63 protein-coding genes and 1 tRNA gene (1 of these 64 running past the window's edge) are annotated in these 54149 nt (G+C 61.9%); 29 read left to right on the forward strand and 35 right to left on the reverse strand.

Going from position 1 to position 54149, the window contains the following annotated elements; all coding sequences use genetic code 11:
• Both AC1D0I_RS20705 and AC1D0I_RS20710 read left to right on the forward strand, forming a co-directional pair.
• A partial coding sequence (locus tag AC1D0I_RS20705) for a hypothetical protein (RefSeq protein WP_477397368.1) occupies positions 1-463 on the forward strand: 463 nt, incomplete at its 5' end.
• Entirely contained in the window at positions 460-1284 is an 825-nt protein-coding gene (locus tag AC1D0I_RS20710; RefSeq protein WP_477397370.1) for a hypothetical protein, read from the forward strand. The genes AC1D0I_RS20705 and AC1D0I_RS20710, both read left to right, overlap by 4 nt.
• 46 nt (positions 1285-1330) lie before the next feature.
• On the opposite strand, the gene AC1D0I_RS20715 is transcribed toward AC1D0I_RS20710, so the two are convergent.
• The 8 genes from AC1D0I_RS20715 to AC1D0I_RS20750 all read right to left on the reverse strand — a co-directional run bounded on the left by AC1D0I_RS20715 (position 1331) and on the right by AC1D0I_RS20750 (position 10115).
• Positions 1331-1471 carry a hypothetical protein gene (locus tag AC1D0I_RS20715; protein WP_477397372.1) on the reverse strand — a complete coding sequence of 47 codons (141 nt, stop codon included), beginning with the start codon at positions 1469-1471 and terminating at the stop codon, positions 1331-1333.
• Positions 1472-1519: 48 nt separating this feature from the next.
• Positions 1520-1798 carry a hypothetical protein gene (locus AC1D0I_RS20720; RefSeq protein ID WP_477397374.1) on the reverse strand — a complete coding sequence of 93 codons (279 nt, stop codon included), beginning with the start codon at positions 1796-1798 and terminating at the stop codon, positions 1520-1522.
• 416 nt (positions 1799-2214) lie between these two features.
• Positions 2215-5997 (reverse strand): vitamin B12-dependent ribonucleotide reductase, encoded by a 3783-nt coding sequence (locus tag AC1D0I_RS20725; protein WP_477397376.1) that lies wholly within the window; start codon positions 5995-5997, stop codon positions 2215-2217.
• Positions 5998-6591: 594 nt separating this feature from the next.
• Entirely contained in the window at positions 6592-6903 is a 312-nt protein-coding gene (locus AC1D0I_RS20730; RefSeq protein ID WP_477228531.1) for a PilZ domain-containing protein, read from the reverse strand.
• Positions 6904-7024: 121 nt separating this feature from the next.
• Complete coding sequence (locus AC1D0I_RS20735) at positions 7025-7513, reverse strand: NUDIX hydrolase (protein WP_477306424.1); 489 nt, start codon at positions 7511-7513, stop codon at positions 7025-7027.
• Between the two features lie 211 nt (positions 7514-7724).
• Complete coding sequence (gene gpt / locus AC1D0I_RS20740; RefSeq protein WP_006200882.1) at positions 7725-8225, reverse strand: xanthine phosphoribosyltransferase; 501 nt, start codon at positions 8223-8225, stop codon at positions 7725-7727.
• A 215-nt stretch (positions 8226-8440) separates the two neighbouring features.
• Positions 8441-9274: a universal stress protein gene (locus tag AC1D0I_RS20745; protein ID WP_457153476.1), complete on the reverse strand. Its 834-nt coding sequence runs from the start codon at positions 9272-9274 to the stop codon at positions 8441-8443.
• Positions 9275-9371: 97 nt separating this feature from the next.
• Positions 9372-10115 carry a competence/damage-inducible protein A gene (locus AC1D0I_RS20750; RefSeq protein ID WP_477397378.1) on the reverse strand — a complete coding sequence of 248 codons (744 nt, stop codon included), beginning with the start codon at positions 10113-10115 and terminating at the stop codon, positions 9372-9374.
• A 184-nt stretch (positions 10116-10299) separates the two neighbouring features.
• Between AC1D0I_RS20750 and AC1D0I_RS20755 the strand changes: the two genes are divergently transcribed.
• Together AC1D0I_RS20755 and AC1D0I_RS20760 are read left to right on the forward strand one after the other, a co-directional pair.
• Positions 10300-11313 (forward strand): alpha/beta fold hydrolase, encoded by a 1014-nt coding sequence (locus AC1D0I_RS20755; RefSeq protein WP_477306218.1) that lies wholly within the window; start codon positions 10300-10302, stop codon positions 11311-11313.
• Positions 11314-11366: 53 nt separating this feature from the next.
• Positions 11367-11651 carry a hypothetical protein gene (locus AC1D0I_RS20760; protein ID WP_477397380.1) on the forward strand — a complete coding sequence of 95 codons (285 nt, stop codon included), beginning with the start codon at positions 11367-11369 and terminating at the stop codon, positions 11649-11651.
• A 160-nt stretch (positions 11652-11811) separates the two neighbouring features.
• Here the strand turns inward: AC1D0I_RS20760 and AC1D0I_RS20765 are convergent, their stop codons facing one another.
• The 4 genes from AC1D0I_RS20765 to AC1D0I_RS20780 form a co-directional block, all read right to left on the reverse strand.
• Positions 11812-12051, reverse strand: a complete 240-nt coding sequence (locus tag AC1D0I_RS20765; RefSeq protein ID WP_095090749.1) for a DUF2188 domain-containing protein — start codon at positions 12049-12051, stop codon at positions 11812-11814.
• A gap of 29 nt (positions 12052-12080) precedes the next feature.
• Entirely contained in the window at positions 12081-12359 is a 279-nt protein-coding gene (locus AC1D0I_RS20770) for a DUF982 domain-containing protein (RefSeq protein ID WP_477228526.1), read from the reverse strand.
• Positions 12360-12511: 152 nt separating this feature from the next.
• The gene (locus tag AC1D0I_RS20775) at positions 12512-12829 is read right to left on the reverse strand and encodes an SH3 domain-containing protein (RefSeq protein WP_095090747.1); all 318 of its coding nucleotides are present in this window, start codon (positions 12827-12829) and stop codon (positions 12512-12514) included.
• Between the two features lie 131 nt (positions 12830-12960).
• Positions 12961-14064, reverse strand: coding sequence for an NADH:flavin oxidoreductase/NADH oxidase (locus tag AC1D0I_RS20780; protein WP_477306214.1), 1104 nt, complete (start codon positions 14062-14064; stop codon positions 12961-12963).
• Positions 14065-14219: 155 nt separating this feature from the next.
• Here AC1D0I_RS20780 and AC1D0I_RS20785 point away from each other — a divergent pair, with 155 nt between their 5' ends.
• The 3 genes from AC1D0I_RS20785 to AC1D0I_RS20795 all read left to right on the forward strand — a co-directional run bounded on the left by AC1D0I_RS20785 (position 14220) and on the right by AC1D0I_RS20795 (position 17185).
• Positions 14220-14798 (forward strand): NUDIX domain-containing protein, encoded by a 579-nt coding sequence (locus tag AC1D0I_RS20785; protein WP_477306212.1) that lies wholly within the window; start codon positions 14220-14222, stop codon positions 14796-14798.
• Positions 14799-16554: 1756 nt separating this feature from the next.
• A complete protein-coding gene (locus AC1D0I_RS20790) occupies positions 16555-16716 on the forward strand; it encodes a hypothetical protein (protein ID WP_477397382.1) in 162 nt (53 codons plus the stop codon).
• 190 nt (positions 16717-16906) lie between these two features.
• Entirely contained in the window at positions 16907-17185 is a 279-nt protein-coding gene (locus AC1D0I_RS20795) for a hypothetical protein (protein WP_477397383.1), read from the forward strand.
• A 139-nt stretch (positions 17186-17324) separates the two neighbouring features.
• On the opposite strand, the gene AC1D0I_RS20800 is transcribed toward AC1D0I_RS20795, so the two are convergent.
• The 3 genes from AC1D0I_RS20800 to AC1D0I_RS20810 form a co-directional block, all read right to left on the reverse strand.
• Positions 17325-17410: transfer RNA gene (locus tag AC1D0I_RS20800), tRNA-Leu, on the reverse strand.
• Positions 17411-17831: 421 nt separating this feature from the next.
• Positions 17832-18479 carry a hypothetical protein gene (locus tag AC1D0I_RS20805; RefSeq protein ID WP_477397385.1) on the reverse strand — a complete coding sequence of 216 codons (648 nt, stop codon included), beginning with the start codon at positions 18477-18479 and terminating at the stop codon, positions 17832-17834.
• A 754-nt stretch (positions 18480-19233) separates the two neighbouring features.
• Positions 19234-19899, reverse strand: coding sequence for an outer membrane protein (locus tag AC1D0I_RS20810; protein WP_477397387.1), 666 nt, complete (start codon positions 19897-19899; stop codon positions 19234-19236).
• 185 nt (positions 19900-20084) lie between these two features.
• Between AC1D0I_RS20810 and AC1D0I_RS20815 the strand changes: the two genes are divergently transcribed.
• Positions 20085-20462 carry a SecDF P1 head subdomain-containing protein gene (locus AC1D0I_RS20815; RefSeq protein ID WP_477397389.1) on the forward strand — a complete coding sequence of 126 codons (378 nt, stop codon included), beginning with the start codon at positions 20085-20087 and terminating at the stop codon, positions 20460-20462.
• A gap of 90 nt (positions 20463-20552) precedes the next feature.
• Entirely contained in the window at positions 20553-22370 is a 1818-nt protein-coding gene (gene ade, locus AC1D0I_RS20820) for an adenine deaminase (RefSeq protein ID WP_477397391.1), read from the forward strand.
• Positions 22371-22394: 24 nt separating this feature from the next.
• Here the strand turns inward: ade and AC1D0I_RS20825 are convergent, their stop codons facing one another.
• The 3 genes from AC1D0I_RS20825 to AC1D0I_RS20835 all read right to left on the reverse strand — a co-directional run bounded on the left by AC1D0I_RS20825 (position 22395) and on the right by AC1D0I_RS20835 (position 26274).
• The gene (locus AC1D0I_RS20825; RefSeq protein ID WP_477397393.1) at positions 22395-23558 is read right to left on the reverse strand and encodes an alpha/beta hydrolase; all 1164 of its coding nucleotides are present in this window, start codon (positions 23556-23558) and stop codon (positions 22395-22397) included.
• 140 nt (positions 23559-23698) lie between these two features.
• Complete coding sequence (locus tag AC1D0I_RS20830) at positions 23699-24772, reverse strand: alpha/beta hydrolase (protein WP_457153908.1); 1074 nt, start codon at positions 24770-24772, stop codon at positions 23699-23701.
• A 98-nt stretch (positions 24773-24870) separates the two neighbouring features.
• Positions 24871-26274: an aminopeptidase P family N-terminal domain-containing protein gene (locus AC1D0I_RS20835; RefSeq protein ID WP_477397395.1), complete on the reverse strand. Its 1404-nt coding sequence runs from the start codon at positions 26272-26274 to the stop codon at positions 24871-24873.
• Between the two features lie 204 nt (positions 26275-26478).
• Here AC1D0I_RS20835 and ilvA point away from each other — a divergent pair, with 204 nt between their 5' ends.
• Together ilvA and AC1D0I_RS20845 are read left to right on the forward strand one after the other, a co-directional pair.
• Positions 26479-27735: a threonine ammonia-lyase IlvA gene (ilvA, locus tag AC1D0I_RS20840; protein ID WP_095090734.1), complete on the forward strand. Its 1257-nt coding sequence runs from the start codon at positions 26479-26481 to the stop codon at positions 27733-27735.
• A 15-nt stretch (positions 27736-27750) separates the two neighbouring features.
• Entirely contained in the window at positions 27751-28311 is a 561-nt protein-coding gene (locus tag AC1D0I_RS20845) for a DUF1697 domain-containing protein (protein WP_477397397.1), read from the forward strand.
• A gap of 5 nt (positions 28312-28316) precedes the next feature.
• On the opposite strand, the gene AC1D0I_RS20850 is transcribed toward AC1D0I_RS20845, so the two are convergent.
• Positions 28317-28610 (reverse strand): DUF2218 domain-containing protein, encoded by a 294-nt coding sequence (locus tag AC1D0I_RS20850; RefSeq protein WP_477397399.1) that lies wholly within the window; start codon positions 28608-28610, stop codon positions 28317-28319.
• A 140-nt stretch (positions 28611-28750) separates the two neighbouring features.
• Positions 28751-29191, reverse strand: a complete 441-nt coding sequence (locus tag AC1D0I_RS20855; protein WP_477397401.1) for a VOC family protein — start codon at positions 29189-29191, stop codon at positions 28751-28753.
• A gap of 208 nt (positions 29192-29399) precedes the next feature.
• Here AC1D0I_RS20855 and AC1D0I_RS20860 point away from each other — a divergent pair, with 208 nt between their 5' ends.
• The 3 genes from AC1D0I_RS20860 to AC1D0I_RS20870 all read left to right on the forward strand — a co-directional run bounded on the left by AC1D0I_RS20860 (position 29400) and on the right by AC1D0I_RS20870 (position 31563).
• Complete coding sequence (locus AC1D0I_RS20860) at positions 29400-29996, forward strand: cold-shock protein (RefSeq protein WP_457152787.1); 597 nt, start codon at positions 29400-29402, stop codon at positions 29994-29996.
• Between the two features lie 215 nt (positions 29997-30211).
• Complete coding sequence (locus AC1D0I_RS20865) at positions 30212-30775, forward strand: DUF192 domain-containing protein (protein WP_477397403.1); 564 nt, start codon at positions 30212-30214, stop codon at positions 30773-30775.
• A 20-nt stretch (positions 30776-30795) separates the two neighbouring features.
• Positions 30796-31563 carry an alpha/beta fold hydrolase gene (locus AC1D0I_RS20870; protein ID WP_477397405.1) on the forward strand — a complete coding sequence of 256 codons (768 nt, stop codon included), beginning with the start codon at positions 30796-30798 and terminating at the stop codon, positions 31561-31563.
• On the opposite strand, the gene AC1D0I_RS20875 is transcribed toward AC1D0I_RS20870, so the two are convergent.
• On the reverse strand, positions 31542-32174 hold the full coding sequence (locus AC1D0I_RS20875) for an HD domain-containing protein (RefSeq protein WP_477397459.1): 633 nt from the start codon (positions 32172-32174) through the stop codon (positions 31542-31544). The genes AC1D0I_RS20870 and AC1D0I_RS20875 overlap by 22 nt on opposite strands.
• A 210-nt stretch (positions 32175-32384) precedes the next feature.
• On the opposite strand from AC1D0I_RS20875, the gene AC1D0I_RS20880 reads away from it, so the two are divergent.
• The 3 genes from AC1D0I_RS20880 (at position 32385) to AC1D0I_RS20890 (ending at position 34515) form a co-directional block, all read left to right on the forward strand.
• Positions 32385-33023 carry a VOC family protein gene (locus AC1D0I_RS20880; protein ID WP_477397407.1) on the forward strand — a complete coding sequence of 213 codons (639 nt, stop codon included), beginning with the start codon at positions 32385-32387 and terminating at the stop codon, positions 33021-33023.
• A gap of 287 nt (positions 33024-33310) precedes the next feature.
• A complete protein-coding gene (gene cysE / locus AC1D0I_RS20885) occupies positions 33311-34159 on the forward strand; it encodes a serine O-acetyltransferase (RefSeq protein ID WP_095091679.1) in 849 nt (282 codons plus the stop codon).
• A gap of 152 nt (positions 34160-34311) precedes the next feature.
• Positions 34312-34515, forward strand: coding sequence for a DUF3126 family protein (locus tag AC1D0I_RS20890; protein ID WP_477397409.1), 204 nt, complete (start codon positions 34312-34314; stop codon positions 34513-34515).
• Positions 34516-34578: 63 nt separating this feature from the next.
• Here the strand turns inward: AC1D0I_RS20890 and AC1D0I_RS20895 are convergent, their stop codons facing one another.
• Entirely contained in the window at positions 34579-35310 is a 732-nt protein-coding gene (locus AC1D0I_RS20895; RefSeq protein WP_477397411.1) for a hypothetical protein, read from the reverse strand.
• A 121-nt stretch (positions 35311-35431) separates the two neighbouring features.
• Between AC1D0I_RS20895 and AC1D0I_RS20900 the strand changes: the two genes are divergently transcribed.
• Both AC1D0I_RS20900 and AC1D0I_RS20905 read left to right on the forward strand, forming a co-directional pair.
• Complete coding sequence (locus AC1D0I_RS20900) at positions 35432-35773, forward strand: DUF6949 family protein (RefSeq protein WP_457152792.1); 342 nt, start codon at positions 35432-35434, stop codon at positions 35771-35773.
• Positions 35774-35792: 19 nt separating this feature from the next.
• Positions 35793-36320, forward strand: coding sequence for a gamma carbonic anhydrase family protein (locus AC1D0I_RS20905; RefSeq protein WP_477397412.1), 528 nt, complete (start codon positions 35793-35795; stop codon positions 36318-36320).
• 40 nt (positions 36321-36360) lie between these two features.
• Here AC1D0I_RS20905 and AC1D0I_RS20910 read toward each other — a convergent pair whose 3' ends face one another.
• The 5 genes from AC1D0I_RS20910 to AC1D0I_RS20930 form a co-directional block, all read right to left on the reverse strand.
• On the reverse strand, positions 36361-36921 hold the full coding sequence (locus tag AC1D0I_RS20910; protein ID WP_477397414.1) for an ankyrin repeat domain-containing protein: 561 nt from the start codon (positions 36919-36921) through the stop codon (positions 36361-36363).
• A gap of 123 nt (positions 36922-37044) precedes the next feature.
• Positions 37045-37794 (reverse strand): NYN domain-containing protein, encoded by a 750-nt coding sequence (locus AC1D0I_RS20915; protein WP_477397416.1) that lies wholly within the window; start codon positions 37792-37794, stop codon positions 37045-37047.
• Positions 37795-38135: 341 nt separating this feature from the next.
• Positions 38136-38744, reverse strand: a complete 609-nt coding sequence (locus tag AC1D0I_RS20920; RefSeq protein ID WP_477397418.1) for a transglutaminase-like cysteine peptidase — start codon at positions 38742-38744, stop codon at positions 38136-38138.
• A 283-nt stretch (positions 38745-39027) separates the two neighbouring features.
• Complete coding sequence (locus AC1D0I_RS20925; RefSeq protein ID WP_095091678.1) at positions 39028-39645, reverse strand: PilZ domain-containing protein; 618 nt, start codon at positions 39643-39645, stop codon at positions 39028-39030.
• A 117-nt stretch (positions 39646-39762) separates the two neighbouring features.
• Positions 39763-40395, reverse strand: a complete 633-nt coding sequence (locus AC1D0I_RS20930) for a PAS domain-containing protein (RefSeq protein ID WP_477228507.1) — start codon at positions 40393-40395, stop codon at positions 39763-39765.
• Positions 40396-40785: 390 nt separating this feature from the next.
• Here AC1D0I_RS20930 and AC1D0I_RS20935 point away from each other — a divergent pair, with 390 nt between their 5' ends.
• The 7 genes from AC1D0I_RS20935 (at position 40786) to AC1D0I_RS20965 (ending at position 46353) form a co-directional block, all read left to right on the forward strand.
• The gene (locus tag AC1D0I_RS20935; RefSeq protein ID WP_477397420.1) at positions 40786-41547 is read left to right on the forward strand and encodes a rhomboid family intramembrane serine protease; all 762 of its coding nucleotides are present in this window, start codon (positions 40786-40788) and stop codon (positions 41545-41547) included.
• 89 nt (positions 41548-41636) lie between these two features.
• Positions 41637-42068: a CBS domain-containing protein gene (locus AC1D0I_RS20940; RefSeq protein WP_184870665.1), complete on the forward strand. Its 432-nt coding sequence runs from the start codon at positions 41637-41639 to the stop codon at positions 42066-42068.
• A 210-nt stretch (positions 42069-42278) separates the two neighbouring features.
• The gene (gene gatB / locus AC1D0I_RS20945; protein WP_477228603.1) at positions 42279-43784 is read left to right on the forward strand and encodes an Asp-tRNA(Asn)/Glu-tRNA(Gln) amidotransferase subunit GatB; all 1506 of its coding nucleotides are present in this window, start codon (positions 42279-42281) and stop codon (positions 43782-43784) included.
• Complete coding sequence (locus tag AC1D0I_RS20950) at positions 43781-44476, forward strand: hypothetical protein (RefSeq protein WP_477397422.1); 696 nt, start codon at positions 43781-43783, stop codon at positions 44474-44476. Before gatB ends, AC1D0I_RS20950 begins: the two co-directional genes overlap by 4 nt.
• An 11-nt stretch (positions 44477-44487) precedes the next feature.
• Positions 44488-44970 carry an N-acetyltransferase family protein gene (locus tag AC1D0I_RS20955; protein WP_477397424.1) on the forward strand — a complete coding sequence of 161 codons (483 nt, stop codon included), beginning with the start codon at positions 44488-44490 and terminating at the stop codon, positions 44968-44970.
• Between the two features lie 161 nt (positions 44971-45131).
• Positions 45132-45830: an AIM24 family protein gene (locus AC1D0I_RS20960; protein ID WP_095090716.1), complete on the forward strand. Its 699-nt coding sequence runs from the start codon at positions 45132-45134 to the stop codon at positions 45828-45830.
• A gap of 178 nt (positions 45831-46008) precedes the next feature.
• Positions 46009-46353 carry a VanZ family protein gene (locus AC1D0I_RS20965; protein WP_477397426.1) on the forward strand — a complete coding sequence of 115 codons (345 nt, stop codon included), beginning with the start codon at positions 46009-46011 and terminating at the stop codon, positions 46351-46353.
• A gap of 23 nt (positions 46354-46376) precedes the next feature.
• Here AC1D0I_RS20965 and panC read toward each other — a convergent pair whose 3' ends face one another.
• Together panC and panB are read right to left on the reverse strand one after the other, a co-directional pair.
• Positions 46377-47228, reverse strand: coding sequence for a pantoate--beta-alanine ligase (gene panC, locus AC1D0I_RS20970; RefSeq protein ID WP_477397428.1), 852 nt, complete (start codon positions 47226-47228; stop codon positions 46377-46379).
• Complete coding sequence (gene panB, locus AC1D0I_RS20975; protein WP_477397461.1) at positions 47225-48055, reverse strand: 3-methyl-2-oxobutanoate hydroxymethyltransferase; 831 nt, start codon at positions 48053-48055, stop codon at positions 47225-47227. Before panB ends, panC begins: the two co-directional genes overlap by 4 nt.
• A 238-nt stretch (positions 48056-48293) precedes the next feature.
• Between panB and AC1D0I_RS20980 the strand changes: the two genes are divergently transcribed.
• The 3 genes from AC1D0I_RS20980 to AC1D0I_RS20990 all read left to right on the forward strand — a co-directional run bounded on the left by AC1D0I_RS20980 (position 48294) and on the right by AC1D0I_RS20990 (position 49911).
• Positions 48294-48692 carry an NADH:ubiquinone oxidoreductase subunit NDUFA12 gene (locus tag AC1D0I_RS20980; protein WP_095090713.1) on the forward strand — a complete coding sequence of 133 codons (399 nt, stop codon included), beginning with the start codon at positions 48294-48296 and terminating at the stop codon, positions 48690-48692.
• A 142-nt stretch (positions 48693-48834) separates the two neighbouring features.
• Complete coding sequence (locus AC1D0I_RS20985) at positions 48835-49449, forward strand: DUF2155 domain-containing protein (protein WP_477397430.1); 615 nt, start codon at positions 48835-48837, stop codon at positions 49447-49449.
• Between the two features lie 75 nt (positions 49450-49524).
• The gene (locus AC1D0I_RS20990; protein WP_477397432.1) at positions 49525-49911 is read left to right on the forward strand and encodes a hypothetical protein; all 387 of its coding nucleotides are present in this window, start codon (positions 49525-49527) and stop codon (positions 49909-49911) included.
• Between the two features lie 11 nt (positions 49912-49922).
• Here the strand turns inward: AC1D0I_RS20990 and aat are convergent, their stop codons facing one another.
• The 6 genes from aat to AC1D0I_RS21020 all read right to left on the reverse strand — a co-directional run.
• Entirely contained in the window at positions 49923-50540 is a 618-nt protein-coding gene (gene aat / locus AC1D0I_RS20995; protein ID WP_477397434.1) for a leucyl/phenylalanyl-tRNA--protein transferase, read from the reverse strand.
• Positions 50541-50552: 12 nt separating this feature from the next.
• Complete coding sequence (accC, locus tag AC1D0I_RS21000) at positions 50553-51896, reverse strand: acetyl-CoA carboxylase biotin carboxylase subunit (protein ID WP_477397436.1); 1344 nt, start codon at positions 51894-51896, stop codon at positions 50553-50555.
• A 10-nt stretch (positions 51897-51906) separates the two neighbouring features.
• Positions 51907-52365, reverse strand: coding sequence for an acetyl-CoA carboxylase biotin carboxyl carrier protein (gene accB, locus AC1D0I_RS21005; RefSeq protein ID WP_477397438.1), 459 nt, complete (start codon positions 52363-52365; stop codon positions 51907-51909).
• 26 nt (positions 52366-52391) lie between these two features.
• The gene (gene aroQ / locus AC1D0I_RS21010; protein ID WP_095090709.1) at positions 52392-52826 is read right to left on the reverse strand and encodes a type II 3-dehydroquinate dehydratase; all 435 of its coding nucleotides are present in this window, start codon (positions 52824-52826) and stop codon (positions 52392-52394) included.
• Positions 52827-52974: 148 nt separating this feature from the next.
• Entirely contained in the window at positions 52975-53778 is an 804-nt protein-coding gene (locus tag AC1D0I_RS21015; protein ID WP_477397440.1) for a DsbA family protein, read from the reverse strand.
• Between the two features lie 71 nt (positions 53779-53849).
• Positions 53850-54149 carry the final stretch of a M48 family metalloprotease gene (locus tag AC1D0I_RS21020; protein WP_477397441.1) on the reverse strand. The gene runs 1095 nt beyond the window's last position, so only the last 300 of its 1395 coding nucleotides appear in the window; its start codon lies off the right edge, out of view; its stop codon occupies positions 53850-53852.

A 54149-nucleotide genomic window follows, 5' to 3' on the forward strand; every position in this document is an offset into this window, starting at 1 on the left:
GATCCACACGGACTCATTCTCATCAAGGGAATGGTGCCGACGCGAGATAATTGAGGCGAAACGACATAACCGGCCTCTCGTTATAGCGAACTGTATCTCCGACATTGACGAGCGGGGCTTTCCATATCTTGGAAACGTACCGATCATACGGCTGGACGAACAAAATGATAACCGCGTCGATGTTGTCATACGCGCGTTGCTGGGCGAGATTCTGAGGGACTTTTTGTGGCAGTGCCGAGTGGAACTAATGCGTGTGAATGCGAAGCCGGGTGTGACCTTCCTCCCAAGGCCGCCTGAGTTGATCTCCTTGGCCGACTTGGTTCCTGCCAATGACGGGGAGCAAGCGGTCATCGTCTATCCGGACCCTCCTCTGGGCGCCGAGGAGGAGCGCCTATTTCACGACATAGCGCCGAACCTACAGCTCAGGAGCGTTACCGAATGGCTCGCGGGAGCGGTGCGATGACGTACCGTGAAGTCTTTGATGGTAAGGTGATCGCCGTATCGACCTCCGACAGCCCTGACATGGCTGCGCTAGGTCTTCAAGGGGAACATCTTCGCGACGCGATGACGGAAATCGCCAGGCATACATTGGCTCTCGGGGCTAGTTTGGTTTATGGTGGGGACCTTCGCGTCGGTGGATTTAGCAAGCTTTTGTTTGAGCTGGCTGCCCGCCACGGCCGCGACGCGGGTAAGCGCGGAAGGCACGCCGTCACTAACTATCTCGCGTGGCCGGTTCATATCCATCAACAAGCGGAGCAACTCGTCCAGGCTTCCGCGGAGCTTGAGGGCGCGGCCGAACTCAGGCTGCTCGATCTCGATGGAAATGCGATGGGTATGAACGAGCGGCGCAAGCTCAAGCCTCAGCAGCCGTCGGAGCCGCAGTGGGCGCGTGGGCTCGCGACGATGCGGCATCGAATGATTGCCGAAACACACGCGAGGATCATCCTGGGAGGCCGTGTAGACAAGTTCAGGGGAAACATGCCTGGCATCGCCGAGGAAGCACTCTATTCCCTCGAAGCTAAACAACCGCTCTATGTAATGGGTGGATTTGGCGGATGTGCTCGCGATGTCGCCGAGGAGATCGGTGTCCTTAAGAAAGGGGTTCCTAGGCCATGGCACGGGCGAAATCGTTTTAGGGCGTTTAAGAAAACTGACCTTAACAATGGTTTATCGGCCGACGAGAATATGGTTTTGGCGTCAACTCCGCACGTCGATCAAGCGATCATTCTGATATTGCGCGGCCTGACACGGCAATTGAAAGACCGCCAGGCTGCGAGGGATTGAGAACGCCCTTGGATGGGTGTCGAGTTCTATTCAGTCCAGTTTCTGCTTAGGCGTTCCAGGTCGGGTCGAAGGCTTCGATAGCCTTCTCGTATTGGGCAATTCGGTTTTTGAGGGTTCCCCAGCCCCATACTCTGATGATGATGTCCCGACCGACCTCCTTCTGGCCTTTGGTCAGTTCGATCGCCAAGCTATCGAGCTTGCCGTCGTTCGGCCCGGTGTGGGTGAGGTAGTTCCTTTAGAGGAAACTGCTATCGAGCGCTTTCCTGACATCGTCGATGACTGTCTGGCGGTCGACTTCCGTATCTTGATAAATGCACTTGCACTGGATGCCGACAAGGTGGCCGGAATCACGACGGCGATAACCTGTGATGTCCAGTCCATATTGTGCTTGGCCATTCCGGCCAAAACGCGTGAGTCCGTCATCATCGAGAAGTTCGGACCAGAAGGTTACCGAAGCTCGCTCGAAATCCTGCCAGTTTGCGGGAGGGCGAATCTGAGTCTGGGATACGGTCATTTGGGTCGGTTGATGGCCCCTCTAAAAAGACACGATCATGATTTGTTCCGGCTTGAGCCTCCTGGATGCGGCAACGCCCGGAATTCACAGCGATCTGGGGTCGATCAGAACGAGGCCTCCGCAGCGTGGCTGCGGAGGCCTCGTTTGTTCGCGGACTCAGTTTAAGTCGCCGGAGGACTCAAATGGGTGCTCAGGGACAAAGTTGACCTCAGCAGCGAGGCGCCCGGGAAATTGCTTTAGTTCCGGCTCTTGTCAGCAGGTGAACCAACTTCGAGTGTCGAACGAGCCATCTATCATGACGTTGAGCCAGATACGGTGACGCGTCAGGGTCTCAGAGACAGACCTTATGTCGCATTGGAGCCAGAATGCTTCTCCCAGAGACAAAATCAGGTCGCATCCTCAGTCTCGGATGTCGCTCAGCTGCACCCGCTCGTGGCACCACAAGTATCGCACTTCTCGCAAGTCCCGTTCCGCACCATCGTAAAGTTCTGGCACTCGGAGCAGGAATTGCCGGTGTAGCCCTGTAGCAGTGACTTGGCGCGGCGGTCGTTGGCGAGTTTCTTTGCCTCGGCCGCTTCATTGGCCGCGGCGTCGGTAAACAGTGCCGCCGTGGCGTCCGAAGCAGCGCCCGCCGCTTCCTCGAAAGCGATGTCCTCGGCCAATTCCTTCGCCCGTTCCTCATAGTCGCGCTTGTAGGCGACTGCTTCGTCGGTGGCCGGCTTCAGCGCCAGCACGTTGGAGCCGGAGAAGGCGGTCGGCACTGAGCGGGCAGGGGCGCCCGAGGGAGCCGCAAACCCCTTCGGGTCGTTGCCGCTCACCCGCGACACCAGCTTCACCGGCGAGGCGCCACGGGTCAGGCCCTTGGAGACAGCGTCGGTCTTGCCCTCGCTGATGCCGCGGCCAAGTGCGGTGTTGGAAAAGTCCGACTGGTCGACATGGGCGAGGTCGTTGCGGCCGAGATAGGAGATCGCGAGTTCCCGGAACACGTAGTCGAGGATCGACGTCGCGCTCTTGATCGCATCATTGCCTTGCACCATGCCGGCCGGCTCGAACTTGGTGAAGGTGAAGGCGTGCACATATTCGTCGAGCGGCACGCCATATTGCAGGCCGAGCGAGATGGCGATGGCGAAGTTGTTGAGAAGGCCACGCAGCGTCGCGCCTTCCTTGTTCATGTCGATGAAGATCTCGCCGAGACGGCCATCGTCATATTCGCCGGTGCGCAGGAAGATGGTGTTGCCACCGATCTTGGCTTTTTGCGTGTAGCCCTTGCGGCGCCCGGGCAGCTTTTCCTGCTCGCGCGACACGCGCTCGATGATGCGCTCGACGATCCGCTCGGTGATCTGTGCGGCGCGCGCCGCCGCCGGTGCGGCGATCAGCTGCTCGATCGCCTCGTCCTCGTCGTCCTCGCCATCGGCGAGCAGCGAGGAGTTGAGCGGCTGCGACAGCTTCGAGCCGTCGCGGTAGAGCGCGTTGGCCTTCAGCGCCAGCTTCCACGACAGCATGTAGGCGCCCTTGGCGTCTTCCACCGTCGCGTCGTTCGGCATGTTGATGGTCTTGGAGATGGCGCCGGAGATGAAGGGCTGCGCCGCCGCCATCATCTGGATGTGGCTATTGATCGACAGCGAGCGCTTGCCGATCTTGCCGCACGGGCTGGCGCAGTCGAACACCGCCAGGTGTTCGGCCTTGAGGAAGGGCGCGCCTTCCAAGGTCATCGCACCGCAGACATGGATGTTGGCGGCCTCGATGTCCTTCCTGGAGAAGCCCAGCGCCGGCAGCATCTCGAACGAGAAGTCGTTGAGCTGCTCGTCGGTGAAGCCAAACGTCTCCTTCACCCAGTCGGCGCCGAGCGTCCACTGGTTGAAGACGAACTTGATGTCGAAGGCCGACTTCAAGGCTGCGTTGAGCGCCGCGATCTTGTCGTCCGTGAACCCCTTCGCCTTGAGCGCGCCGGGATTGATCGCGGGCGCCTGGTTGAGATTGCCGTGGCCGACCGCATAGGCCTCCATCTCGCCGATCTGGGCTTCGGAGTAGCCGAGCGTGCGCAGCGCTTCCGGCACGGCGCGGTTGATGATCTTGAAGTAGCCGCCGCCGGCCAGCTTCTTGAACTTCACAAGCGCGAAGTCGGGCTCGATGCCGGTGGTGTCGCAATCCATGACCAGGCCGATCGTGCCGGTCGGCGCGATGACGGTCGCCTGCGCATTGCGATAGCCATGCTCCTCGCCGAGCTCGATGGCGCGGTCCCAGGCAGCCTTGGCGTGCACTGCAAGGTCCTGCTGCTTCAGGTCGGAGGCGACCAGCGGCACCGGGTTGACGGCGAGCTTCTCATAGCCCTGCTTCTCGCCATAGGCGGCACGGCGATGGTTGCGCATGACGCGCAGCATGTTCTGCGCATTGCGGTCGTAGTCGGCGAAGGCGCCGAGTTCGGCGGCCATTTCGGCCGAGGTGGCATAGGCAGTGCCGGTCATGATCGCGGTGAGGGCGGCGCAGATGGCGCGGCCCTCGTCGGAGTCGTAAGGGATGCCCGAGGTCATCAGCAGGCCGCCGATATTGGCATAGCCGAGGCCGAGCGTGCGGTATTCGTAGGACTGCTTGGCGATCTCCTTCGACGGGAACTGCGCCATCATGACCGAGATTTCGAGAACGATGGTCCACAGCCGCACGGTGTGCTCGTAGGCGGCGATATCGATCGTGCCGTCGGCGTTGCGGTAGGGCAGGAGGTTGATCGAGGCCAGGTTGCAGGCCGTGTCGTCGAGGAACATGTATTCCGAGCACGGGTTGGACGCCCGGATCGCACCGGCCGAAGCGCAGGTGTGCCAGTCGTTCATCGTCGTGTTGAAATGCAGGCCCGGATCGGCCGACGCCCAGGCGGCGTAGCCGATCTTTTCCCACAGGTCCCGCGCCTTCAGCGTCTTCAACACCTTGCCGTCCTTGCGGGCGGTGAGGTGCCAGTCGGCATCGTCCTCGACRGCGCGCAGGAAATTGTCCTTCAGCGACACCGAATTGTTGGAGTTCTGGCCCGAAACCGTGAGGTAGGCATCCGAATCCCAGTCGGTGTCGTAGGTCTTGAACGACATCGACGTGTAGCCCTGCTTGGCGAACTGGATGACACGGTAGATGTAGTTCTCCGGCACAGCGGACTTCTTGGCCGCCTTGATCTCGCGCTTCAGCGCGGTGTTGATCGACGGGTCGAAGCAATCGTCGTCCTGGCCTTCGCAGTTGACGCAGGCCTTCATGATCGCTTCGAGGTGCTTCTTGACGATCTTTGAGCCGGTGACCAGCGAGGCGACCTTCTGCTCTTCATTGACCTTCCAGTCGATGAATTCCTCGATATCGGGATGGTCGGCGTCGACAATGACCATTTTCGCGGCGCGGCGTGTCGTGCCGCCCGACTTGATGGCGCCCGCCGCGCGGTCGCCGATCTTGAGGAAGCTCATCAGGCCGGACGAGCGACCGCCGCCGGACAGCTTTTCGCCTTCGCCGCGCAGCAGCGAGAAGTTGGAACCGGTGCCGGAGCCGTATTTGAACAGGCGCGCTTCACGCACCCAAAGGTCCATGATGCCGCCCTCGTTGACGAGGTCGTCCTGCACGCCCTGGATGAAGCAGGCATGCGGCTGCGGATGCTCATAGGAGGATTTCGACTTGGTCAGCTTGCCGGTGAACGGGTCGACATAGAAGTGGCCCTGGCTCGGGCCGTCGATGCCATAGGCCCAGTGCAGGCCGGTGTTGAACCATTGCGGGGAATTCGGCGCCACGCGCTGGGTGGCCAGCATGTAGGCAAGCTCGTCGCGGAAGGCGCGGGCGTCTTCTTCCGACGCCTTGAAGTAGCCGCCCTTCCAGCCCCAGTAGGTCCAGGTGCCGGCCAGCCTGTCGAAGACCTGGCGCGCGTCGATCTCGGAACCGTAGCGCTCGGCTTCCGGCAGCTTGGCAAGCTCGGCCTCATCGGCGGCGGAGCGCCACAGGAAGGAGGGGACGTCGTTCTCCTCGATCTTCTTCAGCCGCGCGGGGACACCGGCCTTGCGGAAATACTTCTGTGCCAGGATGTCGGCGGCAACCTGGGAGAACTGCGCCGGCACATCGATATTGTCGAGACGGAACACCACCGAGCCATCCGGATTCTTGATCTCCGAAAGCGCCTTGCGGAATTCGATCTCCGCGTAAGCAGATTGCCCTTGCTTGGTGAAACGACGCTCGATGCGCATTGGTCCGATCCCTTTTGTCTATATATAGCGCTTTCGTCAGGGGATTTCTGCCCCCAATGCGAAACACGCATGTCCGCCGCCTGCCGGCGTTCGAAAACGGCCGGCTCTCCATTTCGCAGTCTCCGCCGGCCCTGCTGGTCAAACTCCTTGCGAAGTGCCTGTCCAACACGCCGACGAACCCCGCGGGTCCCTCAAAACTGATTTTTTTCCGATTCCCTCACTCGAGGGAAGTTCACACTATCTAGCGTCGAACCTGCCTGCAAACACTAAATATAGTGTTAACAGACAATTTATTCCAGTCCGACAATTCTCCCTATTGTCCCCAACCGCCCCACAACCCCAACGCTTCCGCCGGCCTCGTAAACGGGCGGAAATGCGGGCAAAAACGCACATAATCCGGGAAAAAGACCGGGCTCAGAACTTTCCGGTCGCACTCTCAACAGGAGCGCATGGCCTATAAAAGGCGACTCGTTTTGCGCCGTCAAGGATTCGTTTGCGTAGCTTTTGTGACCCCAACATCTTGTGTGTCACATATGTGGATAACGGGGATAGATTTGCCGCGCGGCGACCTCTTCGCCGCTGAATCACCAGGGATTAGCCGTAATGCATTTTCGGCTTTGGCTCGGTGCCGGTGAACTGCACCCCGACGCGGTCCTTGCGGCGCCAGCGAACCTCGCATCGATAGGCGATGCCGTCGAGCGGCACATAGAGAAGAAAGCGATCGGGAACCCGGGCCTCGAGCGGTATCTTCAATTCGGCGCCGCTGTCGTGCTGATTGCGCAGCGTGCAGCCGACCTCCGAGTTCTGAATCCCGGTGATGATCGTTCCACCCTTGAGCACGCGCGGACGATGCTCGCGCTTGGGCTCGCCGGGATCTTCCGGCAGTGGGTCTACAGGGTTCACCATCGATAACACGCCGAACGATTCTTATCCGTGAATGGTTAGCAAACCATTCATGGCGTCGCATCGAAAACCGTGCCGGTGTGCCTGACAGGTGTGGACCGGGCCCTTGGCGCTGGACGTCCGATCAGGGAAATCTATGCGGATCGGCGCAGAAATAGGCGATGATCTGGCAAAGGTCGGGTTCGTTGATCATGCGTACCGCGTCCTTGGAACTGACCCATTTGCGGGTGCGCGAATTTTTTTCCTTCCAACGATCCGCGATCTTGTCGACGTGCAACGGAAACACCAGGACTTCGCACGGCACTTCCTCGCCGGAAGCCAACACCTTGGCGTAGAAATAACGACCGGCCTCAAGGTGCGACACCGTTCCGCGCAGTCCGGCCTCCTCGCCGGCCTCGCGCGCGGCAGCCTCGCAGAGCGGCTCCCTGGCCTCCGGCCAACCCTTGGGCAACACCCAGCGGCCGGTATCGCGGCTGGTGATCAGCAGGACCTCGACGCCATTACCGGTATCCCGCCAGGGTAGGGCAGCAACCTGCAGACGACACGGCGCCGTGCCGAAGAGTCGCCGGACCCTTTCAGCCAGATGGTTGTGCGTCGTTGGCCTTGTCAACATCGGAGAAGCTAGCCCCAGCCTCCAGAATCGTTTTGCCGCCTCACGAATCTTACGGCCAATGGTCAGCAATAAAAGTAAAAACTTTGGATGCACTGGCCAATTTCCGCCAACAAAGGTCGAATTCACAGGAAATCGTACCCTGTGGGCCCATTCCGAAAGCAAATGGTACCCGGGAGTGGCTACAAATTTAGTAAAAACGCGCTGTCGCGAATCAGCCGGCGTGATCGTCGGCGATCGGCTTCTGATAGGTGAAGCCCATGTCCCACGGGAAATAGATCCAGGTGTCTTGGCTGACTTCGGTGACGAACGTATCGACCAGCGGCCTGCCTTTTGGCTTGGCGTAGACAGTGGCGAAATGCGCCTTCGGCATCATCGCGCGCACAATGCCCGCCGTCTTGCCGGTATCGGTCAGGTCGTCGATGATCAGCACGCCGGCGCCGTCATCGGCCAGCAGGGCGGGGGTGATCTCCTTGAGAACCTGCAGTTGCCCCTGGCTGGTGTAATCGTGATAGGAGGCGACGCAGACCGTCTCGATGACGCGGATGCCGAGTTCGCGCGAGATGATGGCAGCCGGAACCAGTCCGCCGCGCGTGATGCAGACGATCGCTTTCCATTGCCCCTTGTTGGCACCCGCAAGCCGCCACGCAAGCGCGCGGGCGTCTCGATGGAACTGGTCCCAGGAGACTGGAAAGGCTTTTTCGGGAAGGGACATGTCGCGCACTCCGCAGCACGCGGGGATCGCGCGCAAAGAAAACAGGGGAATGCGCGCGGAATTAACTGGAAAGCCTTGGCCTTGGCAAGGGCAGGGCCGGCGATCGCTGTGGACTTAAAGCGCGTCGCGTTGAACGGATTCAAGCGACGCGCTTTAAGTTTTTGTTTTCTGCGTGTCGTTCTCCCAAAACCAGGGTCCCTTTTGGGCGACACGCACTAGCGCGACAGGAAGGCCGCCACCGGCGCCGTGCGCAGAACGGTGCGCGTCACGCCGCCGAACAGAAGCTGGCGCAGCCAGGAGTGGCTGTAGGCGCCGAGCACCAGCAGATCGGCGCCGGTCTCCGCGATTCTGGTCTGGATGATGTCGTCGATGGAATTGCCGCCCGACCTTTGCACCGAGACGCTGACGGTGGCGCCATGGCGCGACAGCGCGGACGCGATTTCGGCGCCGGCGGCTTCCGGGCTCTCGTCGAGCGAGTCTGGTGGGTCGATGACCAATATGTCGGTTTTCTCGGCTTCGATGATGAACGGCAGCGCGTCGAAGGCGGCGCGGGCGGCTTCCTTGCTGCCGTTCCAGGCGAGCAGCACATGCTTGAAGGTGGTGACTAGCGGGCCGGCGTGCGGCACCACCAGCACCGGGCGCCCGGCATCATAGACCAGCGTATCGACATCCGCGCTCGGGTCGCCGCCCGTCTCGCGCTGCGCGGCGATGATCAGATCGGCGGCGCGCACGCTGGAAATGCCGGTCAGCGCGCTGTCGCCCGAAAAGCTCTCCAGGCTTCGCCACTCGAAGGAAAGTCCGGAGTTCTCGATATGCCGGAGAAAAATGGCCTGTAGCTTCTCGGCCCGCTCGCGGTTCATGTCGGCCGAAACCTGCAGGAACTCGGTGTCCGGAAAGCCGGTGGCCGAGGTGTAGGGCACAGGAAGCGTTTCGGCGTGGATACCGGTCAGATGGCTCTGGAACCGGTTGGCGAGCGGAACGGCGCAGTCCAGCACGCGCTCGGCGTCCTGTTCGTTTTGCAAAATGGCGACGATGGTCTTGAATCGCATGGTAATCCCCTCAGTTTACAAGCGATAGAATTGCGGCCGATCGAACTCGCATGAAGGAAACGTCGCAGCGTCGTGCTTGGTTCCTGTCTGGACCAGATCAGCCCGGATTGCTGGCGAACCCGGCCACCATTGCCTCGACATCGGCACGCGCTGCGTCAAGCGCTTCCTGGCTGCGGGCGCGCACGACCAGTTCGGTCCAGAATTTGCCATCGCCATATTTCGGATAGGAGCCGATGATCGTGTCCGGATGCGCTTTCTGGATGTCGCCCAGCGGTCCGCCGATGAGGCCTTCGCCGAAGGGACAGTGCACGCTTGCCGATAGCATCCGGGTGCCGGCCTTCAGCGTCGGCACGACATTGTCGAGCATCGCCTGGAAGATCGACGGGACGCCGGCCATGACATGGACGTTGCCGATGCGGAAGCCGGGCGCAACGGACACCGGGTTGTCGATGAGATCGGCGCCGCGCGGCATCCGCGCCATGCGTTTGCGGGCCTCGGTGTATTCGATGCCGCGCGCGGCATAGCTTGCCTCGAGCATGGCATAGGCCTTGGCATCGTATTCGCAAGGCACGCCGAAGGCCTTGGATATCGAATCGGCCGTGATGTCGTCATGCGTCGGGCCAATGCCGCCGGTGGTGAACACATAGGTGTAGCGTGCGCGCACGGCATTCACCGCCGCGACGATCTCGTATTCCTCGTCCGGAACGATGCGTACTTCCTTCAGGTCGATGCCGATCGCCGTCATGATATCGGCGAGATGGCCGATGTTCTTGTCCTTGGTGCGGCCGGACAGGATCTCGTCACCGATGACTAGCATGGCGGCGGTTACGATTTCGGGCATGGAAGGCTCCGGCAAGACGAGTCGCCTCAGATAGCGCGGCGCGGCAGCAGCCGCAATGCCGGCTGGGCGGCGAACAATCTGTGCCGGTATGCGAGATATCCATCGAACCAGGCCCGGTTTCGATGCAAGGTTGCAGCGGCACCGGATGCGGCTAAGCTCAAGCCGGTTCTGGTGCGGGTGAACAATGCTCCTGTCGTTTCTGTCATGGCTGCTGGCCGGACTTTTGTTGCTGGCGGTCCTGGGGATCGCCAGTCTGGTGCTGGCGACGCTGTGGATCGCGGCCAAGACCGAAAGGTTGGTGCCGCCGGTCGGTAAATTCATCGAGGTCGACGGCAACCGCATCCACTATGTCGATCAGGGCGAAGGGCTGCCGATCGTGTTCCTGCACGGGCTTGGCGCCCAGCTCCACCATTTCCGGCACACGCTGTTCGGGCGGCTGGGTGCGGGCTACCGGTTGATCGCGCTCGATCGCCCGGGCGCGGGCTATTCGGTGCGTGCGAGCGGGGCGACAGGGCGGCTGCCCGAACAGGCCGAGATCGTGCGACGCTTCATTGAAGCTCTCAGGCTGGAAAAGCCGCTGGTGGTCGGTCATTCCCTGGGAGGTGCCATCGCGCTGACCCTGGCGGTGGAACATCCCGAGGCGATTTCCGGCATCGCTCTCCTGGCGCCATTGACCCATATGGAAGCCGGCGGGCGCGAAAAGTTCGGCTCACTCTATATTCCGTCACGCCTGTGGCGCTGGATCATGAGCTATACGGTGGCGATACCGACAAGCCTCAGATATGCGCGGCCGACAATGGAATTCATCTTCGCGCCGCAGGTCCTGCCCGGCGATTACATGGTCGGAGGCGGCGGCTGGCTCGGGCTCAGGCCGGCCCATTTCTACGCCATGTCCTCCGATGTCGTGGCGATTGAGCGCGACCTTGGCCGCATCGAGAAGCGCTACGGCGAGATCGCCATGCCGGCCGGCATTCTCTTCGGCGATGCCGATCGCGTCACCACGTTTCACACCCAGGGTGCGCCGATGAGGTCAAGGATCGAGGGGCTCGATTTCGAATTGGTCGAGGGCATGGGACATATGCCGCAATTCGTCGCGCCGGAGCGGATCGTCGCCTTCATCGAGCGCGTCGCCAATCGAGCCTTCGCCGGTCGGGCATCACCGCCGGCTCACGACAATTTCACTGAACCATCAGGCTGATTGCCGGTTTTACCCGCGTCGCACCCAAGGCGGCAAAGACACGGAGTAGTTCAATGGTCACGAAACTTCTTGCAGCATCCGTCCTGACGATCGGTCTTGCCACATCGGCGATGGCGCAGTCGTCGGACAGCACCTATTCCAACAATCACGACTGGTGGCCGTTCGGCAACGGAAACCATACAAGCGTCGATACCACCACCACCGGAAGCATCAACGGCGACCGATCAGGCTTGAACACCCTCGGCAATACCGGCCCGATCGGCCCTTGCGCCTCCGACACCGCCGGTCCCGATGCGAATGCCCAGGGGAACGTGAACGATCAGTATTGCGGCAAATAGTCGGAGCACGATCCCCAAAAGCGAGTAATCGGTTTTCGGAAAAGATCGCGCTCAAAAAGACAAAGCCCGCAGGGCAGCCGCCGGCTGCGGGACGTCTTCTCTCCGGACGTCCGCGGTCGGCGCCCTGCCTGCCCGATTACTGAGACCAGGATACAAGAATTTACTCGGAGACTTCTGTCTGCGGGCGGTCCCGGCCGTCGGCCAGTTCGTCGTGCCATTTGCCTTCGGCGTCCTCGTACTGGATGCCGTCCGTAGCTCCGGCGACCTGTTGCTCGGCCGAAGCGATTTCGGCGGCGCGCAGCGCGTCCTGATGCGTGGGAAACGTCTCCGAGAAGGTCGCACCGACCTTATAGGCCCAGCCGCCGTCATGCTCGACGATCTTGTAAGTCAGCTTCGCCATCAAAACCTCCAGTTGAAAGGTCCGTCTGCTCAATGCAGCCGGCCGTCGGGCAGTCTGTCGTCGGGCACCAGCACTTCCGATTCCTTGGCGGCTTCAATCAGTGCCCGGCGCGCATCTGCTGTCGAACGATAACCTTCCAGCACTTTGAGGCAAGTGTCGAGGGCATCACGATGGCGCGGACCGCGATTGAGCGGCCAAACGGTCATCAGGCACTCAGCCGCTTCCTGGGCGCTGCGGATATGGCGATATTTGCCGACGTGGCCAAGTTCGACGACGACCGGCACTTCAAAAGGTTTGTTGTCCATCATGGCCGCAACGCAAAGCAGCCAATTTGGTTGCRACCATGTCCTTCAGCCTGCGCCCAAAAGTCGCGTCGCGTTTGCGACACGCTCTAGGTCAGTGTTTGACGCATGTCGTCATTCCAAACCGGATCCACTTTTGGGTGACATGCTCGGGCGTCTCAGTAGCCGCAATCGTTGCGCAACCAGCGTGCATTTGCCCATCCGGTCCTGCCGCCGATCTCGACCTGATACCAGTTGCCGCGGCGGTCGAAGATCTCGGTGTGATCGCCATTGAACAGCTGGCCGATCATCCGCGAGGACGAGTTCGGCCGTGTCCGCACGGCAAGAAAGCCGCTGCCGGTCGCCAAATTGTAGCGGCCGGACAGGCCGTGCACCGTGCCCTCGCAATATTGCGCGCTGGCCGGTGTCGACGCGCCGATCCAAAGTCCGGCCACAGCTGTCAGTGCTGCAACAGGCAAGAATGCCCTGAACGACATGATTTCCTCCCAAGCCCGGCCGCGCCCGCCGCAGCCTCACCCAAGGTAACAGTTCGCGGACAGAATTGAAGCCAAGCTGTGGCAAACTGTCCAGAACTGCGGGCCGCGCCGGGATCAGGAGAACCGATCGATCAGCCCGCCGCCTTCATCCAGTGCTGCATCGTCGTCACCGAACGGGCAAGCTGCGGCGCCGGGTGGATTGTCTCGCTGAACGTGGCCGCCGCACGCCATCCCCAGCGCGGATCGGCCAGGAAGGCGCGCGCCAGCGCCACGATGTCGGCGCGGCCCTCGGCGACGATCGCTTCGGCCTGCTTCGGGTCGTCGATCAGGCCAACCGCGCGGGTCGCAATGCCGGCGCCCTTGCGCACGGCTTCCGCCAGATGCACCTGGTAGCCCGGTCCGGTGGGCAGTTTCTGCAACGGTGAATTGCCGCCGCTCGAGCAGCAGAGATAGGCGACGCCGACATCCTTGAGGGCTTTTGCCACTTCGATCGCATCCTCGATGTCGAAGCCGCCGTCGACCCAGTCCTTTACCGACAGCCGCGCGCCGAGCATCAGATTTGGCGCTGCCTTCCGCACTGCCTTGGCGATCTCGACGGCAAAACGCATGCGGTTTTCCAGCGAGCCGCCCCAGCGGTCCGTGCGCTGGTTGGACAGTGGCGACAGGAACTGGAAGATCAGATAGCCGTGTGCCGCGTGCAGTTCGAGGAAATCGAAGCCGGCGCGTTCGGCACGTCTTGCCGCCTCGGCGAAGCGTTCGATGAGCTGCAGGATTTCTTCTTCCTCCAGCGCTCGCGGCACGTTCCAGCCGGTGTCGTAGGCGATGGCCGAGGCCGACACCGTCTGCCAGGGATCCTCGTTTGGCTGCAGCGGCCCGCCGCCCTCCCACGGCTTGCGGTTGGAGGCCTTGCGGCCCGCATGGGCAAGCTGCGTGCCGAACTTCGTGCCGGGAGCGGCGACGCGTCTGGCCGCATCCAGTGTCCGGCGGGCGGCCGCCTCATTGTCTTCGGAATAAAGGCCGAGGCACCCATGCGTGATACGCCCGCGCCGTTCGACATCGGTCATCTCGACCGTGACCATGCCGGCGCCGGACATGGCAAGGTTCATCCAGTGGTAGAGGTGCCAGTCGCTGGCCGAGCCGTCTTCGGCGGAATATTGGCACATCGGCGCGACGGCGATGCGATTGGGGAAGGTGAGGCCGTCAAGGGTGATTGGCTGAAAAAGCGATGCGGTCATGAGAAAGGGCTCCGGGAGGGGTAAACCGCTATCTAGGTAGTGGATCGAAGACGCGCCAGACACGAGAAGGTGACACGCCCTTTTTGGACCGATTGCCTGCATTGCGCAAATGCCGGTTCGCGGCTACGCCTCGACCGGGTAGCATGGAGACCACGATGGAAGATCGCATTCGCATCCGTTCGGAGGAAATCCTCTCGGACGACTGGGCTGTCCTGAAGAAGACCGTCCTCGACTACCGCCGGCGTGACGGACTGTGGGAAACGCAGATCCGCCAGACCTATGATCGCGGCGACGGCGCGGTGATCCTGCCTTACGATCCCTCGCGCTCGACCGTGCTTCTGGTGCGTCAGTTCCGCTATCCAGCCTACGTCACCGGCCACCGCGAGCCGCTGATCGAGGCCTGTGCCGGCCTGTTGGACGAAAACGATCCGGAAACCTGCATCCGCAAGGAGGCCGAGGAAGAGCTGGGTTACCGGCTGCAGAACGTGGAACGGCTGTTTTCACCCTATATGAGCCCGGGCAGCGTCACCGAACGGCTCTGGTTCTTCATCGCCCGCTATTCGCCTGCCGACCGCATCTCGGCCGGCGGCGGCGCGCCGGAAGAGGGCGAGGACATCGAAGTGCTGGAAATGCCGCTCGACGAGGCACTGGCCGGCATTGCCGATGGCCGCATCATCGACGCCAAGACCATCATCCTCATCCAGCATCTGAAGCTGAATCCGATTCCTGCTTGATCGATTTTCTCGCGTTGCATCCTGTCGCCAGGCTGGCTCTCGGATCGATGGCCGAATAAGGTCGTTGGCCGTGGATATTCAGCGTTCGCGCGCCCGGCGCGCGGAGGCCGGCCCGGGGCCGCGCATATAGTGAAGTTCTGGCCGGTAGCGCGGTGCGACGAATTCGCGAAAGGCTGATGCCAACCGAGTGATCAAGGCCAAGCGTGCCATGGCCCAATCTCGGTAAGACGCTGCGGGACGCCGTTCGTTTCCGAATTTTGGCTGTGCTATCCACATGACGGCAAAGTCCGTGACGTTGAAGCCGACGCCGATAAGGTCGCGCGTGATGGACCGCTTGAACAAAAGACTGAATCGGATTGGATCGCCGTCAGAAATTCCCATGACATCTCAGACGACAGGAGGGCTACCGCCAGGGCCGTGACCAGGAACACTGCGGGAAGGCCGAACAGAAGCTTGCGCGACATCATTGTCCCAACCTCACACGCCGGTGTCGATGTGGAACAGCGTCTTGCGCCCGGCATGTCTGAAGCTGTCGGAGCAAGAACCGTGCCACGCCTGCGCCCACGCGCGATTCCGGCCGGACCAATCCTTGCCCACGGCCTCCCAAGCTGACGCACGCAGATGTCCCGTAATGGGTCACTTGCGCTTGGCACCAGATTTGCAGTGTCAGCAATGCCGGGTGTTGGGGCCGGCATTGGGGTGGGTGGGGGCCTCGCCGCTTCGCAAATGGAGCGGCGAGGCTTTTCGTTCAGCCATCAGCCTTCATGCGGCTCGACAGCCGATCGGGGTGACGAGAGGCCGCCGAGCCTAACCGGCTTGGGGCTTCTTGTTGGGGCAAGCCGGCTGAAGCCAACCCTAATATTAGCTACCCTGCAACAGAAGCCTGTTCGGACGTTTTCCCCTGCTATTGGCCGCTGTGCTGCAAGTCCACAAAGCTGGATGTTCAAGCGCTGATCGACTGGCTCGGCCGGATCGCGAGTCGATGCATTGGGAAACTGGTGCGGGACGTGTTTGACGATATCGGAGAGTGGCGCGGAGCCTGCATTTTTGCCGTTTGGATCATACCGACTTTGCGGTGGACACGACCCGGGCGGGGCGGCCCAGCGGCCTGGTTGCTAGTTGTGACCGGCAGCTAGGCGGCTGGGCCTGACCGGCGGGGCGGGTTGGGGCGGCGCCGGCTGGCGACGATATATATGCCACTGCTAATATAAGGGGAACACACCCATATGAACGAAGGAAGTAGCAAAAGGTGGAGCACAAACCGGCCGCAATCTAGATGGTGAGCGTTTTCGAGAAGCCGCATTGGCGGACCGTGCTCGACCACCAGAGACAGGGCCAAAGCGATGGCGGCGGCAAGGGAGATCGCCGACAAGGTGAGGATCGCGGAGGTCGCGCCGAAGGTGATGCGCTGACGGGAGTGGATTCTTGCCGGGGCGGCCCAGCGACTTGCTAGGGGACTAGCAGCGGTGGCCGCTGGGCCTAACCAGTCCGGGCTCGAGGAGGCGCTGTGCTGGCTGACCCGAAGCATGCGCCCGCGCTAATGCGAGAGCCAGAGCGCATCCGCATGAAGGGCTACCACCGAAAGGTTGAAGCGCGCCGCTGCCGACGGAGAGTGAGGGACGAACCCCGAATGCAAGATGGCTCTATGAGGTACACCCGGATGAGGTACAGCCGCGCCTCACATGGCGAGCCTTTTGACCGGCTCACGGAACAAGAGAGCGGGGATCCGGTTTCAGGGGGATGGKAGGAAGTGGACATGCCAAGCAAAGTCAAGGATCCGCCACCGAAGCCTGACACGAAGAAGACGCTCCGTCGTCCCGACAAGGAAGCATCGCCGGAGCCTGAACATGTCGATCCGCCACCGCGAGACGTGCGAGAGGCCCCGGCACCAAATCCAAATGGCGACAAGAAGTCCTGATCGCAGGGGCGCGACGAAGGGTCCGCCGCCCGATCGTGGCGGGCTTCTCCATTGAGCGCTGATTTCAACATGGTGCAGAAGACAGGATTCGAACCCGCACGATCAAAGCTCAAGGGATTTTAAGTCCTTTGAAGCTTTGCGCGTTGCTGGTAGGCTGCCAGAGCGGCAAGTAGAGGGAAGGGGAATGCTTATGATCAGTCGCAGTTCGTTCTTTCGCGCGGTCGCCATCTGTGGCGTGCTCGCGATCTCTTCGGTGGCCGGCGACGGCTTTGACGGCATTTTGGGCTTTCGCCTCGTCAACCCGGCGGAAGCAAAGACGGTCGTGATCCAGAGGACGACCATCTACATCACGACCCTGCCCAAAGGATGCGTGAAGACCACCTACAACGGTGGCGCCGTGGTCTGGAAATGCGGGACGAAGTATTACCAGCCCTACAAGGGCCGCTACGTGCTGGTTTATATCAAGTAAGGGCGCTCGCCTCACCGCAGAGGCCCCAAACAGCCTTTTCGCTAAGCCGCTGGCGTGACACTGCGCGCCGGCAGCCGTTCGGCTGCGGTCCCTGGTTCGTCCGAGGGAGCCTTTTGCCTGGAGGCGCGGCAGCCGAGAGTGGTGCGGACGACGGGAATCGAACCCGTACGATCAGAGATCGAGGGATTTTAAGTCCCTTGCGTCTACCAATTCCGCCACGTCCGCAGGCCGCGATTACAAGCACTTAAGCGAACATAGGTCCAGCCATTCAAGCCCGCTTTGGCACCGGATTGGCACTGAAAGGCCGGATTACTGTTCTGCGCCCGTTGTCATCGTGGTTTCAATCGCCGCTGCAACACCTTCGTCCGACCGTGTGAACAGATGGGCGTGGACTGACAGCGTGACCACAGCTGACGCATGCCCTAGGCGACGGCTGATTGCAACCACATCGAGCCCACTGGCGATCAGTGCGGGAGCATGGGGTGTAAGGTCGTGGAACCGCATTTTGGCTGGGCATACGCTACGTTCCCAAGCCAAGACGAGTGCGAAGCCGAGAACGAGCACGGCGGCGACGTGCTGGACGAACCGCACGACAAGGATGCAGACGAGCCATCACTCGGGCGGACCGTAGGAACCGATCAGCGGCTCACGATGAAGGTCGATAATACCGCGTGGATCGAGGATGGCGAACAGGACGCTGGGGAGATGCCCGAGGAATGCTGGAGGGTGGACGGAATCTGAGTTTCGACCCAGTTTGAGAGGTTCCCGCCGTCCCTGGTGGCGGGTTTCTCACCGGTGCCCACATCCCTCCGGTGAAGTTGTCCGAATCGGCGATCTGCAAAACGTTAAGTGGGTCCGAATCGTACTTAGCGCCGAACCAACCTTCATATTCAATGCGGATCCAAAACTGGGCTTGCGGTTTCCAAAAGCTTTGCCGCGGATCGCTGTGCGTCATCCCAAACGAGCAGGTCGTCTTATCGCCGTTTTGGAGGAGTGGAATTTCCGTCGACTGAGTGAAACACGCCAGCCACCGCTTTTTGGCATCCTCATTGGCACCGACTCCGAGCGCCGCTTTGAGGCCCGCCTGGTCGTGAACGATCAGGCGGATATTTTTCGCGGGAATTGATCCAGAGTTCAGCACCACGAGATTGTAGGCGATCCCATCGTTTCCGCCGCTGTGAGTTTTGACCGCGGCCGTTACGATCGGGCGAAATTGTCGCCTCCAGAAGTAGACGGACATGCCAAGTGCAACCAGAGATACGGCCAGAGCGGCAAGCGCCAATAAGGTGTCCAAGTTCGTTCTCCTTCTCGTCTTGGCCCGCCTGGCTAACGACGGCGGGCCTCTTCAAGGCGGAAACACGAGGTACATCCCTCGTGGCACTTGAACAAATCTTGGTCAACCTCTCCCCTGGTCAACCAGCTTTGAGCGTTCCCCTGAAGCGGGCCGCTCCCGATGGAGTGCAGGGAAGAACGCGAAATGCAAGATGGCTCTATGAGGTACAGCCGGATGAGGTACACCGCGCCGCCAACGGCCCGCCTCAAGGTGGCGGGCTTTTGATTTGGCACCGCAATTGGCACCGGAAGAGCAGGGAAGGGTAGGGAAGGGAAGGGTAGGGAAGGGTAGGGATTGATAGATATGTCGGGCTCAGGCCGCGCCTGCAAAGCCCGGAAAACAAGGCTGGCCAAGACTGCGAAGGACGCGTCTGGGCGGCCTGGCTCGCATCTAAGATCCCTTGCCTCTACCAATTCCACCACATCTGCAGGCCGGCCTTTTTCAGATGTCAGGATGCGGGCCGTCCAGTCGTGTTCCTGGTCAAGTCTGAATACGGAAGCCAGACCGGGGCGGTTTGAACATAATGGTGCGATCACGGAATTATGCGCGCCGGAGGTACTGGTATGATACTACTCGGCGGATCAAACCCGCCCAGGCCGGCGCTTCTCAGCCCAACCCATCACCCCGCCCAACTGGGGGCGTCGGCCGCCCCTTCCACCAAAAGAGCTTCTTGAGCCACGGCCTTGGTCGGGTCGCGCCAGGCCGCTGGCGAGGCTCAGAACTTGTAGCTCAAATTTATACCCACCGTGTTCAGCTTCACATCCTGGTCGCGGTCGGTGAAATCGCCGGACGCGTCAAAATGCTCCGAGCCGAAATCATAGTAGCGATACTGGGCGCCGACGACGAACTTGTCGGTCAGCGCGTAGTCGACGCCGGCACCCACTGCCCAGCCGACACTCGTGCGTGAGCTGTCGAACGCCGTGCCTGTCGCTTGCGACGTTTCGATGCCGGCAAAGGCGATGCCGCCGATGCCATAGACCAGCAGCCGGTCCATTGCGTAGCCGGCCTTGGCGTTGATTGATCCGAACCATTTGACGTCGGTGCCGAAAGTGTTTCCCGGCTCCGCCTCGGTCGAGCCGTCGACCGAGGAATAGTTGAGGTCGGCCTCGGCGCCGATCACTGCCTGGTCGAACTGCCACAGGCCGGCGATATGGCCGCCGACAAAACCGCCGTCGATATCGGGCGAGACGGAAAATGGCTCGCCCCCCGTCCCGGTGATATCGGACTGGCCCCAGCCATATCCTGCCTGCAGGCCGGCGTAGTAGCCGGTCCAGTCGAAGCCGGGCGCGGTCATCGGGACGTCGACGGTGGGGTCGGCTGCGGAAGCCGGCACGGCCAGGGCAGCGAGAAAACCGGCAGTTGCGACCATCAGGCGACGCACATCGAACTCCCCGAAATGACGAATTCAGAAAGGCCCTTGCAGGAAGGGTAACCCGATTTACGACAAAACGGAATCCTATTCTGGCCGATGCCGCCCGCTAGCCCGGTGCCGCCAGGCCGGAGACAAGCGGCATTGCCGCGGCAGCGTCGCCGTGCAAGATCGGCGGTTTGTGGAGAAAATTCCCGATGCGCGTCCTGTTTCTCCCGATCGCTGCAACGGCCATCGGACTGCTCGCCTGCGGCCTCGCCATGGCCGAGCCATTGACGCTAACAATCGCCAAGGCCGTGGTGGTACCCGATCCGGCGCCAGGACAAGTGGCGCTCAACCTCAAGATGACGCCGGACAGTGGGCGTGCATTCGCCGCTTTCACCAAGGCGAATGTCGGGAAGACGATTGATCTCAGCGTTGGCGGCAACGTCGTGATGTCGCCGCGGCTGGTCGAACCCATCCTCGGCGGCGAGGTCATGATCAGCGGCAGGTTCGCCAAGGGCGAACTCAGGCGTCTCGCCGATCAAATTTCGGCCGGAAAGGCGAAAGTCACGGTCGACGTCAGCGCGCGGTAGCCTTGGTGAAAGGCCGGACGCAACAGGTCCCAGTTTGATGCTGGTCAAAACCACACCGGCTTGGCACAGTCGGGCAAACAGGAGTCTTTCATGGCCAAGAAGCCATCGGCGCACGCGACGAAACCCAAACCCTGGACCGAGATGGCGACGCAACTGGTCGATGTCGCCATGGGGCGCAAACCCGCCGATCTCGTCATCCGCAACGGCCGCTGGGTGAACGTGCATTCTGGCGAGATCATCGCGGGGACCGACATCGCCATCGCCGGCGGGCGCTTCGCCTATTGCGGGCCGAACGCCAGCCATGCCATCGGTCAGGGCACAAAGGTGGTCGACGCCGGCGGGCGCTATCTGGTTCCCGGCCTTTGCGACGCGCACATGCATGTCGAGAGCGGCATGGTGACGGTCACCGAGTTCTGCCGCGCCGTCATTCCGCACGGCACCACCTCGATGTTTATCGATCCGCACGAGATCGCCAATGTGCTGGGCCTGCCCGGCGTGCGGCTGATGCATGACGAAGCCGTCGCGATGCCGGTCAACGTGCATGTGCAGATGCCGTCCTGCGTGCCTTCGGCACCAGGGCTGGAACATGCCGGCGCCGAGCTGACGGTCGCTGATGTCGCCGAAGCGATGACTTGGGAAAACATCATCGGGCTGGGCGAAGTGATGAATTTCCCCGGTGTCGCCGCCAACGACCCGGTCATGTCTGGCGAGATCGCGGCGACCGTGAAAGCGGGGAAAACGGTTGGCGGACACTATGCCTCGCGCGATCTCGGCCTGCCGTTCCACGGCTACGTCGCCGGCGGGCCGGAAGACGACCACGAGGGCACGCGCGCCGAGGATGCCATTGCGCGCGTGCGCCAGGGCATGAAGGCGATGCTGCGGCTGGGCTCGGCCTGGTATGACGTCGCCTCGCAGATCAAGGCGGTGACCGAGAGCGGCATCGATCCGCGCAACTTCATCCTGTGCACGGACGACAGCCATTCCGGTACGCTGGTCCATGAAGGCCATATGGACCGGGTGGTGCGGCACGCCATCCAACAAGGGTTGAAGCCTGTAACGGCAATCCAGATGGCGACGCTCAACACCGCCCAGCATTTCAAGCTCGAACGCGAGATCGGCTCGATCGCGCCGGGCCGGCTGGCCGACCTGCTGATCGTCTCGGATCTCTCGGCGATGACCATCGATGAGGTCTATGCGCGTGGCGTCAGGCTGGCCAAGGGCGGCAAGCTCGAAATCGACATTCCAGCCTATGACTACCCGAAGACGGCCAAGAACACCGTCAAGCTCGGCAAGAAACTCAAGGCCGGCGACTTCGATATCGCGGCTCCCAAGGGCGCCAACGAGGTGCGCGTGCGCGTCATCGGCGTCATCGAGAACCAGGCGCCGACGCGTGCACTGGAAGCGGATCTGCCGGTCGAGGACGGGCTGGTCGCCATGGATCGCCGCAACGATATTTGCCAGATCGCGCTGGTCGAGCGCCACAAGGGCACAGGCGGCGTCACCAACGCCTTCGTCTCCGGCTTCGGCTACATGGGCGATTGCGCCATGGCCTCGAGCGTGGCGCACGATTCGCACCACATCATCGTCGTCGGCACCAACAAGCAGGACATGGCGCTGGCCGTGAACCGACTGGGCGAGGTCGGCGGCGGCGTCGTGCTGTTCTCCAAGGGCAAGGAACTGGCGCTGGTCGAAATGCCGATCGCGGGGCTGATGTCGGACGAGCGGGCGGAAATCGTCGCCGCCAAGGCCGAGAAGCTGACCGAAGCGATGCGCAAGATGGGCTGTTCGTTGAACAACGCCTATATGCAGCACTCGCTGCTGGCACTGGTCGTCATTCCGGAACTGAGGATTTCCGACGTCGGGCTGATCGATGTGACGACGTTCCAGAAGGTCGATCTTTTCGTCTGAGATCAGCCGTCGGCGCTCGGATGATCACCCGCCAGCGCCGACGGTCAGCACCTTGAACGGCGTGGTGATCACGACCTCGGCGACCGAGCCGACGGCCTTGCCTATACCTTGGCCGATGTCATCGAACCGCACCGCGTCGGGCTCGTCCGCTCGTAGAGCGGCCGGTGTGCGCAGCCGGTCGCCGAGCAGTTGCACCAGGATCGGGTTGTCGGCGAATTTGGCATGGTTCAAACGGTCGCCGCTCTTGGTCTTGGTCAGGTCCACCACGACCACGCCATAGCTGGCAAGGTCGGCGGCATTGCCGTAATCGCCAACGCGCGGCTTGTCGCCAGAGATCAGGGAAGACAGCTTGAGCGCGCGGTCGTCGCCCGAGAGCAGGATGGCGAACGGCTTGTCTGGCTTGCCGTAGCGGATCATCTGCTTCTTGAACACATCGACATCGATGTCCGGCGAGGCCAGAACGACATAGCCGAGCTTGCCGCCGAGATCGCGATCGCCGGTGATGGCGAGCTGCCGCAGCGCTTCCATCGTCACCCAGGTTCCCATCGAGTGAGCGATGATGTCGATGCTCTTGACCCGCGTCTTGGCCAGCATCCTGAGCGTCGCCTCGAGGTCGTCGCGCGCCGCGTTGGCGCTTTCCTTGTCGTAGATATAACCGGTCGTCTTGCCGCTTGACGCCCAGGAAAACAGCACCGGAGTGCCGGGATATTTCGTGTCGTGGGCAATCTGCGTCAGCCGATAGATGCCGTCGTCGAAACCGTTGTTGAAGCCGTGCACGAAAACCAGCGCACGTCCGCCGCTCATGGCGATGTCGGCGCCGACCGCCTTGGCGAATTGCGGCGCGCCTTCATAGAAGGTCACGTCCTTGGCGGTGAAATCCTTGGCCGGATTGCTGTTTGCGGATCCCTTGACCCGCTCGATGGCGCCGAGCTGATGGCTTTTGGGAACGGTCACGTCGACCCGGGCAAAGCTGGTGGTCAGCGAACGGTCGCCGTCGTAGACCTGTCGCGGGTTCTTTGTTGCCCTCTGCCGGGTGGTGGCAACGAAGATCTCATGCGTCGCTGCGATGTCGGAAGCGGGCACCGGGATCGTCGTCTTGTTGAGCAGATCATGGGTTTTCTGGCCGGCGCAGCCGGTGACAGCGAGCGCGAATGCGACGACAAGGTAGCTCTTCGAACGCACGGTCACACGCCGGCTCCGCAAAGGGGACGTCAAACGCATGACGTCGCTGGATATTCCGATAAAGCCAGAGGGCGGCGCGGTCCAGTTCAAAGTGAGCCTAGACTTCTGCGATGCTGAACAGGCACGGCAAAATCGTGGGATTTCGTCTATTTCCCGAGCAGGCCGATGCGATCGGTCACGTCACGATCGCTGGCAAAGCCGTCATCGTCGCGCAGCCGCTGGCCGATCATCTTCACCAGTTCGGGATTGTCGGCGAATTTGGTGTGGTTGAAGCTATCGCTTCCCTTGACCTTTGAAAGATCGACCACGGTCACGCCGTAGGAGGCAAGATCGGCGGCATCCTTGTAGTCGCCGACGCGTGGCCGCGAGCCGGCAATCAGGCCGGAGAGCCTCAGTGCCCGATCGTCGTCGGACAACAGCAGGATGAATGGTTTGTCAGGCTTGCCGTAGCGCCTCATCTGGCTCTTGAACACATCGACATCGATGTCGGGTGAGGCCAGCACCACGTCGCCGAGCTTGCCGCCGAGATCGCGGTCGCCGCTGATGGCCATCTGGCGCAGCGTTTCCATCGTCACCCAGGTGCCCATCGAATGGGCGACGATGTCGATGCGCCGCGCTCCGGACTGCTCCAGCATCCTCAAGGTCACTTCGAGCTGGTCGCGGGCCGCGCTGGCGCTTTCCTTGTCATAGACATAGTCGGTGGTCTTGGCGCCGGAGGCCCAGGAAAACAGCACCGGCGTGCCCGGATAGCCGGAATCGTGGACGATCTGGGTCAAGCGGTAGACGGCATCATCGAAGCCGGTGTTGTAGCCATGGACGAAGACCATGACGCGGCCGCCGCGCGCCGCGATGTCAGCGTCGAGCGCGCTGGAGAACTTCGGCTGTGCGTCGTAGCCGACGACTTCGGACGCCATGAAATATTTGGCCGGGTCGTCGGATTTGCCGCGCGACCGGCGCTCGATCTGGCCGGTCTGGTGGGAGCCTGGCACCGTGACGGTGACACGGGCGTAATTCAGCGTGGCCGAGCGTTCACCGTCGAAAACCTTGTTGGGATCGTCGGATTTCTTGCGCGTCGTCGCGATGAAGATGCTGTGGTTGCCGGCGATCTCCGTCACCGGCGTCGCGACGATCGCGCTACCAAGCAGTTCCTGTGTTTGCGTACCGGCGCAGCCGGCGACGAGCAAGGCAAGGACAATGGCAAAGATATTCTTCAAAGGCACTCAGAAATTCCAACTCCGGCCAAAAGGCCTGCCTACCCCCGCGACATCCCGGACAGCCAGAGTGCGGCAGAACTAAGTCGCGTCCAGCCGAAATGTGGTCAGCGCCCGGTCACAGTCATCGCACTGTTGCGCGAAAGCCAAAACGGCGGCAGAAACGCCGGAATGTTGGAGAAGGGCAACACCTCCGGCTTGAGGCGGATGCCGAGTACATCCGCCATGAAGCCGCGTCGCGCCTCGATGCGGCTCCAGGCCTCGGGATAGCGCGCCGCGATCTCCTCGCGCAAAGGCTCGTCGGCGAGCGCGATGCCGTCCTCGATATTGGTGGTGAAATAGGCGCTGCCGGTCGCCGGGATGACGTCGACCTGCAGCGCCATGCCCGATCGCAGTCTGATGTCGGAGCCGGAAAACACCGGCGAATGCATCCATTCGTCGATATGGACGAGATGGCCGGGATTGAGTGAAACACCAAAGAAGGGATCGCCTATGCGGTCATGCACCGCTTTCCACAGCGTGCCTCCCGTGGTGCCGATGCCGATCGCTTCGTACCAGTCGACGACAGCGGCAAAATAGGGCGCGACCAGTCTTTCGACATAGTCGCGGATGGCATGCGGAAGTTCGGATGCCTCTTCGGCGAGGAAACCGGCGCGTGCATTGAGCGCACCCTGGATGCCATAGGCCATGGTGATCGGGTCGCCACGCCGGATGATGTCGAGGCGCGGGCTGGGCAGGCCATAGGCGGCACGCTTGCCCGCCGACAGCATCGGATGACAGCCATGCGGCAAGCCGTTCATGCCCATCAAGCGGGCCGCCTGCAATTCGGTCATGCCGGGTTCGATGCCTTGCAGGACATTGCGCAACCCCTGCGAGGTGAAGGTCGCGGCGAATTCGAAGGCAGCCAGTTGGTCGGCCTCGTTGATGGCGCGCAGCCCGTTGGTGGGGTTCATCAGCAGATTGGCCGCGTTCACGACCGCGCCCTTGTCGCCGACAAGCGCGCGCAGCGTATCGGCGACGAAGGAGGGCAGGTCGAGCGCCATCTCGCCAAAGCCGGCGTCACCCGCGCCGAATGGCTTCCAGCCGATGGCGCCGATGCGCTGGCCGGGCCTCAGGCCGCTATCGGCGAGGATGTCGGGCAGCGCGTCCGAGCGGTCGCGCGGCTGCGCCGGCAGCGAGAACGTCTGGTAGAGGACACGTTCGTATGGCCCGTCGCAGAGTTCGGCATAGCCCCAGCCTTCATTGCCGACGAGAAGCCTTGGCTGCTTGCCGGGAACGATGACCAGCAGCGTTTCCTCGAAGCGCGGATCATAGCCCGAGAGATAGGCGACATTGGCCGCGTGTTCGCGGTCGCCATAGATGGCGAAGGCATCGAGGCCGGCCTTGGCGCCCAGTGCCGTCAACGCCGCGATGCGGGCTTCGTGGGTGGCGCGCGCAACCAGCGGCATCACCGTCGGCTCGCCGAATTCCGGCAGCGACATGGATTTCAGGCCGACCGATGCGACAGGCATGAACAAACGCCTCCAAGTGCTTGCAAGGATTCTGCGAATGCCCGTTGCAGAGGGGCAAGACTGGCAGGACAATGGCGTCGGGGCCCCGGATATGCAATAGGCGGGATCGGCCGCACGACGGCAGCGGTTGCAACAAACAGCCGGAGCGCGGCCCGATCGATGATAGCGGTCTGCGGATAACAGGCGGTGCAAGGTGGTTTTCCGATGAACAGTTTCTCTTCCCGTGTCGCCACCGCTGCCGCCGCGATCCGCCAGATCTTTCCGGAAACGCCGCTGCAGGAGAACGACTACCTGTCGAAAAAGACCGGGGCTCGGGTGCTGCTGAAGCGTGAGGACCTGTCGCCGGTGCGTTCCTACAAGATCCGTGGCGCCTTCAATTTCTTCCGCAAGACACTTGCGGCCGGCAACGAGGCTGAACTGTTCGTCTGCGCGTCCGCCGGCAACCATGCGCAGGGCTTCGCTTTCGTCTGCCGCCACTTCGGCAAGAAAGGCGTCGTCTTCATGCCGGTGACGACGCCGCAGCAGAAGATCGACAAGACCAGGCTGTTCGGCGGCGATTTCGTCGAGATCAGGCTGGTCGGCGACTTTTTCGACGATTGCTACCGCGCCGCCTTCGAATTCACCGAAAGTTCCGGCGCCCACATGGTGCCGCCCTTCGACCACAAGGACATCATCGAGGGCCAGGCGACTGTCGCCTATGAGATATCAGACCAGATGCCGGGCGCCCGTATGCCCGACATCATCATGCTGCCGGTCGGCGGTGGCGGGCTCGCCGCCGGCGTCACCCATTATTTCGCCGATCAGGGCCGCGAAGCCCGCTTCGTCTTCTGTGAGCCGGCCGGTGCGCCTAGCCTGCGGGAGAGCCTCATTGCCGGAAAGCGCCTGAAGCTCGCCAAGGTCGACAATTTCGTCGATGGCGCGGCGGTCGCCGAGATTGGCCGCGAGCCGTTGCGGCATCTCAAGGATTTCCCAGCCGACATGGTGCGGCTGATCCCGGAGAACCGGCTCTGCGCCACCATGATCGAGATGCTCAATGTCGAAGGCGTCGTGCTGGAGCCGGCCGGCGCGCTGGCGATCGACGCGCTGAAGGATTTTTCCAGGAAGGAGATCAGGGGCAAGACGATCGTCGCCGTGGTTTCGGGCGGCAATTTCGATTTCGAGCGTCTGCCCGACGTTAAGGAGCGGGCTCTGCGCTTCGAGGGCCTGAAGAAATACTTCATCATCCGCTTTCCGCAGCGGCCGGGCGCCTTGCGCGATTTCCTTGAAATGCTTGGGCCCGACGACGACATCGCCCGCTTCGAATATCTGAAGAAATCGGCCCGCAATTTCGGTTCGGTGCTGATCGGCATCGAAACCAAGGATCGCCGCAATTTCGACCTGCTCAAGGCGAATTTTGAGGCCGAAGGCGTCCAGTACCAGGATATCACCGACAACGAGACACTGGCCGGGTTCATCATATGAGTGATCGATGATCAGATGACCGATCAGGGAAAAAGCTTCGTTGCGCTGTTTTCCGGCATCAATGTCGGCGGCAACCGCATCGTCAAGATGGCGGAGCTGCGGTCGTTCTTCCAGGACCTCGGATTTTCCGATGTCGCCACCTATGTCCAGAGCGGCAATGCCGTGTTTCGGGCAAAGTCGGGTGACGCGGCGACGCTGACGAAACAGATCGAAGCAGCCTTCGAGAAGAAATGGGGATTCCATTCGCGCATCATGGTGCGCGATCTCGGCTGGTTCGAGCGGCTGGTGAGCGAAAATCCCTATCCGGAAGTGGCCGCGGACCACACGAAGCTCCACGCCTATGTGCTGGAGCGCGAGCCGACCGGCGATGAGGTGGCGCGGCTGGCCGAAAAGTGCGCCGGTCCCGAACGGTTCTTGATCAAGGGCGACGTGCTCTATTTGCACGCGCCGGACGGGCTCGGCAAATCGGTCTTTGCCGGCCTGATCCCGCGTACGCTGAAAGTGCCGGGCACCGCTCGCAACTGGCGCTCGGTGTTGGCTCTGCTGGCGATGGCCGGTCAGGCAGGCAGAGCTTAGGCCGGTTACGCTGCCGCGGCGGGCTTCCAGTCGAAGGTCAGTTCTTCGCGAAAAGCAAAGCGCTTGATGTGATCGGCGACGACGCTTTCCAGCCGCTCGAGTGATCCGTTTTCCTCAGTTGACACCGTGATATGCAGCGCGCTCGCATCGGCATCCATCACCGTGCGACCGAGCGAGAGATCGATCGTGCCATGGAGCGGATCGAACTCCACGGGGAATTTGTGCGCCCAGTGCTTGCACAGCTGCTGCAAATAGCGGCTGGCATGTTCGGTGGCGACATCGGCATGGCTGGTCGGCATCAGTGAACTCTCCGGGATGGCAGGCGCCCATTGCTTGACATGGCGCCAGGCTTGCCAGGCTGGCGCGACAGCCGGGTAGATAGGTGCCGTCGCGCAAAACGCCAAAAGGCTGCCGGGCGATCTTTCGCCCGGATCGAGGCCTACCAGCTGCCGGTGTTCACCATTGAAGCCCAAGGCTCGGCCTTGGCCTTGGCCGGGCCTTTTTGCAGGAGCTCGATCGAAATGCCGTCCGGCGACCTGATGAAGGCCATGTTGCCATCGCGCGGCGGCCGGTTGATGGTGACGCCATTGTCCATCAGATGCTGGCAGGTGGCGTAGATGTCGTCGACCTCATAGGCGAGGTGGCCGAAATTACGCCCGCCCTTGTAGTCTTCCGGATCCCAATTGTAGGTCAGTTCGACCAACGGTGCTTTTTCGTTGACGCCGCTCTCCTCGTCTTCCGGTGCGGCCAGGAAGATCAGCGTGAAGCGGCCTTGCTCGTTTTCGTAGCGGCGCACCTCCTTGAGGCCGAGCTTGGCGCAGTAGAAATCGAGCGAGGCGTCGACGTCGGCGACGCGGACCATGGTGTGCAGATAGCGCATGTGATTTCCTCGATGAATTGCGTTGCGGCGCAACATAGGGTCGACCCGCTCAAAGGGCAATCGTTCGGCACTGCGCAATGCCGGCAAAGAACAAATCCGGTATTCCCCCAAAAAAGGCACGTCAGGTCTTGCACACACCGGAAGCCGCGGTGTTAATCTGGTGTCAAGAATCAGTTGCGGTGTTCTTGAAAAATAAGGGGGCATTGTTATGGGGGAAAAGGCCTCTTTCACGGGGCGGAACGGAACCCTTGGCGACGCCTTGCATCGTGACGAAGGCGGCGATGCTGCCGATCTGCTCGAAGTCGCTGGCGCCATCAAGTGGTTCGATGTGGCCAAGGGCTACGGTTTCATCCTTCCAGATGACGGCATCTCGGGCGACATCCTTCTCCATGTGACATGTCTTCGAAAGGACGGCTTCCAGACGGCCCTGGAGGGCGCACGCGTGGTCTGCCTCGTCAAGCAGGGCGATCGCGGATTGCAGGCCTTCCGGGTGCTCTCCATGGACGTCACCACCGCGGTCCATCCTGCCGAAATGCAGGAGCAGCGCACCCATATCGCGGTGACGCCGGAAAGCGGCCTCGAACGCGCTTTGGTGAAATGGTTCAACCGCACCAAGGGGTTTGGTTTTCTGACCCGCGGCGAGGGCACCGAGGACATCTTCGTCCACATGGAGACCTTGCGCCGTTACGGCATCACCGAGCTTCGGCCGGGGCAAGTCGTGCTGGTTCGTTTCGGGCGCGGCGACAAAGGCCTTATGGCCGCCGAGATTCACCCCGACATGGGGACCTTGCCGGTCTCGCACTAATTCAGTCGCCCAAAAGTGGCCCATCCCGACAGATCGGGATGGCGCTCGATCTCCTCTTTGTTTGACCATGATCTCTGGACATACGGTTTCCGTTTGTCCGAGAAAATCGGTTCCACTTTTCGGGATCGTGGTCTAATGCATGTCGCCCAAAGGCATGCCCACGAGCCTGATCCGAGGCGACGTGCTCCAGGACAATTTCCGGCCGAGGATTTTGAATGGCTTACAGGAACTGGCTGACGGCGGGTGTGTTGTGCGCCATTGTCGCCGTGGTCGTGGCCGCGGGTGCTTACTTCTATTCCGACCGGCCGACCGCGGCCGACAGCCGGGCGATGGTCCTTCCTGTCGATCCGGCGCCGCTGGTTGTGGTGACGAAAGGCGGCGATCGTTCTTTTTCCATCGAAGTCGCCAACACCGCCGCGGAGCGCGAGGCTGGGCTGATGTACCGCCAGGACATGGCGGACGACCATGGCATGTTGTTCGTCTTCGATATCCAGCAGCAGGTTGGCTTCTGGATGCAGAACACCCCGATGCCGCTTGATCTGATCTTTGTCGGCCAGGACGGCAAGATCCGGGCGATCAAACACGGCGAGCCGCAATCCGAGGCCATCATTTCGCCTGGCGTGCCGGTGCGTTTCGTGCTGGAGCTCAAAGCTGGCACCGCCGCCAGGAAAGGCATCGAGTATGGCGACCTGTTACGCCATCCGGCCGTTGGCACGGCGTCTGGTCCGGGCGTGCCGCCATCGGACAATGGCGATGCGCCCAACGGCGGTGCCGGTTGAGTGCGCAGGCGGGATCGCTGATGCAGGTTTTCACCCATGACGGCTTTGATCTTGCCTTCCTCGACCGCCAGCCGGCGTCGGGTAAGGGCGATCCGGTGCTGATGATCCACGGCTTTGCCTCGACCCACTATGTCAATTGGGTATCGCCGGGCTGGTTCAAGACGCTGAACGATGCCGGTTACCGCGCCATCGCCTTCGACAATCGCGGCCACGGCTCGTCGTCGAAGAGTTATGACGAGGCCGATTACACGCCGGACAAGATGGCTTCGGATGCCGCCGCCTTGCTTGGCCATCTCGGCATCGAGCGCGCCCATGTCATGGGCTATTCGATGGGCGCGCGCATCGCGGCGTTCCTGGCGCTGTCCGATCCGGACAAGGTGGCGACGCTGGTCTTCGGCGGTCTCGGCATCGGCATGATCGACGGCGTCGGCGATTGGGATCCGATCGCTGCGGCCCTGCTCGCCGACGATCCCGCGGCAACCAGTCATCGGCGCGGGCGATCGTTTCGCGCCTTCGCCGACCAGACCCGCAGCGACCGCCGGGCGCTGGCCGCCTGTATCGCCAGGTCGAGAGAATTGCTGAGCGAGGACGATCTTGCGCGCATTGCCCAGCCGACGCTGATCGCCGTCGGCACGACGGACGACATTGGCGGTTCGCCCGACGAACTCGCGGCATTGATGCCGAACGCCAGGGCCTTTCACATCGAGGGCCGGGACCATATGCTGGCGGTCGGGGACAAGACCTTCAAGCAACGCGTGCTGGAGTTCTATGCCGAAAATCCGCTCTGAGCGGACGGCGGCGGGGGCGTAAGGGCCGCCAACGAGCGCGCCATATTCGCTCGGGCCTGCGGCTCGAAGCGCCGGCGAAACTCTTCGGTGTGGAAGATATGCGGGCGGGCGAGGAAATTCTTCAGGACCGCGCTGCGGCCGGCCCGCCACATCGGCTCCTCAACCCAGTGATATTCGCGCCGCACAGCACGTTCATAGGCATCGAAGGCATCCGGCGCAGCACCCAGGATTGACAGATCCATGTCGAGGAAAAGGCTGGCGTCCCGTACTGCCGTCGGGTCGTCAAACAACGGCAGTTGGTGGGTGGCTGTAGCGACGATCATCGCCGAGATGCGGTCGAGGCGCCCGGCTTCAGCGCGGCCCGCGAGCTTCTTCTCGGCAAGGGCGGCACTTTGGATCTCATTGTCCTTGGCCTTGCTGTCATAAATGGCATCGTGGAACCAGATCGCCGCTTCGACGGCTTCGGGATCGCCGAGCAACCCTCGATAGCCGCCTGCGAGCGCCAGCATCGCCTCGATATGGGCAAGGTTGTGATAGTGACGGTCTTGCGCGGCGTAGAGCGCCGAAAGCTCACTTTTCAGCGCGTCGTCGATCAAGGGTTCGTTTTCCAGAAACGACGTCACTATCCACCCGATGAAATACTCCCGGCATCCTGGGCCAAAACACGGCCTAGCAGAAGGCGTCGGGGGAGTCATGGTGCCGCAGCCGATTGACCAATTCGCATGATGGCGGGAAGCTGCTTGGCATGAGCAGGATCCACACGGTCACTCGCTCGGACGCATGTTGTCATTTTCAAAGCACTCAAACCCAAGGAGCCTGACATGACCACCGCAACCGAGACCCCGAGACCGGGGACTATCGACATGAAGCTGGAGGCCGTCATCATTTCCGTTTCGGATGCCGATCGGGCCAAGCGTTTCTATGGTGGCCTGGGCTGGAGGCTGGACGCCGACTTCATCGTTGGCGATGCGTTTCGGGTCATACAGTTCACGCCCCCGGGTTCGCCATGCTCGATCCATTTTGGCAAGGGTCTCACGACCGCCGCGCCAGGCTCTGCAAAGGGACTTTATCTCGTGGTGTCCGATATCGTGGCGGCACGTGCCGAACTGGTGGCGCGCGGGGTCGATGCGAGCGAAGTGTTTCACCGTGCGGCGCCCGGGCAGCCGCCGATCAGCGGCAGAGATCCGGAGGGGCGCAGCTATTCCTCCTTTGCCTCGTTCAGCGACCCGGACGGCAACAGCTGGCTGCTGCAGGAGATCACCCAGCGATTGCCTGGGCGCGTGGATGCGCACGACACGACATTCACCTCATCGACCGAACTTGCCGCCGCGCTGCGGCGTGCGGCGGCCGCKCATGGCGGGCACGAGACGCGGACCGGCGGACAGCGCGATGAAAACTGGCCCGACTGGTATGCCGAATACATGGTGGCCGAACAGGCCGGCAAGCCGCTGCCGACGTGACCAGCGGCCATGGTAGCGCGGCGCCATCGATGTCGCGGTTCACTTGGGCTCGCAGGCCATCTGATCGCCATGCTTTGCGCCCGGCCAAGCGCGGAAGGGTCGCTTGTTCGGCCCGTCGTCGATCAAGGGTTCGTTTTCCATGGCCGCTTGAATTCCCGCGAACCAAATCCATTTGACATTGCACTAAGGAAAATTGAGTTCAATCGTGCTATGATCTGGCTTATATGTGCGGCCGGACAACAGGCAGACACAACAGGCCAGGCCGGCAGACGCAGGACGAGACGGCGATGAACAGCATCAGCATTTCCCGACAGAGCGCATTGCAGCCGGTCGATCCGATCTGGCGCTCGATCCGCGACGAGGCGATGGAGGCGGTCAACCGCGACCCGCTGCTTGCCGCGTTCCTCTATTCCACCATCCTCAACCAGGACAGCCTGGAAGAGGCGGTCATCCATCGGCTGGCCGAGCGGCTCGACCATCAGGACATCGGCTCCGATCTCATCCGCCAAACCTTCAAGTCGATGCTGGCCGACGACAAGGACTGGCCGACGACCGTGCGTGTCGACATCCAGGCCTATTACGACCGCGATCCGGCCTGCGACCGCTTCATCATGCCGGTGCTCTATTTCAAGGGCTTTCACGCCATCCAGACCCATCGGCTGGCGCATTGGCTGTGGAAGCAGGGCCGTAAGGATTTCGCGCTCTATCTGCAGAGCCGTTCGTCCTCGGTCTTCCAGACCGACATCAACCCGGCCGCCCGCATCGGCAAGGGCATCTTCATCGACCATGCCACCGGCCTCGTCGTCGGCGAGACCGCGGTCATCGAGGATGATGTGTCGATCCTGCATGGCGTGACGCTGGGCGGCACCGGCAAGGCCGGCGGCGACCGTCACCCCAAGATCCGCTACGGCGTGTTGATCGGCGCCGGCGCCAAGATCCTGGGCAACATCGAAATCGGCCATTGCTCGAAGATCGCGGCAGGCTCGGTGGTGCTGTCGCCTGTACCGCACAACAAGACGGTTGCCGGCGTGCCGGCCCGCGTTGTCGGCGAGACGGGCTGCGATCAGCCGTCGCGCCAGATGGACCAGCTTCTGCCGTCGCAGACGATGGATCAGGTCGTCAGCTTCGACATCTGATTTTCATCTGCCCGCTGCCTGCGGCCGGGTGCCGGCCGTGGGAAGGAGCGGGCGATTGTTCCCGTGTTATCGGGCCGCTTGCCTTTACATCGCCATTGTCGACGTGCCAGAAGCGCGTTCGAACGAGCAAGCCCGATGATCGGAGAAGACTGTTGAAGCCCGACGAAATCAGAAAGCTGGACGCCTATTTCAAGCGCGTCTTCCAGAACCCCAAGCTCGAGGTCAAGGCACGGCCGCGCAAGGAAGATTCGGCCGAGGTCTATGTCGGCAACGAGTTCCTCGGCATCGTCTTCAAGGACGAGGACGACGGCGACTACAATTTTTCGATGGCGATCCTCGACATCGACCTGGCCTGAGCCAGTAATCCTGCGCTCGGCCGGCTCCGCTTCGAATGCGGCCGGCCAGCCCGATTTCCCCTCCTAATGTCCTTTTTTCAGGAAGCGCGCGGCTTGGCCGGCGATTGCCGCATCGAGCGCCTGCCAGTCACCCAGGAACTCCCTGGGGAAGCGATAGGTGAGGCTGAGCTCGTCGCCAACCTGGATGTCGCGCTCGCAGGGCGCCAGCGATTCCTCGGCACTCGGCCCGCTCAGGCAGCGGGCCACGAACGGGTCCTTGCCAGGGCGCTTGCCGACAACCAGCACCTCGTTCAGGTACCCTGATTTCTCGTTGAAGCCGTACACCGTCGTGCCGCCGGGGCCAGCAATGCCGGGTTGGATGATCAACGCACTGTAGATCGGCGCGAAGCGGCCGCTCATGTCGCGCGACATCATCTGCTGTTCGAAGGACAGGAAGATGATGCTCCTGCTCGCTCCCATGTGATTGAAATCGTCGCGCGCCGGCTCGCTGTAGCCGTCCATCTGGGGATAGCGCAGATAGAGGTCGAGCCGCGAGGCAATGCCGTCGCGCCGGGCCTGGGCGAAACGGATCACGTTGGCCGGCACGGCGATGACATTGTTGCCGATCACCACCTGATGGATCGTTGCGTCATCGGTGTATCCGGCCATGGCGATCGAATGGCCGAACCATTTGCCGGCAAGGCTGATCGCTACCGACAGCAGCGCCAGCGCCGCGAATGCGTAGAACACCCGCTTCATCAAGACGGAATCGACCACGGTGAGTTGGGGGCCGTCGCTGATCGCTGCCTGCTTCATCTCAGTCCTTAGATATCGGCCGTCCGCCCTTGGGTGTCCTCGGGCGGCACACATCGCGCGGCACGGCTCTTGCAGCCTTCATGGAACGACTGTGCAATTTCATGGTAAATGGAACGTAAAGATGGGCACGCTGGAACTCACCGTATTCGCTTTTGTCGTCGGGATGACAGCTTGCGGGCTGGCTGGATCGATGATGGAACTGGTGTCGGGCCGCAAGGTCGCTTTCACAGAGCCCTATGTGTCGCCGTCGCATCTGCTGCGCTCGCTGCTCGCCACCGCTTGTGCGGGCCCCTTCATGTTGGTCAACGACGCCCTCGATGCCCGGCGTGAGCGCCGCATTTCGACCTTGGCGCTGATGTCCTGCGGCTGCACGGCCATCGCCTGGTCTTTGGCGCTGGGCGTCGTCGTGCTTGCCATTGCCTCCTGGACGATCGGTCTCCTAGGCTCCAGCCTTCCAGGCTGAGACGATTCGGAGACCGAAAATGCCGCTTTACGCGATCGATGGAACGGAACCGAGCTTCACGGATGCGGACTCAAACTGGATCGCGCCCGACGCGACGCTGATCGGCGACGTGCGCGTCGGCCGCAATGCCGGCTTCTGGTTCGGCGCCGTCATCCGCGGCGACAATGAGCCGATCGTCATCGGTGCCGACACCAATGTGCAGGAACACACGGTGATGCACACCGATCCGGGCTTCCCGCTGACCATCGGGCAAGGCTGCACCATCGGCCACCGCGCCTTGCTGCACGGCTGCACGATCGGCGACAACAGCCTGGTCGGCATGGGCGCCATCGTGCTGAACGGCGCGAGGATCGGCAGGAACTCGCTGGTTGGCGCCGGCGCGCTGGTCACAGAGGGAAAGGAATTCCCTGACAATTCACTGATCGTCGGCTCGCCGGCCAAGGCGGTGAGGGTGCTGGACGAGGCGGCCGTTTCCAGACTGCGCGGCTCGGCCGCGCACTACGTCGCCAATGGCAAGCGCTTCAAGGCGGGATTGAAGAAGGTTTGAGGTGAGACCTCGCTCGCCGATGGTTTCATCGCGCCCCAACTCACCGTCGGTTGGAACTGCGCCTGGCCATCGCATCGCGCAGCAGGGAAGCGCCAGCCTCAAAGYCGGCAATGTCGGCTTCCTCGGCGGCTGTCCTGTAGTCATCGATGCGGGTTTCGAGCGCGGGGTCGGCGCCTGCCGCCAAAAGCAGGCCGATCGCCTCGACGCTCCGGACGGCCACCGAATAGTGAAGCGGCGTCCAGTCGTTCACGCCCCGCATATTGGGATCGGCGCCACCCTCGATCAGCACCCGCACGATTTCCAGCCTGTCGACCCGGTCGGTGGATAGCGCCGCAATGATTGCCGGAAATCCACCGTGATCCTGATAATTCGGATCCGAGCCTGCATCCAGCAAAGTCGAGATGAATCCTAAGGGACTCCAATAGATCGCATATTCCAGCGGGTGCCCGAGGCCGAGTTCGAACGGCATGCGCTCGTCGAACCAGCAGGGCGAGCCGCCCAAGGCCACGCCGAGGCCCTCGAAATCGCCGGCCTTGAAGGCATCGTCGATCGCCTTGAACAGGCGATGGCGCTCGCATCGATCTTCCGGGATTTCCAACATCGCTGTGATCCAGAAGGCGAAACCAACGGCCTATAGTGCCTCGATCTCCTGCCCGTGGAAAGGCAGCCTTGATGTTCTGGCGCGATTGGCGGGTCGATGGGACCTATGACCCTCTAGGCATCGCTAAGCGGTTTTGTTTTTTACCTTCTTCCCAGCCGTAGGCTTGGTCCGTATTCGCATGGCTCCGCCCTGGACTTCGATTTCAAATGCGTCTGTGTTCCTCACCAGATCGCTCAGTTTGCTGAAACCGTAGCTGCGGGGATCAAAATCTGAAAACAGGTTTGATAGCCGGTGTCCGAAGTTTCCGAGGTGTACCCAACCATCCTCGCCTTCCATCTGGCCGATGACCTTCTTGAGCATGGGAATCGCGGCACTGGGCACTTGAAGCGGCTTGGCTGCGGGCGCACTATCGTGAGTGTTTGCGGTGCCGCGCAGAAGATTTTCGGTATAGACGAAACGCCGACATGCTTGCCGGAAACTTTCTGGAGTTTTCTGCTCCCCAAACCCGAACACGTCGACGCCTTGTTCGCGTATGCGCGCAGCAAGCCGGGTGAAATCACTGTCGGAAGAGACCAGGCAGAAACCGTCGAAACGACCGCTGTGAAGCAGGTCCATGGCGTCGATCACCAGTGTGATATCGGACGCGTTTTTCCCGATGGTGTTAGCGAACTGCTGCTGCGGGATAATCGCATGCTTTGACAAGACATCAGCCCATCCCTTCGACCGGACGTTTGAAAAGTCACCGTAGATGCGGCGGACGCTGGCTTCGCCAATCTTCGCGATCTCCTCGAACAGGCCGTCGACAATCTTGGCCGAAGCGTTGTCGGCGTCGATAAGAACCGCAAGGCGCGGTGATCGGGGTTCGGTCGGCATGCGACACTTCCTGGGCTGACGCACTCTCGAGTTTCGAACTGTAGCTGGTGAAACTCATCACCAACCGCGGTTCACTACTCTGCCGTTGTAGCAGAAGTAAGCCGCAAATCGAAATCTAAGCTGTTGGAATTGTGCCTTTATCGGGGTWTCAAAAGATTATCCCAGAAATGGCGGAGCCGGCCCGGGGACGGGGCCGGCTCCTTTGACCCGGTCGTTGGGGACGGGGAGGGTGGGGACTCGACCGGGTTTCTCCTGAAGCGGTCGCCTTCATGCGACGCGCTTGACCTCTAGTTTATGCATGTCGTTATCTCAAAACCGGGGCCGCTTTTGAGCGACATGCATTAGCGGACGCTGGCGACCGCGTCTGAACGGCCATCGTTGATCGTCACCCAAACACCGGAATTCTGGTCTGACTGGCGCTTGAGATAGGTGTAGTCCGTGTCCGTCCAGGCGAGCACCTTGGTTTCCAGATTGTCGAGGATGAATTCCCCAAGGCTGGTGCGCACGGTCAGCACCGCGTGGCCGTCGCCGTTCGGCTGGCGCGCGACAGTCATCAGCAGATTTCCGGCCGGCACGCCCGCATTCATCAATTCGCGGCGCTTTTCCAGCGCGTAGTCTTCGCAATCGCCATAGCCATTGTCGGGATAGGCCCAGTATTCCTCGGCACCGTAATTTTCCATGTCGGTGCGCGGCTTGACCCTCGTGTTGACCGAATTGTTGATGCTGACGATCGTCGCCCACAATTTGCGCGTCAGTTCGACCGGTGGGCCCTTGGGCGTCCGTTCGCTGCATTCGCCAGGTATGCGCTGGCAGAATTCATAATGGCCAACAGGCTGCGTGGTGCGTCCGCCGGTGTGCATATAGGCCGGTCCCGCGGCATATGCTGATCCCCAAGCGGTAAGCTGCATCGCCATTGCCGCCAGCAACAGCTTGCCCCTCGTCTTCTTCATTCCGGTAGTCTCCCCGTTCGAAGGAGACATTGCCACATGTGGATTTATTTGGGGCAAAAGTGCGAAGTAGATATTGAGTAAAACCTCAGTAGAATAAGCGTAAAATTTGAATCACTTGAGTATTGAATTTTTTGGAGTTTTGCGACGGGGCGGTCGGTGAGCCTCTTGTCATGCTGGCCCTGCAGGGAACGGTCGCGGACTGTCGAAGCTTCTCCGTCCGGGCATGAAAAATAAAAAAACCGGCCGCAAAGGCCGGTTTCCTGGAGTGCTTGTGTCGGCCTTGTCAGGCGCGCGGGGTGTTGAATTCGGAATCGAGCGTTTCGGGACGCTGGATGACGGCGAATTCGATGGCGACGCCGTCCTCGAAATGGCGGACGATCTGCCCGCGCATCGTGCCGAGCATGACCTGGACGCCGATCGCCGGCTTGACGTCGATCTCGATCGCGGCGCCGGAAAGCGACAGGTCGATGATACGGCACTGGTACTGGCGCCCGTCGGTGAGCTGCAGCACGCTGGTCGGGTTGCGCGGCGCGACACGCTCGTGCCGGCGGTCTTCCGGCAGGTCGAGTTCGTGCTTGTTGGCAAGCCACGTCAACTGCGCGGCAAGCTTGTCCTTCTTGCGGTCGGACGCGATGACGGTCATCGCGAAACCGTCCTGCAAGGTGCGCGTAACGACACCTTCGATGCGGCCGATATGGTCGATATAAGCGATGACTTTTTCGCCCGGCATGCCAATGCGTTCGGTGCGAAGCGCTACATTGCCCGGTGACATGTCGACGACCTGGCAGGGGTGTTCGGTGCGGTCTTCCAGCATGAAGCGCCCGTAAATCTTGACCCGGACGCGCTGAAAGTTACGCCTTTCAGCTTGGGACGGCGCATAGTCGACCGCCGCTGACCTCATGACTGCCACACCTCGTTTGGCATCCCGCGCGTCGATGCGAGGAACTTCATCGGAGAAGTACAACAATAAGGGTTAACAAAGGGGAAAAGCAGGCCCCGTTGCGGCGAGATTTGGCCCCTATTCCTCGCGTCCGCCATCGAAGACGACGAGATGGCGGATGCGGCGCGCGCGGCCTAACGCTGATATCGTCTCGGGTGTCGCGAGTTCGTCGGGAACGAGCGAAGGAACATCGATCGCCGGACGGTTGTTGAGGAGTTCCTTCTCCGGATCGATGACGCGAATCGAATCGATCAACGCGTCGGTGATCGGATCGGCACCCAGCCAGAAGGGCTTCTCCACGGCGCTTATCACGCCCAGGCAGCGCGGATTTTCAACACCGCCGTCAAGCGGCAAGGCGAGCAGTTCGAACTTGTTGGTACGGCCGTTGCGGCTGAAACCCTCGAAGGCGATGAGCACGACCGACTTCTGGTCGAAGACGCCATGGATCAGCCTCGAGACGAGCCGCTGATCCTTCTCGCGCCACAGCGACGGAAAGGAAAACCCCTTGAGCTCACGGCCATAATAGGCGCAAAGCCTGGTGCCGGCGAGCCGGAAGACGGCTTGTCCGCGCGTGTCCCTTTCCAGGATGAACGTATCGGCCAGCAGCGACTTGATGTCGGCCGGCTCGACCTCCGAACGCTTCGGGGCGGGGCGTCCGTCACGCAGGCGGTTCCAATATTGGAACAGCGTGATCGATCCGTTCTGGTTCATGCTATTCTGCTCCGCGCAATCTGTCGTCTGATGTCCCATCGGTGAACAGAAAGGGCGCCCTCCGATGACCTACATGCGTTGCGGAGCAGGAAGCGTGCCAGCGTCGTTAACACTTGTTCACGGGTCGGGGCCGTTAAGGTTAACAACTGGTTGACGTTGCAGCGAGGCGGCCCCTATGGCACACAAAAACCACTCCAGAAGCGGTCGTTTCGCGACGATCGGCAGCACTTCAGTTAAGAGTTTTAGGGGGAGCAGGGGGCTCGACCGGCCGTTCAAGGGAAACCTTGAGCGGCTTTTTTTTGATTCGCGATGAGGCGATTCGCCGTTTGCGGTTCGTTCGGGGGTGATCTAGATGCTCGAACCCGAATCCCTGCTTGAGTGCAATTTCATATGAGCGAACCGGAAGGCCCCTCGGAAATCGAGCCGATCGAGGATGGAGCCGAACAACGGCGAGAGCCGGTGTTCAATCTGCCACCTGTCGTCCTGGCGGTGATGGGCATATGCGCGGTCGTCTACCTGTTGCAGCAGTACGTGCTAACCCAGGAACAGCAACTGACGCTGCTCTACGACGGGGCCTTCATCCCTGTTCTCTACACCGGCAAATACGGCTTCGACTGGTTCCTTTTCACTCGCCCGTTCACCTACGCCTTCCTGCATGGCAGCTTTGCCCATATTGCCATCAACATGGTCTGGCTCGCCGCTTTCGGTTCGCCATTGGCAAATCGCCTGGGGCCGCTTCGGTTCGCGCTGTTCTTTGCGGTGACCGGGCTGGCTTCGGTTGCGCTTTTCTGGGCCATGCATCCGTACGGAGAAGCGCCGCTGGTCGGGGCATCGGGCGCTATTTCCGGCATGATGGGCGCTGCCGCGCGTTTCGGTTTCCACACCCAGCGCTCGTCGGCCGGCAAGGCTGCCTTCGCCGGCCCCGTGCTGCCAATCGCCATCGTCCTGCGCTCGCGCGGCGTCGTGATCTTCCTTGCCGTGTGGATGATCATCAACCTAGCCACTGGCCTTCTCGGCTTTGCCCCCGGAATTGACGGCCAGATCGCCTGGGAGGCCCATATTGGCGGCTTTGTCGCCGGCTTCTTCGGCCTGCGCTGGTTCGACCGACCATGGCAGGCGCCTGAATGGGACACCACCGACCGCCGCACTTGAAATGCAACCGATGACGGCGCACCATGTTCACTCTTATGTGAAGCCGGTCAGGGCAGGAACCGGCAGGCAAAGCAGAGGAGGAGGACGCCATGACGGTTAAGGCAATTCTCGAGAAGAAAGGCCATGACGTGTTGACGCTCGGGCCGAACGAAAAGCTGAGCGAAGCCATCCGCATCCTGGCCGAACACAAGATTGGCGCGCTGGTCATCACCAATGGCGATCGCAAGATCGTCGGCATTCTTTCGGAGCGCGACATCGTGCGGGTGGTCGCCAGGGAAGGTGGAGCCGCGCTCGATATCGCCGTGCGCTCGGCGATGACGCCGAAGGTGAAGATCTGCAATGAGAACCACACCGTCAACGAGGTGATGGAGATCATGACCAAGGGCCGCTTCCGCCATCTGCCGGTGGAAAAGGACGGTATGCTCGATGGCATCGTGTCCATCGGCGACGTGGTCAAGCGCCGCATCGAGGACGTCGAGCGCGAGGCCGACGAGATCAGGGCCTACATCGCCACCGCTTGAGCGGTGAACGGAAACCGCCGGCCGGCGAACCGACCGGCGGAGCCGCGGTCTGGCTGTGGTCGATCCCGGTCGGGTTCGAGGCGGCTGAAAAGGCCAGGTTGTGGCTTTACGCTTGTCTCTTTTGGCGGTTTGCACTAGCGAATGACTTCCACGTTCGACGTGAAATTCACGTTCAAATGTGAGTTCAGTCACCGCAAGTCGCAGGCCATCATGACCCTCATCGACACCCGTACCCCCGATGCAAAACGCCTGATCCCCGGCGCCACTGGCGACTGGGAGATCATCATCGGGCTCGAGGTCCACGCTCAGATCACCTCGGAGGCAAAGCTATTTTCCGGCGCCTCGACCGCCTTCGGTGCAGCGCCCAATGCCAATGTCAGCCTCGTCGATGCGGCCATGCCGGGCATGCTGCCTGTCATCAACGAGGAATGCGTCAAGCAGGCGATCCGCACCGGCCTTGGCCTGAAGGCGCAGATCAACCACAAGTCCGTCTTCGACCGGAAGAACTATTTCTATCCGGACCTGCCACAGGGCTATCAGATCTCACAGTTCAAGCAGCCGATCGTGGGCGAGGGCACGGTGACCGTCTCGGTCGGTCCGGACCGCCAGGGCGAGTTCGAGGACATCGAGGTCGGCATCGAGCGCCTGCACCTGGAGCAGGATGCCGGCAAGTCGATGCACGACCAGCATCCGACCATGTCCTATGTCGACCTCAACCGCTCCGGCGTGGCGCTGATGGAGATCGTCTCCAAGCCGGACATGCGCTCGGCCGATGAAGCCAAGGCCTATGTCACCAAGCTGCGGACCATCGTGCGCTATCTCGGCACCTGCGACGGCAACATGGATGAAGGCTCGATGCGCGCCGACGTCAACGTTTCTGTGCGCAAGCCGGGCGGCGAGTTCGGCACACGCTGCGAGATCAAGAACGTCAACTCGATCCGCTTCATCGGCCAGGCCATCGATTATGAGGCACGCCGGCAGATCGCTATTCTCGAGGATGGCGGCAAGATCGACCAGGAAACGCGGCTGTTCGACGCCGTCAAGGGCGAGACGCGCTCGATGCGCACCAAGGAAGAGGCGCACGACTACCGCTATTTCCCCGATCCCGACCTTTTGCCGCTGGAGTTCGATCAGGCCTATGTCGACGCGCTGGCTGGGAAATTGCCGGAATTGCCGGACGACAAGAAGGCGCGGCTGATCGCTTCGCTCGGCCTGTCGACCTATGATGCGTCGATCCTGGTCTCGGAAAAGCCGATTGCCGACTATTTCGAGAAGGTGGCCGCCGGCCGCGACGGCAAGCTTGCCGCCAACTGGGTCATCAACGACCTGCTCGGGCAATTGAACAAGGCTGGCAAGGATATTGAAAACGCTCCGGTTTCGCCCGACCAACTCGGCGCGGTCATCGATCTGATCAAGGATGGCACCATTTCCGGCAAGATCGCCAAGGACCTGTTCGAGATCGTCTGGACCGAGGGTGGCGATCCGCGCCAGCTGGTCGAAAGCCGTGGCATGAAGCAGGTCACCGACACCGGCGCCATCGAGAAGGCCGTGGATGAGGTGATCGCCGCCAACCCCGACAAGGTCGAACAGGCCCGCGCCAAGCCGAGCATGGCCGGCTGGTTCGTCGGCCAGGTGATGAAGGCGACCGGCGGCAAGGCCAACCCGCAAGCCGTCAACGACCTCGTCAAGGCCAAGCTCGGCATCGCGGATCAATGAGCGGAGACGCGAAGCCCGGCAACCCGGCTAGCGTCTCGTCGGCCCTTTTGATTGCCGGCGCCGTGCTGCTTTTTGTCGGCACGTCGCTGCATCCGATGCATGAAGACCCGAATGACGCGCTTGCCGCCTTCGGTGAATATGCCGCCGACCACATCTGGTTGTTCAGCCACATGGCACAGCTTGCCGGCGTCCTGTCGATGGTTGCAGGCCTGGTGCTGATCCTTGGCCGTCTGTCGGACGGGCCGCCACGCGGCTGGGCTCTTCTGACGATCCTATTCGGCGCGGCGTCGCTGGCGGCGGCAGCTGCCCTGCAGGCCGTCGACGGCATTGCGCTGAAAGCGGTGGTCAATGCATGGGCCGCCGCCGATGCGGCGACAAAGCCATCGCTGTTCAGCGCCGCCTTCGCCGTACGCCAGATCGAAGTGGGTTTTGCCGCGATCAGCGCCATGCTGCTTGGCTTGACGGTTCTGCTTGCCAATGTCGCCCTGCGCCAGGCCAAGCGCTGTCCATTGTGGCTGTCGTTGCTCGGCGGCGTCGGCGCCGTGGGTGTTCTGGTCGGTGGATCCGCGACCGCTGCAACCGGTTTCTCCGGCACCGCCATGGCGGCCAACATGCCGGGCAGCATGGTGCTTCTCGTCTGGGTGGTGCTGCTTGCCGTGGTCGACTTCCGGCGCAAGCCGGTCGCAACATAGGGGGGAGAACCATGTTCGTTCGCACCGCCGGGGAACGCGACCTTGCCGCAGTGCGTGCGCTGCTGGTCGAAACCTGGCATGCGACCTATGACGCAATCTACGGCGCTGCCAAGGTGACCGAGATCACCGACGACTGGCACTCGATTTCCTCGCTGCGGTCGCGGTTGACGCGGCCGAACTCGGAATTCCTGGTGGCCGATGACGGCAAGCGGATCGGCGGCATGGCTTTTGCCGAAGGCGCCGAAATGATCATGCTCAAGCAGCTCTACGTGCTGCCCGGCCTGCAGGGGCGAGGCATCGGCGGCATGCTGCTCGATGAGGTCATCGAAAGCTTCCCAGAGGCCCGCGCCATCCGTCTGGAGGTGGAGGAACAGAACATCCGAGCCATCGCCTTCTACGAGGCAAACGGCTTCTTGCGATCCGCCGATGTCGGCGAACAAGCAGGTGCCTTGGGGCATCCGACGCTCGTCTACATCAAGACTCTTGCTGGCTGACGTATCTGCCGGCGTATCTCGATCACCTTCGCGCGAGCACCACGACAAAGCCCTATTTTCGTTTGACGGCTTGAAAGTCCCGCAGCAAAGCTCCTTCAGCTGACCCTGCTGGAAGCCGGAACAGACGGACGCTTGTGTTGGGCGGCGTTGGGGGGATTTTCATGCCGAGCTTACCGGAACTGATGCCGACACAGGTGTCGGACGAAACCTTTGGCGGCGTCACCTATCATATCGCCGGCGAACTGGTGCCCGTGCTTTCGGTCGATGTGACGCGCATGCCGGTCTATTTCGAGCATCACATCCTGCTGTGGAAGAACTCGACCATCAACATCGGCCTGAAATCGCTGAAGGGTGCGCTGAAGCGCATGATGGCCGGCATGCAGATCTTCGTCACCGAAGCGTCCGGAGCAGGGATCATTGCCTTCAGCCGCGATGGGCCCGGCCATATCGTGCCGATCCATCTCAGGCGTGGCGAGGAGATCCAGGTGCGCGAGCACCAGTTTCTCGCCGCCACCGGCAATGTCGAGTACACTTTCGAGCGCGTGCGCGGCCTGGCGACGATGCTGTTTGGCCAGAGCGGCTTCTTCATCGATCGCTTTCGCGGCGATGCCGGCGATGGCATCGTCTGGCTGCACGGCTACGGCAACGTCTTCGAGAAAACGCTCGCCGCCGGCGAAACCATCGACATCGAGCCCGGCGGCTGGCTGTTCAAGGATGTCTCGGTCAGGATGGAGACCAAGATCGATCGCCTGTCGAGCGGCTTCTTCGGCGCCAACATGAATTTCATCGTCAACCGCTTCACCGGGCCGGGCCGGGTCGGCATCCAGTCGATGTATCTGCACATGCCGACCGAGGAATAGGCGGCGATCAGATGGTTCGCGATCTTCGCAGGTTTGGGGGCATGGCTCCGGCGCGGGAGCCGGGGCGACCTGCGCTGACATCACGCTCCACCGGCATTGCTGGCCGTCATCGGTTCCGCATACGGCCATGCGTCATCTCGGCGTTTGCTGCGCCGGCTCACGACGGATATGCAGGAACATGACCAAACTGTCCCGCATTGCAGCGCTGGTGCTGCTCGCCATCATCATTTTCTCAACCCTGTCGCCGATCCAGATGCGGCCACACATAGCCGAGGCGAATGTTGAGCGCGCCTTGGCTTATGTGCTCTTGGGCTTCGTCCTGGCGCTCGGCTTCCCCAACCGCCTGTATCAAGCTGCGATTTTCGTGATTGTGACCGCCGGCGTCCTGGAACTGCTTCAGATCATTGATCCTGGTCGCCACGCGCGGTTTGCCGATGCACTCGTGAAAGCATCAGCCGGAATTGTTGGGATCTTTGTGGGGCAACTGTTCGTCAGGCCCAGCGGACGAATGGGAGAGAGGTAGGCGCGCGGCAGCTACCCGCGGCGCTAGGTGGAGCGAACGTCCACATTGTCGATCAGCCTCGTCTTGCCGAGCCAGGCGGCCGCAAGCACGCGTCCTTCACGGTCGCGACGCCATGGCGCGAGCGTCAGGCTTTCACGGGCCTCGACGTAGTCGACCTTGCGGAAGCCGGCTGCGACCAGGGCACGGCTAGCCTCCGCGGTTGCGTCGTTTTGGTCGGCACCTGCCGTCAAAGCCACCGCCGTGTCGCGTAATATCGCATTGAGTTGGCGGGCGATCTTGAGTTCGGCTTCATCAAGATAGGCATTGCGTGACGACATGGCGAGACCTTGTGCGTCGCGGATCGTCGGTGCACCGATGATCTCGACCGGCAGGTCGAGGTCGCGGCAGAGCTGCCTGACGACGCAAAGTTGCTGGTAGTCCTTCTCGCCGAAGATCGCGCAGTCAGGCGTTGCCTGCAGGAAGAGCTTTGCCACGACGGTGGCGACACCGTCGAAAAACGTTGGCCGAAAGTCCGATTCGAGCCCGGCGGAGGGGCCGCCGACCGAGATCCTGGTAGCAAAGCCGGCGGGATACATCTCGCCAACCGTCGGTGTGAAGGCAAGGTCGGCCTTGGCCGCTTTCAGCCGATCGAGGTCGTGGGCGAGCTGGCGCGGGTACTTGTCGAGGTCTTCCGTCGGCGCGAACTGCGTCGGATTGACGAAGATCGACACGACACAGCGATCGGCCCTTTCGAGTGCGATCCTGACCAGCGAGATGTGCCCGTCATGCAATGCGCCCATGGTCGGCACCATGGCGATACGAAGGCCGTCGCGCCGCCAGTCGCGGAGCTGCGCGCGCAGTGCGGCAACGCTGTCGACGATGACAAGCCGGCTCATGCGTCATCCCCGTGCTTTGTCGCCGAAAAGACGTGGCCGGGGCCGGGAAATGTCCGGCTTCGCACCTCCGCAGCGTAGCGTTCGGCGGCGTGTGAGATGACGCTGCGCAGGTCGGCATATTCCTTGACGAATTTCGGCACGCGGTCGACGGTCAGCCCGACCATGTCGTCGATGACCAGGATCTGGCCGTCGCAGTCGCTGCTGGCGCCGATGCCGATGGTTGGAATGGCGATGCGGCGGGTGATGTCGGCGGCGACGGTCTCGACCGTGCCTTCGATGACCACCGAGAACGCACCGGCGCTTTCGACCGCGAGTGCGTCGCGAACCAAGGCCGCGACGGCCTCCTCGGTGCGGCCCTTGATCTTGTAGCCGCCGTCTTTCTCGACAGATTGCGGCTGCAGGCCGATATGTCCCATCACCGGAATGCCGGCAGAGACGATCGCGGCGATCTGCCTGGCCATGTCGACGCCGCCTTCGAGTTTCACCGCCTGGCAGCCGGTTTCGTCGATCATCCGCCGCGCCGATGCAACGGCTAGCGCCGTCGAATCCTCATAGGTGCCGGCCGGCATGTCGACGACGACGCAGGCCTTTGCCGCGCCGCGCATCACCGCTTGCCCGTGCGCGATCATCATCTCAAGCGAGGCGCCTAGCGTCGTCTCGTGGCCGTGCAGCACCATGGCGACGCTGTCGCCGACCAGGAGCAGGTCGACATGGTCGTCGAGCAGGCGGGCGATGGGATAGGTGTAAGCGGTGAGGCAGACAATCGGTGTGCCGCCCTTGCGGCGCCGAATCGCGTTTGCGCTGATGCGAATGTCGGTGGTCGGCATTTCCGTGGCCAATCGTCACCTCCGTCAGCCTGCAGCGGGTTGGATACCGGCTGGGCGCGCAAAGCTTTAGAAAGACCGCAATGGCTTGGCAAGCGTGCATCTTGCGGTCGAGGGGATCACGGGCTTGTGTCGGGTTTCCGGCAAGCCATTTGCGCGCACCTTGCGGCAAAACCCTTGCCTTCCCGAAGGCCTGACGCCATAAGCAGGAAACGGGCGCTGCCGGCGCGAGGGTTCTGAGATGAAGACTTTCCTTACGCAGTTTTTCACCTGGTGGAACAGCCAGACGCTGGGAACGCGCCTGCACACCTGGCGGCACGGCAAGAAGGTCGGCCAGGACGAGACAGGCAATGTCTACTACGAAGGCGGCATCGATTCGGAGGGCCGCACGCGCCGCTGGGTCATCTACCGGAATTATTCGGAAGCCTCCGCGATACCGCCCGGCTGGCATGGCTGGATGCATCACCGTGTCGATGTCGCGCCCGCCAGCGAGACCTACAAGCCCCGCGACTGGCAGAAGCCGCATCAGCCCAATCTGACCGGCACCCCGGCGGCCTACCGCCCGAAAGGCTCGGTGTTGACCAATCAGCATCGCCCGCAGGTCACGGGTGACTATGACGCTTGGACACCGGGGTCGTAACGGTCCCCGGCTTGTAATGGCGCAAGGTGCAGGCCGGTCCTTTATCGCCACAATTGGTGTTTAGCTGCTTGCTGATCAGAAAACGGCGACTAGCCTTGGCGATCCACAGAATCACCCGGGCGCGAACCACCGGTACCCCTAGATGAGCTTTTTCAACCGAATATCGACCGGCGGCCTGACGCTAGTCGCCAGTCTTGCCGTCAGCACCGCGGCCTTTGCCGCTTCGCCTGAACCGGCACCCGCTGCACCGGCGCCGGCGGCGCCCGCTGGATCGGACCGGGTCACCAATCCCATCGCCGAGTTTGCCGGCATCGACAAGATCACCGGCCGCATCATCACCTTCGATGTCTATATCGACGAGACAGTGCAGTTCGGTGCTTTGCAGGTCACGCCGCGCGTCTGCTATTCGCGGCCACAGACCGAAGAGCCAAAGACCGATTCCTTCGTCGAAGTCGACGAGATCACGCTCGACCGAAAGATCCGCCGCATCTTCACCGGCTGGATGTTTGCCGAAAGCCCTGGCCTCAACGCCGTCGAACATGCCGTCTATGACGTCTGGCTAAAGGAATGCAAGCAGAAGTCGGATGTGCCGGCGCCCGACGCCGCCAAGGCTGACGCGACCAAAGCCGACGCGTCGAAGTCTGCCGCGGCCAAGCCGAAGCCTGCCGCCACTCCGGACGTGGTACAGCCCGATGCCACGGAGCCGGCTATCACGGAACCGGATACCACGGAACCGGATACCACCGAAGCCAACTGATCCTCTGGAACCGTCGTGGCCACCATGCGTTGGACCACGGACGACCGCGCATTCATGCGCATGGAGGATATTCCGATGTCAGACAGCAAGCGGATCACCGCCGGCAAGGCGGAATTGCTCGAACTCGAAAAAGGGTTCTGGACGGGTGACGCGGCCTACTACGCGGCCAATGCCRACACCGAGTGCCTGGTGGCGTTTCCGCAGATGGCACAGGCCATGGACAATGCCGATCTCGCCAAGACCGCAACCAAGCCCAACCGTTGGCGCGATCTCGACATCGAGCTCAAGGGAATAATTGAGCCGGGCAGCGATATCGTCATGCTGACCTACGAGGCGCATGCTACGCGTGAGAACGGCGAGCCCTACGCGGCGCTGGTCAGTACCGGCTACGTCCATCGCGTCAATGGCTGGAAGATGATGTTCCATTCGCAGACGCCGCTGGAAGCCGCGGCCGGGAAGTAAGAGGCCGATCGTCAGGGGTAGAATACGGCCTCGCCCTTGAGCGCGTCGGCCAGCATTTTCTCGTATTTTCCGCGCGGCACGTCGACCGCGCCGAAGCGCTTGAGGTGCTCGGTGGTGAATTGCGTATCAAGCAGAGAGAAGTTGCGCGCCTTCAACCGCTCGACGAGATAATAAAGGCAGGTCTTGGAAGCATCCGTCTCCCTGGCGAACATGCTTTCGCCAAAGAACACCCGGCCAAGCGATACGCCGTAGAGGCCGCCGACCAGCCGGTCCTCGCGCCAAGCCTCGACCGAATGACAATGCCCTATCCGGTGCAACTGGACATAGGCTTCGCGGATCGGCGCATTGATCCAGGTCGAGCGGCGCTCCTCGCGCCTTTCGGCGCAGCCGTCGATCGTCGCTTCGAAATCGAAATCGAAACGGATGTCGAAAGGATGCTTCTTGATTGTTTTCCTGAGGCTTTTCGGCGTGTGAAAACCGTCAAGCGGGATGATGCCGCGCGTTTCCGGCCGCACCCAGAACACCTCCGGATCGCTGGCACTTTCGGCCATCGGGAACACGCCCGAGGCGTAGGCCTTGAGCAAAAGGTCGGTCGGGATGCGATAGCCGGGCGCGAAGGGGCGGGTCATCGCGTCCCCGGACTACTCTTCCTTGGCCAGATATTTTTCCAGCCAGTGGATATCATAGTCGCCATTGGCGATGTCGGCATTGCCGACGAGATCGCGAAACAGCGGCAACGTCGTCTTGATGCCGTCGACGACGAATTCATCCAGCGCGCGGCGCAGCCGCATCATGCACTCGACGCGGTTGCGCCCATGCACGATCAGCTTGCCGATCAGGCTGTCGTAGTAGGGCGGGATCTTGTAGCCGGAATAGACGCCGGAATCGACGCGGATGCCGAGACCGCCCGGCGTATGGAAGTGGGTGATCGTGCCGGGCGAGGGGGTGAAGGTGCGCGGATCCTCGGCGTTTATACGGCATTCGATGGCGTGGCCGTTGAACTTGATGTCTTCCTGCTTGACCGAAAGTCCGCCCCCCGAGGCCACGCGGATCTGCTCGTGCACGAGGTCGATGCCGGTGATCGCTTCGGTCACCGGATGCTCGACCTGCAGGCGCGTGTTCATCTCGATGAAATAGAACTCGCCATTCTCGTAGAGGAACTCGATCGTGCCGGCGCCTGAATAGCCGAGGTCGGCGATCGCCCTGGCGCAGACGCCGCCGATGCGCGCACGCTCCTCGGCATTGAGGGCCGGCGAGGGCGCCTCTTCCCAGACCTTCTGGTGCCGGCGCTGCAGCGAACAATCGCGCTCGCCGAAATGCACGCCGCGGCCAAAACCGTCACCGAACACCTGCACCTCGATGTGGCGCGGCTTCTCCAGGTATTTCTCGATGTAGACGGCATCGTCGCCAAAGGCGGCACCGGCCTCCGAGCGCGCCGTCTGCAGGGCGACCTCGAGGTCGGCTTCGGTATGCGCCACCTTCATGCCGCGTCCGCCGCCGCCGGCCGACGCCTTGATGATCACGGGATAGCCGATCTCGCCGGCAATGCGCTTGGCCTCTTTTTCATCGGTGACCGCACCATCCGAACCGGGCACCACCGGAATGCCGAGCCGTTTTGCGGTGCGCTTGGCCTCGATCTTGTCGCCCATGATGCGGATATGGTCGCCGGACGGGCCGATGAAGGTGATGTTGTGGGCGGCGAGGATGTCGGCGAACTTGGCGTTTTCCGACAGGAAGCCATAGCCCGGATGCACCGCATCGGCGCCAGTGATCTCGCAGGCCGCGACGATCTGATGGATGTTGAGGTAGCTGTCGCGCGATGGCGGTGGCCCGATGCAGACGCTTTCGTCGGCGAGCCGAACATGCATGGCATCGGCGTCGGCGGTCGAATGCACCACCACCGTCTGGATGCCGAGTTCCTTGCAGGCACGCAGCACCCGAAGCGCGATTTCGCCGCGATTGGCGATGAGGATCTTCTGGAACATCCGGCCCGCTCTACTCGATCACGACGAGCGGCATGCCGTATTCGACCGGCGTCGCATCCTCGAACAGGATCGCCGTCACCGTGCCGGAGCGCGGCGAAGGAATCTGGTTCATCGTCTTCATCGCCTCTATGATCAGCAGCGTCTGGCCTTCCTTGACCTTCTGGCCGACTTCGATGAACGCCTTCGCGTCGGGCGATGGCGCCAGATAGGCGGTCCCGACCATCGGCGAGGTGATCGCGTTCTTCGCCACGTCGACCACTGCCGGGGCTGCCGCGGCAATGGGCTGGGCGGCTGACGGTGCATAGGCCGGCTGCGGTGCCGCGATCGCGTGCACGGCCGGGGCCTGCCGCGAAACACGCACCTTCAGGTCGCCCAGTTCAACCTCAATTTCGGTGAGGTTGGTGTCGTTCAGTATGCCCGCCAGATCGCGGATCAGCTGCTGGTCAACACCGGTATTCTTTATCGACATTTTCGAGCCTTCTGTTTGTTGGCCGGTCATAGGCGTGCGGCCAGCGCCTGCAGGGCCAGCGTGTAGCCGAGCGGCCCAAAGCCACAGATCATGCCGACGGCAACCGGCGCGACCATGGACACGTGGCGGAATGGTTCCCGCGCATGGATGTTGGAAAGATGGACTTCGGCGACGGGCAGCGGCGCGATGGCGCGGATGGCGTCGTGGATGGCGATCGAGGTGTGGCTGTAGGCGCCTGGATTGATGACGATTCCGGCGGCCTTGTCGCCGGCTTCCTGGATCCAGTCGACAAGGTCGCCCTCGTGATTCGACTGGCGGAAATCGATCTCGAGCCCAAGTGCTGTGCCGGCCTGTTTGCAGTCCTCGGCGATCGCGGCAAGCGTCTTGCCGCCATAGATGCCCGGCTCGCGCTTGCCGAGCGCGTTGAGATTGGGACCGTTCAGGACGAAAACCGTTTTCAAAAAAGCCGACCTTTCCCGGCGCCGACATCAAGCCGGCGCGCTGGGCCCTCTATAATGGGCATAGACGCCTGCGAAAAGAGCGCAAGTGCGTTCTTTCACTGTCCACAACGCGCGGAATGTGCCCGTGAGAATGCGCTCGTGAGCAAGATCAGAGCGCGGCTTTCGCCGCCTCGATCTTTTCAGCCAGCACTTCCTGTCCAAGCGCCCCGAACACCACCTCGTTGCCGACCACATAAGACGGCGTTCCGGTGATCGCCAGCTTGTTGGCAAGATCGTAGGTCTTGGAGAAGGCCTCGTTGATCGACGGGTCCTTCATCTTCTCGCGCAGCGTCGCCTCGTCGGCGCCGAGCGAAAGCGCGATCTTGATCGCCGCCGCCTCGGTGGCGCGTCCCTGGCCGCCGAGCAGTGCGTTGTGGAACTCGCCATACTTTTCCGGCTTCATCAGGTGGAACGCCATCGAAACCACGCTCGCCTTCTGCGAATCCGGTCCGAGGATCGGGAATTCCTTGAGCACGAAGCGCAGGTCCGGATCGGACTTGGTCAGCGCCCGCATGTCGTCGATGGCGCGTTTGCAGAAGCCGCAATTGTAGTCGTAGAACTCGACGATGGTGACCTTGCCGTTCGGGTTGCCGACGACGCCGTCGAAGGCCGAGTTGAAGATCTGGTCCTTGGCATCCTTGATGACACCCATATGGGCGATGCGCTGCTCTTCCTTCTGCTTGGCTTCGAGCGCGTCCTGAACCTCCAGAAGCACTTCCGGGTTCTTCAACAGATAGTCGCGGATGATGCCTTCGACCTCGGTGCGGTCGATCTTGGTGTCGGCCGCCGCCGTCTGGGCCGGCTGCGCCGTACCAGCCTTGGCAATCTGTGGGTTTCCGGCCACGAATCCGAAAGCCAGCATGGCCAGGGCGGCCACGGCCCCCGTGGTGCCCAGCAGCAGTGCCTTTTTCATCGTTCCTGTTCCTTCTACCTGTTTTTCCGGCCCGGTTCGTCTGACTGTGTCGCAGCGTGCCGCCGGAAGGTTCACTTGATCTTGGTCGATGGTGCGTAGTTTATGATGTCTTGGGCGCGAAGCCAGCGCGGTTCGCCGCGCTTCATCTGCTGCTGTGCCCGCATGGCGAAGATCTTAGCATCCTTATAGTTGCCGGAATAGAAATGACCTTCGGCGGTGGCAAGTTCTGCGCCCGGTATGTCACTCAGTTCGCCATAGGCCTGTGCAAGGTAGCGGTAACCGGCCGCATTTTCCTTGTCTCGCTGGAGACCATTGTTGATCTGCACGACGGCTTTCTTGAGGGATTCAGGCGTACCGACGGCCATCAGCGC

This window comes from Mesorhizobium sp. P2_D1, assembly GCF_056404455.1.

Coding starts and splice junctions, on each gene's coding strand:
- cysE (WP_095091679.1), top strand. CDS start 33,311: ATGAACAGCATCAGCATTTCCCGACAGAGCGCATTGCAGCCGGTCGAT.
- AC1D0I_RS20735 (WP_477306424.1), bottom strand. CDS start 7,513: ATGTTGACAAGGCCAACGACGCACAACCATCTGGCTGAAAGGGTCCGG.
- AC1D0I_RS20775 (WP_095090747.1), bottom strand. CDS start 12,829: ATGTCGTTCAGGGCATTCTTGCCTGTTGCAGCACTGACAGCTGTGGCC.
- AC1D0I_RS20790 (WP_477397382.1), top strand. CDS start 16,555: ATGCCAAGCAAAGTCAAGGATCCGCCACCGAAGCCTGACACGAAGAAG.
- AC1D0I_RS20865 (WP_477397403.1), top strand. CDS start 30,212: ATGGCTTACAGGAACTGGCTGACGGCGGGTGTGTTGTGCGCCATTGTC.
- AC1D0I_RS20930 (WP_477228507.1), bottom strand. CDS start 40,395: ATGAACCAGAACGGATCGATCACGCTGTTCCAATATTGGAACCGCCTG.
- AC1D0I_RS20925 (WP_095091678.1), bottom strand. CDS start 39,645: ATGAGGTCAGCGGCGGTCGACTATGCGCCGTCCCAAGCTGAAAGGCGT.
- aat (WP_477397434.1), bottom strand. CDS start 50,540: ATGACCCGCCCCTTCGCGCCCGGCTATCGCATCCCGACCGACCTTTTG.
- ade (WP_477397391.1), top strand. CDS start 20,553: ATGGCCAAGAAGCCATCGGCGCACGCGACGAAACCCAAACCCTGGACC.
- AC1D0I_RS20750 (WP_477397378.1), bottom strand. CDS start 10,115: ATGCCCGAAATCGTAACCGCCGCCATGCTAGTCATCGGTGACGAGATC.
- AC1D0I_RS20745 (WP_457153476.1), bottom strand. CDS start 9,274: ATGCGATTCAAGACCATCGTCGCCATTTTGCAAAACGAACAGGACGCC.
- accC (WP_477397436.1), bottom strand. CDS start 51,896: ATGTTCCAGAAGATCCTCATCGCCAATCGCGGCGAAATCGCGCTTCGG.
- AC1D0I_RS20855 (WP_477397401.1), bottom strand. CDS start 29,191: ATGCGCTATCTGCACACCATGGTCCGCGTCGCCGACGTCGACGCCTCG.
- AC1D0I_RS20835 (WP_477397395.1), bottom strand. CDS start 26,274: ATGCCTGTCGCATCGGTCGGCCTGAAATCCATGTCGCTGCCGGAATTC.
- AC1D0I_RS20955 (WP_477397424.1), top strand. CDS start 44,488: ATGTTCGTTCGCACCGCCGGGGAACGCGACCTTGCCGCAGTGCGTGCG.
- AC1D0I_RS20940 (WP_184870665.1), top strand. CDS start 41,637: ATGACGGTTAAGGCAATTCTCGAGAAGAAAGGCCATGACGTGTTGACG.
- gpt (WP_006200882.1), bottom strand. CDS start 8,225: ATGTCCCTTCCCGAAAAAGCCTTTCCAGTCTCCTGGGACCAGTTCCAT.
- AC1D0I_RS20870 (WP_477397405.1), top strand. CDS start 30,796: ATGCAGGTTTTCACCCATGACGGCTTTGATCTTGCCTTCCTCGACCGC.
- AC1D0I_RS20980 (WP_095090713.1), top strand. CDS start 48,294: ATGAAGACTTTCCTTACGCAGTTTTTCACCTGGTGGAACAGCCAGACG.
- panB (WP_477397461.1), bottom strand. CDS start 48,055: ATGCCGACCACCGACATTCGCATCAGCGCAAACGCGATTCGGCGCCGC.
- AC1D0I_RS20965 (WP_477397426.1), top strand. CDS start 46,009: ATGACCAAACTGTCCCGCATTGCAGCGCTGGTGCTGCTCGCCATCATC.
- AC1D0I_RS20895 (WP_477397411.1), bottom strand. CDS start 35,310: ATGAAGCAGGCAGCGATCAGCGACGGCCCCCAACTCACCGTGGTCGAT.
- AC1D0I_RS20845 (WP_477397397.1), top strand. CDS start 27,751: ATGACCGATCAGGGAAAAAGCTTCGTTGCGCTGTTTTCCGGCATCAAT.
- AC1D0I_RS20850 (WP_477397399.1), bottom strand. CDS start 28,610: ATGCCGACCAGCCATGCCGATGTCGCCACCGAACATGCCAGCCGCTAT.
- AC1D0I_RS20710 (WP_477397370.1), top strand. CDS start 460: ATGACGTACCGTGAAGTCTTTGATGGTAAGGTGATCGCCGTATCGACC.
- AC1D0I_RS20950 (WP_477397422.1), top strand. CDS start 43,781: ATGAGCGGAGACGCGAAGCCCGGCAACCCGGCTAGCGTCTCGTCGGCC.
- AC1D0I_RS20720 (WP_477397374.1), bottom strand. CDS start 1,798: ATGACCGTATCCCAGACTCAGATTCGCCCTCCCGCAAACTGGCAGGAT.
- AC1D0I_RS20860 (WP_457152787.1), top strand. CDS start 29,400: ATGGGGGAAAAGGCCTCTTTCACGGGGCGGAACGGAACCCTTGGCGAC.
- AC1D0I_RS20935 (WP_477397420.1), top strand. CDS start 40,786: ATGAGCGAACCGGAAGGCCCCTCGGAAATCGAGCCGATCGAGGATGGA.
- AC1D0I_RS20765 (WP_095090749.1), bottom strand. CDS start 12,051: ATGGCGAAGCTGACTTACAAGATCGTCGAGCATGACGGCGGCTGGGCC.
- AC1D0I_RS20815 (WP_477397389.1), top strand. CDS start 20,085: ATGCGCGTCCTGTTTCTCCCGATCGCTGCAACGGCCATCGGACTGCTC.
- AC1D0I_RS20730 (WP_477228531.1), bottom strand. CDS start 6,903: ATGGTGAACCCTGTAGACCCACTGCCGGAAGATCCCGGCGAGCCCAAG.
- gatB (WP_477228603.1), top strand. CDS start 42,279: ATGACCCTCATCGACACCCGTACCCCCGATGCAAAACGCCTGATCCCC.
- AC1D0I_RS20900 (WP_457152792.1), top strand. CDS start 35,432: ATGGGCACGCTGGAACTCACCGTATTCGCTTTTGTCGTCGGGATGACA.
- AC1D0I_RS20760 (WP_477397380.1), top strand. CDS start 11,367: ATGGTCACGAAACTTCTTGCAGCATCCGTCCTGACGATCGGTCTTGCC.
- AC1D0I_RS20920 (WP_477397418.1), bottom strand. CDS start 38,744: ATGAAGAAGACGAGGGGCAAGCTGTTGCTGGCGGCAATGGCGATGCAG.
- AC1D0I_RS20985 (WP_477397430.1), top strand. CDS start 48,835: ATGAGCTTTTTCAACCGAATATCGACCGGCGGCCTGACGCTAGTCGCC.
- AC1D0I_RS20770 (WP_477228526.1), bottom strand. CDS start 12,359: ATGATGGACAACAAACCTTTTGAAGTGCCGGTCGTCGTCGAACTTGGC.
- ilvA (WP_095090734.1), top strand. CDS start 26,479: ATGAACAGTTTCTCTTCCCGTGTCGCCACCGCTGCCGCCGCGATCCGC.
- AC1D0I_RS21015 (WP_477397440.1), bottom strand. CDS start 53,778: ATGAAAAAGGCACTGCTGCTGGGCACCACGGGGGCCGTGGCCGCCCTG.
- AC1D0I_RS20905 (WP_477397412.1), top strand. CDS start 35,793: ATGCCGCTTTACGCGATCGATGGAACGGAACCGAGCTTCACGGATGCG.
- AC1D0I_RS20795 (WP_477397383.1), top strand. CDS start 16,907: ATGATCAGTCGCAGTTCGTTCTTTCGCGCGGTCGCCATCTGTGGCGTG.
- AC1D0I_RS20755 (WP_477306218.1), top strand. CDS start 10,300: ATGCTCCTGTCGTTTCTGTCATGGCTGCTGGCCGGACTTTTGTTGCTG.
- accB (WP_477397438.1), bottom strand. CDS start 52,365: ATGTCGATAAAGAATACCGGTGTTGACCAGCAGCTGATCCGCGATCTG.
- AC1D0I_RS20780 (WP_477306214.1), bottom strand. CDS start 14,064: ATGACCGCATCGCTTTTTCAGCCAATCACCCTTGACGGCCTCACCTTC.
- panC (WP_477397428.1), bottom strand. CDS start 47,228: ATGAGCCGGCTTGTCATCGTCGACAGCGTTGCCGCACTGCGCGCGCAG.
- AC1D0I_RS20915 (WP_477397416.1), bottom strand. CDS start 37,794: ATGCCGACCGAACCCCGATCACCGCGCCTTGCGGTTCTTATCGACGCC.
- AC1D0I_RS20960 (WP_095090716.1), top strand. CDS start 45,132: ATGCCGAGCTTACCGGAACTGATGCCGACACAGGTGTCGGACGAAACC.
- AC1D0I_RS20785 (WP_477306212.1), top strand. CDS start 14,220: ATGGAAGATCGCATTCGCATCCGTTCGGAGGAAATCCTCTCGGACGAC.